59 protein-coding genes (2 of these 59 running past the window's edge) are annotated in these 55,901 nt (G+C 70.9%); 28 read left to right on the top strand and 31 right to left on the bottom strand.

Translation table 11 applies throughout. From position 1 onward, the window contains the following. Positions 1-118, top strand: the 3' end of a protein-coding gene (locus tag OG430_RS36390; protein ID WP_327356907.1) for an SGNH/GDSL hydrolase family protein. Its footprint begins 842 nt before the window's first position; only the last 118 of its 960 coding nucleotides appear in the window; its start codon lies off the left edge, out of view; the stop codon is at positions 116-118. 5 nt (positions 119-123) lie between these two features. Here the strand turns inward: OG430_RS36390 and OG430_RS36385 are convergent, their stop codons facing one another. The 3 genes from OG430_RS36385 to OG430_RS36375 form a co-directional block, all read right to left on the bottom strand. Then, complete coding sequence (locus OG430_RS36385; protein WP_327356906.1) at positions 124-912, bottom strand: SAM-dependent methyltransferase; 789 nt, start codon at positions 910-912, stop codon at positions 124-126. 90 nt (positions 913-1,002) lie between these two features. Beyond that, entirely contained in the window at positions 1,003-1,239 is a 237-nt protein-coding gene (locus tag OG430_RS36380) for a DUF397 domain-containing protein (protein WP_327359381.1), read from the bottom strand. A 63-nt stretch (positions 1,240-1,302) separates the two neighbouring features. Continuing rightward, complete coding sequence (locus tag OG430_RS36375) at positions 1,303-2,163, bottom strand: helix-turn-helix domain-containing protein (RefSeq protein ID WP_327356905.1); 861 nt, start codon at positions 2,161-2,163, stop codon at positions 1,303-1,305. A 108-nt stretch (positions 2,164-2,271) separates the two neighbouring features. Between OG430_RS36375 and OG430_RS36370 the strand changes: the two genes are divergently transcribed. Further along, on the top strand, positions 2,272-2,763 hold the full coding sequence (locus OG430_RS36370) for an ATP-binding protein (protein ID WP_327356904.1): 492 nt from the start codon (positions 2,272-2,274) through the stop codon (positions 2,761-2,763). Positions 2,764-2,912: 149 nt separating this feature from the next. Next, positions 2,913-3,308, top strand: coding sequence for a hypothetical protein (locus OG430_RS36365; protein WP_327356903.1), 396 nt, complete (start codon positions 2,913-2,915; stop codon positions 3,306-3,308). Positions 3,309-3,674: 366 nt separating this feature from the next. On the opposite strand, the gene OG430_RS36360 is transcribed toward OG430_RS36365, so the two are convergent. Both OG430_RS36360 and OG430_RS36355 read right to left on the bottom strand, forming a co-directional pair. Next, on the bottom strand, positions 3,675-3,857 hold the full coding sequence (locus OG430_RS36360; RefSeq protein WP_327356902.1) for a hypothetical protein: 183 nt from the start codon (positions 3,855-3,857) through the stop codon (positions 3,675-3,677). Between the two features lie 263 nt (positions 3,858-4,120). After that, positions 4,121-4,489, bottom strand: coding sequence for a hypothetical protein (locus tag OG430_RS36355; protein WP_327356901.1), 369 nt, complete (start codon positions 4,487-4,489; stop codon positions 4,121-4,123). A 278-nt stretch (positions 4,490-4,767) separates the two neighbouring features. On the opposite strand from OG430_RS36355, the gene OG430_RS36350 reads away from it, so the two are divergent. The 10 genes from OG430_RS36350 (at position 4,768) to OG430_RS36305 (ending at position 15,495) form a co-directional block, all read left to right on the top strand. Beyond that, positions 4,768-5,736, top strand: coding sequence for an endonuclease/exonuclease/phosphatase family protein (locus tag OG430_RS36350; RefSeq protein ID WP_327356900.1), 969 nt, complete (start codon positions 4,768-4,770; stop codon positions 5,734-5,736). Between the two features lie 169 nt (positions 5,737-5,905). Next, a complete protein-coding gene (locus tag OG430_RS36345; protein WP_327356899.1) occupies positions 5,906-6,421 on the top strand; it encodes a DUF3574 domain-containing protein in 516 nt (171 codons plus the stop codon). 180 nt (positions 6,422-6,601) lie between these two features. Next, entirely contained in the window at positions 6,602-8,041 is a 1,440-nt protein-coding gene (locus OG430_RS36340; protein WP_327356898.1) for a WGR domain-containing protein, read from the top strand. A 203-nt stretch (positions 8,042-8,244) separates the two neighbouring features. Then, positions 8,245-8,817 carry an HXXEE domain-containing protein gene (locus OG430_RS36335; RefSeq protein ID WP_442816620.1) on the top strand — a complete coding sequence of 191 codons (573 nt, stop codon included), beginning with the start codon at positions 8,245-8,247 and terminating at the stop codon, positions 8,815-8,817. Between the two features lie 386 nt (positions 8,818-9,203). Continuing rightward, positions 9,204-10,337 carry a haloacid dehalogenase-like hydrolase gene (locus OG430_RS36330; protein WP_327356897.1) on the top strand — a complete coding sequence of 378 codons (1,134 nt, stop codon included), beginning with the start codon at positions 9,204-9,206 and terminating at the stop codon, positions 10,335-10,337. A gap of 149 nt (positions 10,338-10,486) precedes the next feature. Then, positions 10,487-11,167, top strand: coding sequence for a hypothetical protein (locus OG430_RS36325; RefSeq protein ID WP_327356896.1), 681 nt, complete (start codon positions 10,487-10,489; stop codon positions 11,165-11,167). Positions 11,168-11,237: 70 nt separating this feature from the next. After that, entirely contained in the window at positions 11,238-12,203 is a 966-nt protein-coding gene (locus OG430_RS36320; RefSeq protein WP_327356895.1) for a MerR family transcriptional regulator, read from the top strand. A 307-nt stretch (positions 12,204-12,510) separates the two neighbouring features. Continuing rightward, positions 12,511-12,717, top strand: coding sequence for a DUF5999 family protein (locus OG430_RS36315; protein WP_327356894.1), 207 nt, complete (start codon positions 12,511-12,513; stop codon positions 12,715-12,717). A gap of 127 nt (positions 12,718-12,844) precedes the next feature. After that, the gene (locus tag OG430_RS36310) at positions 12,845-14,032 is read left to right on the top strand and encodes an MAB_1171c family putative transporter (protein ID WP_327356893.1); all 1,188 of its coding nucleotides are present in this window, start codon (positions 12,845-12,847) and stop codon (positions 14,030-14,032) included. Continuing rightward, positions 14,029-15,495: an NAD(P)/FAD-dependent oxidoreductase gene (locus tag OG430_RS36305; protein WP_327356892.1), complete on the top strand. Its 1,467-nt coding sequence runs from the start codon at positions 14,029-14,031 to the stop codon at positions 15,493-15,495. Before OG430_RS36310 ends, OG430_RS36305 begins: the two co-directional genes overlap by 4 nt. Before the next feature lie 221 nt (positions 15,496-15,716). On the opposite strand, the gene OG430_RS36300 is transcribed toward OG430_RS36305, so the two are convergent. Beyond that, positions 15,717-16,253, bottom strand: coding sequence for a toxin-antitoxin system, toxin component (locus OG430_RS36300; protein ID WP_327359379.1), 537 nt, complete (start codon positions 16,251-16,253; stop codon positions 15,717-15,719). 76 nt (positions 16,254-16,329) lie between these two features. Continuing rightward, complete coding sequence (locus tag OG430_RS36295; protein ID WP_327356891.1) at positions 16,330-17,016, bottom strand: helix-turn-helix transcriptional regulator; 687 nt, start codon at positions 17,014-17,016, stop codon at positions 16,330-16,332. A 273-nt stretch (positions 17,017-17,289) separates the two neighbouring features. Between OG430_RS36295 and OG430_RS36290 the strand changes: the two genes are divergently transcribed. Next, a complete protein-coding gene (locus OG430_RS36290) occupies positions 17,290-17,916 on the top strand; it encodes an MmyB family transcriptional regulator (protein ID WP_327356890.1) in 627 nt (208 codons plus the stop codon). A gap of 24 nt (positions 17,917-17,940) precedes the next feature. Here OG430_RS36290 and OG430_RS36285 read toward each other — a convergent pair whose 3' ends face one another. After that, a complete protein-coding gene (locus OG430_RS36285; protein WP_327356889.1) occupies positions 17,941-19,413 on the bottom strand; it encodes a membrane-associated oxidoreductase in 1,473 nt (490 codons plus the stop codon). Between the two features lie 171 nt (positions 19,414-19,584). Between OG430_RS36285 and OG430_RS36280 the strand changes: the two genes are divergently transcribed. Together OG430_RS36280 and OG430_RS36275 are read left to right on the top strand one after the other, a co-directional pair. Continuing rightward, positions 19,585-20,508 (top strand): S1 family peptidase, encoded by a 924-nt coding sequence (locus OG430_RS36280; RefSeq protein ID WP_327356888.1) that lies wholly within the window; start codon positions 19,585-19,587, stop codon positions 20,506-20,508. Between the two features lie 169 nt (positions 20,509-20,677). Continuing rightward, entirely contained in the window at positions 20,678-22,096 is a 1,419-nt protein-coding gene (locus OG430_RS36275) for a carotenoid oxygenase family protein (RefSeq protein WP_327356887.1), read from the top strand. A gap of 26 nt (positions 22,097-22,122) precedes the next feature. On the opposite strand, the gene OG430_RS36270 is transcribed toward OG430_RS36275, so the two are convergent. Next, complete coding sequence (locus OG430_RS36270; RefSeq protein WP_327356886.1) at positions 22,123-22,599, bottom strand: MerR family transcriptional regulator; 477 nt, start codon at positions 22,597-22,599, stop codon at positions 22,123-22,125. 28 nt (positions 22,600-22,627) lie between these two features. Between OG430_RS36270 and OG430_RS36265 the strand changes: the two genes are divergently transcribed. Then, entirely contained in the window at positions 22,628-23,491 is an 864-nt protein-coding gene (locus OG430_RS36265; protein WP_327356885.1) for a methyltransferase domain-containing protein, read from the top strand. 65 nt (positions 23,492-23,556) lie between these two features. On the opposite strand, the gene OG430_RS36260 is transcribed toward OG430_RS36265, so the two are convergent. Beyond that, positions 23,557-24,297, bottom strand: coding sequence for a Clp protease N-terminal domain-containing protein (locus OG430_RS36260; protein ID WP_327356884.1), 741 nt, complete (start codon positions 24,295-24,297; stop codon positions 23,557-23,559). Positions 24,298-24,454: 157 nt separating this feature from the next. On the opposite strand from OG430_RS36260, the gene OG430_RS36255 reads away from it, so the two are divergent. Beyond that, positions 24,455-25,075 carry a DUF4291 domain-containing protein gene (locus OG430_RS36255; protein ID WP_327356883.1) on the top strand — a complete coding sequence of 207 codons (621 nt, stop codon included), beginning with the start codon at positions 24,455-24,457 and terminating at the stop codon, positions 25,073-25,075. On the opposite strand, the gene OG430_RS36250 is transcribed toward OG430_RS36255, so the two are convergent. Continuing rightward, the gene (locus OG430_RS36250) at positions 25,060-25,704 is read right to left on the bottom strand and encodes a flavin reductase family protein (protein WP_442816754.1); all 645 of its coding nucleotides are present in this window, start codon (positions 25,702-25,704) and stop codon (positions 25,060-25,062) included. The two genes, OG430_RS36255 and OG430_RS36250, sit on opposite strands and share 16 nt — an antisense overlap. A 132-nt stretch (positions 25,705-25,836) precedes the next feature. Here OG430_RS36250 and OG430_RS36245 point away from each other — a divergent pair, with 132 nt between their 5' ends. After that, positions 25,837-26,574, top strand: a complete 738-nt coding sequence (locus OG430_RS36245; RefSeq protein WP_327356882.1) for an ArsR/SmtB family transcription factor — start codon at positions 25,837-25,839, stop codon at positions 26,572-26,574. A 31-nt stretch (positions 26,575-26,605) separates the two neighbouring features. Here OG430_RS36245 and OG430_RS36240 read toward each other — a convergent pair whose 3' ends face one another. Then, positions 26,606-27,529, bottom strand: coding sequence for an NADP-dependent oxidoreductase (locus tag OG430_RS36240; protein ID WP_327356881.1), 924 nt, complete (start codon positions 27,527-27,529; stop codon positions 26,606-26,608). A gap of 131 nt (positions 27,530-27,660) precedes the next feature. Here OG430_RS36240 and OG430_RS36235 point away from each other — a divergent pair, with 131 nt between their 5' ends. After that, positions 27,661-28,068 carry a RidA family protein gene (locus tag OG430_RS36235; protein ID WP_327356880.1) on the top strand — a complete coding sequence of 136 codons (408 nt, stop codon included), beginning with the start codon at positions 27,661-27,663 and terminating at the stop codon, positions 28,066-28,068. 45 nt (positions 28,069-28,113) lie between these two features. On the opposite strand, the gene OG430_RS36230 is transcribed toward OG430_RS36235, so the two are convergent. Then, positions 28,114-29,148, bottom strand: coding sequence for a phytase (locus tag OG430_RS36230; protein WP_327356879.1), 1,035 nt, complete (start codon positions 29,146-29,148; stop codon positions 28,114-28,116). A gap of 131 nt (positions 29,149-29,279) precedes the next feature. Next, a complete protein-coding gene (locus OG430_RS36225; RefSeq protein WP_327356878.1) occupies positions 29,280-29,768 on the bottom strand; it encodes a hypothetical protein in 489 nt (162 codons plus the stop codon). Positions 29,769-29,935: 167 nt separating this feature from the next. On the opposite strand from OG430_RS36225, the gene OG430_RS36220 reads away from it, so the two are divergent. Both OG430_RS36220 and OG430_RS36215 read left to right on the top strand, forming a co-directional pair. Next, complete coding sequence (locus OG430_RS36220; RefSeq protein WP_327356877.1) at positions 29,936-30,379, top strand: RNA-binding S4 domain-containing protein; 444 nt, start codon at positions 29,936-29,938, stop codon at positions 30,377-30,379. A gap of 259 nt (positions 30,380-30,638) precedes the next feature. Further along, entirely contained in the window at positions 30,639-31,130 is a 492-nt protein-coding gene (locus OG430_RS36215; protein WP_327356876.1) for a hypothetical protein, read from the top strand. Positions 31,131-31,147: 17 nt separating this feature from the next. Here the strand turns inward: OG430_RS36215 and OG430_RS36210 are convergent, their stop codons facing one another. The 6 genes from OG430_RS36210 to OG430_RS36185 all read right to left on the bottom strand — a co-directional run bounded on the left by OG430_RS36210 (position 31,148) and on the right by OG430_RS36185 (position 37,793). Then, the gene (locus OG430_RS36210; RefSeq protein ID WP_327356875.1) at positions 31,148-31,603 is read right to left on the bottom strand and encodes a (2Fe-2S)-binding protein; all 456 of its coding nucleotides are present in this window, start codon (positions 31,601-31,603) and stop codon (positions 31,148-31,150) included. Positions 31,604-31,661: 58 nt separating this feature from the next. Then, the gene (locus OG430_RS36205; protein WP_327356874.1) at positions 31,662-33,968 is read right to left on the bottom strand and encodes a xanthine dehydrogenase family protein molybdopterin-binding subunit; all 2,307 of its coding nucleotides are present in this window, start codon (positions 33,966-33,968) and stop codon (positions 31,662-31,664) included. Positions 33,969-34,068: 100 nt separating this feature from the next. Further along, positions 34,069-34,530, bottom strand: a complete 462-nt coding sequence (locus OG430_RS36200; protein WP_327356873.1) for a DoxX family protein — start codon at positions 34,528-34,530, stop codon at positions 34,069-34,071. A gap of 137 nt (positions 34,531-34,667) precedes the next feature. Continuing rightward, entirely contained in the window at positions 34,668-35,372 is a 705-nt protein-coding gene (locus tag OG430_RS36195; protein ID WP_327356872.1) for a class I SAM-dependent methyltransferase, read from the bottom strand. 76 nt (positions 35,373-35,448) lie between these two features. Further along, entirely contained in the window at positions 35,449-36,429 is a 981-nt protein-coding gene (locus OG430_RS36190) for a trypsin-like serine peptidase (protein ID WP_442816619.1), read from the bottom strand. Between the two features lie 173 nt (positions 36,430-36,602). Beyond that, entirely contained in the window at positions 36,603-37,793 is a 1,191-nt protein-coding gene (locus OG430_RS36185; RefSeq protein WP_327359376.1) for a PucR family transcriptional regulator, read from the bottom strand. A gap of 174 nt (positions 37,794-37,967) precedes the next feature. On the opposite strand from OG430_RS36185, the gene OG430_RS36180 reads away from it, so the two are divergent. From OG430_RS36180 to OG430_RS36170, 3 genes are all read left to right on the top strand, one after another. Beyond that, positions 37,968-38,912 carry an SGNH/GDSL hydrolase family protein gene (locus tag OG430_RS36180; RefSeq protein WP_327359375.1) on the top strand — a complete coding sequence of 315 codons (945 nt, stop codon included), beginning with the start codon at positions 37,968-37,970 and terminating at the stop codon, positions 38,910-38,912. 4 nt (positions 38,913-38,916) lie between these two features. Beyond that, positions 38,917-40,065, top strand: a complete 1,149-nt coding sequence (locus OG430_RS36175) for an alkaline phosphatase PhoX (protein ID WP_327356871.1) — start codon at positions 38,917-38,919, stop codon at positions 40,063-40,065. Positions 40,066-40,151: 86 nt separating this feature from the next. After that, the gene (locus OG430_RS36170) at positions 40,152-40,424 is read left to right on the top strand and encodes a DUF6343 family protein (protein WP_327356870.1); all 273 of its coding nucleotides are present in this window, start codon (positions 40,152-40,154) and stop codon (positions 40,422-40,424) included. Positions 40,425-40,440: 16 nt separating this feature from the next. Here the strand turns inward: OG430_RS36170 and OG430_RS36165 are convergent, their stop codons facing one another. The 5 genes from OG430_RS36165 to rpsA all read right to left on the bottom strand — a co-directional run bounded on the left by OG430_RS36165 (position 40,441) and on the right by rpsA (position 44,726). After that, positions 40,441-40,818: a tetratricopeptide repeat protein gene (locus tag OG430_RS36165; protein ID WP_327356869.1), complete on the bottom strand. Its 378-nt coding sequence runs from the start codon at positions 40,816-40,818 to the stop codon at positions 40,441-40,443. 93 nt (positions 40,819-40,911) lie between these two features. Beyond that, positions 40,912-41,283: a DUF3592 domain-containing protein gene (locus OG430_RS36160; protein ID WP_327356868.1), complete on the bottom strand. Its 372-nt coding sequence runs from the start codon at positions 41,281-41,283 to the stop codon at positions 40,912-40,914. A 13-nt stretch (positions 41,284-41,296) separates the two neighbouring features. Next, complete coding sequence (gene coaE, locus OG430_RS36155; RefSeq protein WP_327356867.1) at positions 41,297-41,902, bottom strand: dephospho-CoA kinase; 606 nt, start codon at positions 41,900-41,902, stop codon at positions 41,297-41,299. A 140-nt stretch (positions 41,903-42,042) separates the two neighbouring features. After that, positions 42,043-42,984 carry a PAC2 family protein gene (locus OG430_RS36150; RefSeq protein ID WP_327356866.1) on the bottom strand — a complete coding sequence of 314 codons (942 nt, stop codon included), beginning with the start codon at positions 42,982-42,984 and terminating at the stop codon, positions 42,043-42,045. Positions 42,985-43,211: 227 nt separating this feature from the next. Beyond that, positions 43,212-44,726 (bottom strand): 30S ribosomal protein S1, encoded by a 1,515-nt coding sequence (rpsA, locus tag OG430_RS36145; protein WP_327356865.1) that lies wholly within the window; start codon positions 44,724-44,726, stop codon positions 43,212-43,214. Positions 44,727-45,106: 380 nt separating this feature from the next. Here rpsA and OG430_RS36140 point away from each other — a divergent pair, with 380 nt between their 5' ends. After that, positions 45,107-45,946 (top strand): class I SAM-dependent methyltransferase, encoded by an 840-nt coding sequence (locus OG430_RS36140; RefSeq protein ID WP_327356864.1) that lies wholly within the window; start codon positions 45,107-45,109, stop codon positions 45,944-45,946. Between the two features lie 77 nt (positions 45,947-46,023). On the opposite strand, the gene OG430_RS36135 is transcribed toward OG430_RS36140, so the two are convergent. Continuing rightward, positions 46,024-47,001, bottom strand: coding sequence for a glycoside hydrolase family 6 protein (locus tag OG430_RS36135; protein ID WP_327356863.1), 978 nt, complete (start codon positions 46,999-47,001; stop codon positions 46,024-46,026). Between the two features lie 193 nt (positions 47,002-47,194). On the opposite strand from OG430_RS36135, the gene OG430_RS36130 reads away from it, so the two are divergent. Next, a complete protein-coding gene (locus OG430_RS36130) occupies positions 47,195-49,819 on the top strand; it encodes an ATP-dependent RNA helicase (RefSeq protein WP_327356862.1) in 2,625 nt (874 codons plus the stop codon). Here the strand turns inward: OG430_RS36130 and OG430_RS36125 are convergent. The 3 genes from OG430_RS36125 to OG430_RS36115 all read right to left on the bottom strand — a co-directional run bounded on the left by OG430_RS36125 (position 49,809) and on the right by OG430_RS36115 (position 52,792). After that, positions 49,809-50,795, bottom strand: coding sequence for a DUF3068 domain-containing protein (locus OG430_RS36125; protein WP_327356861.1), 987 nt, complete (start codon positions 50,793-50,795; stop codon positions 49,809-49,811). The two genes, OG430_RS36130 and OG430_RS36125, sit on opposite strands and share 11 nt — an antisense overlap. A gap of 14 nt (positions 50,796-50,809) precedes the next feature. Further along, positions 50,810-50,944 carry an SPW_0924 family protein gene (locus OG430_RS36120; RefSeq protein ID WP_327356860.1) on the bottom strand — a complete coding sequence of 45 codons (135 nt, stop codon included), beginning with the start codon at positions 50,942-50,944 and terminating at the stop codon, positions 50,810-50,812. 168 nt (positions 50,945-51,112) lie between these two features. Beyond that, entirely contained in the window at positions 51,113-52,792 is a 1,680-nt protein-coding gene (locus tag OG430_RS36115; protein WP_327356859.1) for a lytic transglycosylase domain-containing protein, read from the bottom strand. 270 nt (positions 52,793-53,062) lie between these two features. Here OG430_RS36115 and OG430_RS36110 point away from each other — a divergent pair, with 270 nt between their 5' ends. Further along, positions 53,063-53,929: a DUF4184 family protein gene (locus OG430_RS36110; RefSeq protein WP_327356858.1), complete on the top strand. Its 867-nt coding sequence runs from the start codon at positions 53,063-53,065 to the stop codon at positions 53,927-53,929. Here the strand turns inward: OG430_RS36110 and OG430_RS36105 are convergent. Next, a complete protein-coding gene (locus OG430_RS36105) occupies positions 53,841-54,815 on the bottom strand; it encodes a serine hydrolase (RefSeq protein WP_327356857.1) in 975 nt (324 codons plus the stop codon). The two genes, OG430_RS36110 and OG430_RS36105, sit on opposite strands and share 89 nt — an antisense overlap. Before the next feature lie 247 nt (positions 54,816-55,062). Then, positions 55,063-55,901: the final stretch of a DNA polymerase I gene (gene polA / locus OG430_RS36100; protein WP_327356856.1), read on the bottom strand. The gene runs 1,921 nt beyond the window's last position; the window shows 839 of its 2,760 coding nt (coding positions 1,922-2,760); its start codon lies off the right edge, out of view; the stop codon is at positions 55,063-55,065.

Genomic DNA, 55,901 nt, shown 5'->3' with positions numbered 1-55,901 from the left:
GCACTTCTGTCTGGCCCCGACCACGACCACGCCGAAGCCGTGCCGCACGCGCTCGCCCGGCATCCTGCGCTACAGCCAGGCGATCGCGAGCGCCGTTGAGAAGTACCTGAAGAAGTAGGGGCGTTACGGCTTGCGGCCCACGCCCACGAACCCGGGCGTCGGGCCCTCGGACTCGTCCACCACCACGTCCGGCTCCGGTTGCCAGTCGGTCACGACGGCCACACCCGGATCCACGAGTTCGAGGCCCTCGAAGAAGCGGGCCACCTCCACGCGGTCGCGCAGCGCGAGGGTCATGCCGCGGGCGCGGTACATCTCGGTGGCCGTCTTCGCCGTTTCCGGGGTGAACTCACCGGTGCCGTGCGACAGCATCAGATAACTCCCGGACGGCAGGCCCGCCATGAGCCGCCGGACGAGTTCGTACGCGCCCTGCTCGTCCGAGATGAAATGCAGCAGGGCGATCAGCGACAGCGCGACCGGCTTGTCGAAGTCCAGGACCTTCCCGGCCTGTTCGAGAATGGACTCCGGCTCCTTGGCGTCCGCCTGCACATAGTCGGTGACGCCTTCCGGTGTGGAGCGGAGCAGCGCCTCCGCATGGCGGAGCACGATCGGGTCGTTGTCGCAGTAGACGACGCGCGATTCGGGCGCGATCTGCTGGGCGATCTGGTGCAGATTGGGCTCGGTCGGAATTCCCGTGCCGATGTCCAGGAATTGCCGGACACCGTTCTTGGCGAGCCAGCGGGTGCCGCGCTCCATGAATGACCGATTGGCGCGGGCCATGGTCAGTGTGCGCGGGTCCATCGCAACGAGCTGCTTGCCCATCTCCACGTCGACCGGGTAGTTGTCCTTGCCGCCGAGAAACCAGTCGTACATCCGGGCGGGGTGCGGCGTGGTGGTGTCTATGTACTCGCTCACAAGGCGCTCCAAGGAGTCAGCAATAACTGGGCCATGAGAAGGGAAGGGAACCGCGTCCTGGATGAAGGAAACCGTGTCATGAGAGCCGTGTCATGAGAGCAGGAAGTCGGCCTGACCGGACTTCGCACCCTGGATGAAGGCGCTGATCTCGCCGATGGAATAGATGAGTGCGGGGCCGTCCGGATCCGCCGACTGACGTACGGCTATACGTCCGTCGGCCAGCTTCATGGCCTCGACGCAATTGCCGCCGTTCCCACCGCTCCACGGCTTGCGCCAGCCTTCGGAGCCGAGGTCACGGGCGGGCATGCCGTTGTATATCCGGTCCATGCCGTCGCGCATTCGGTCGATGCCGTCGTGCATCCGGTCGGTTCCGTCGTACATCCGGTCCATTCAGAGCTCCTTGCGGAGATTGCGGAGAATCTCCTTCGTGCGATGCGCAGTTGCCGACAGGGCCGCCATGCGGTCCATGACCTCGAGATAGGTCACGACCTCGGCGCGGCGGTCCAGATAGACCGCACCGGTCAGATACTCCGTGTAGACCATGTCCGGAAGTTCGGGGACGCCGAAGCGGAACAGCACGAAGGGGCCGTACGTCCCCGGATGATGCCCCTTGGTGAACTCGGCGATCTGCAGCGTCACATGGGGCAGCTTGGCCGCCTGGAGCAGCCGGTCGATCTGGGCCCGCATCACGTCGGGACCACCGACCGGCCGGCGCAGCACGGTCTCGTCCATGACGACCCACAGCCGGGGCGCGTCGGGGCCGGTGAGCAGTTCCTGACGCTGCATCCGCAGGGCCACATGGCGCTCGATGTCGGCGGGGCTGGTCTGCCCGATGGCGCCCGCGCGCATCACCGCGCGCGCGTAGTCCTCGGTCTGCAGCAGGCCGGGCACGAAGTGCGGCTCGTACGACCTGAGGAGGCTCGCGGCGCCCTCCAGGCTGACGTACATGCTGAACCAGCCGGGGAGGATGTCGTGGTAGCGCTGCCACCAGCCCGGCTGATTGGCCTCCTCGGCCAGCGTGATGTAGGACTCCGTCTCCTCATCCGCGACGCCGTACGCCTTCAACAGCAGCTGCAGATAAGGGATCTTGAGCGTGACCTCGGCGGTCTCCATGCGGCGGACCGTGGCGGGGGCGACGCGCAGCACGCGCGCGGCCTCCTCACGCTTGAGCCCGGCCTGCTCGCGCAGCTCCTGCAAGCGCTTGCCCAGGACGACCTGGCCCACGGTGGGGGCGGACCGCGGTTCGCTCACGTCAACCTCCTTGCTGTTACCAGCAGTTTGCCATGCGCACCGAGCAAGGAACACTGCACTCTGCACTTTCCAGAGTGATGCTTGCCAAGTGTTCGCGGCGGAGCGATAGTGGCGGATGTGAATGCCTCCACTCCGTTAGGTACTCGCCGCTGCCTCTTCGAGGTCGCGGCCCGTCCCGACTCCGTCGCACAGGCCAGGCGGATGACCCGTGACCAGCTCACCGGCTGGGCCCTCGGCGACGACACCTGCGACGCGGCGGCCCTGGTCGTCTCCGAGCTCGTGACCAACGCGGTGGTGCACACGGTGAGCCGGCGGATCGTGTGCGAGTTGAGCGACGGTGGAGGCAGTGCCGGAGAAGACGGCGAGAACGCCGAGGGCGGCACCGCGGGCCGGCTGCGGATAGTGGTCCGCGACGAGGGCCCCGGCGAAGGCGGTCCCCCAGGTCCGCACCCCGCGCGGGCCGGGGACGAGGACCACGGGCGCGGACTGCTGCTCGTCGCCGCGATGAGCGCCGCGTGGGGCGCCGAGGAGTACGGTCCCGGACCCGGACTCGCCGTCTGGGCCGAACTGCCCCGTCAGCCAGACCCGGTTGAGTCATGACCGCCTCATCGTGCCGCCCGTCGCACGGCATCGGCCGCAACACCCGCCCCACACGCCGAAATGGCCGCCACGCGCGCGTGCCGGACCACGCCCCCTGAGGACGACCGCACCCGCAAGGCCCCCGGACCGACAAGGACCGTATGCGCGTTATGACCATGGAAGCGCTCACCTCGATCGCCCGCCACCGCCGCGGCATTCCGCTGCCCCTGCCGGACGGCATGAAGGAGCCGCTCGGGCGCGATGCCGTGGGCATGCCTCAGGCGTACGGCGACCGGGTCCTGGCGCGCCTGCCACGCGTGGGGTGCGTTTTCGCGGACGGGGCCCGGTGGTGGTGGATCGTGCCGGCGGGATCAGGCCTCTGGCTCGACTGGCCGGAGCCCGTGCGCTACGTCGCCGACGCAGTGGTCACGGGCGCTCCGGCGCCACCCCGGCTGATCGTCAGGCCCGCGGACGACACGCCCTACACCCCGCCGATCCCGCTCTATCTCACGCTCTGCGGCCTCACGGACACCGTGCCCAGCTGGATGCGCGACACGGTGGCCTGATACCGCCGGGTGCCCTCGCCGTGCGCCTTGTGCCCCATGGTGACTTCGTGCGCGCCCTGGGTCCGCGGGCCCAACCCGGCGACAGCGGACCTCTGTTCGCCGATGGAGGTCGAGTTGAGATTCACACGGGGCCCGGAAAGATGCTCGCCTCCGGCGGCGTGTACGCGGAGCAGTACGCGCTGCAGGCGAGCCAGTTCACTGCCGTGGTGCCGGGACCGGGGCGGGCCGGGGTGGGTCCCCGCTCCCCCGCCGGCGCGGCAGAACGGTCACCCCGCCTGAGCCGGCCCCGGCGCCTCACTCGGTGAGCTCCGGTTCAGCTCGGTCGGCTGACCCGGGTCCGCCTCACTCGGTGGTCTCCGGTTCACCTCACTCGGTGGACTCCGGCCCGCGCACGACCACCAGGAAGGCATCGGAGGCCAGGTCCATCACGACTTCGGCCTGCTGGCCCTCCTGCCGACGGGCGTGCGCGAACTCCTCCGCGGGCCACGATCCACGTGGCCCGCCGGCCGGAAACTGTCCCAGCACGACCCGTCCCACTCGCCTGTTCATGTCCATCCCCCCGTGCCTGTCACTCCGGTACGTCGGCCGGATCCGCTGCGACACTCGCTGCGACGCCTTCATGTGGTGCGCAACGACGGTTCACCCGGTAGGACACCGCGGGGAGCCTGCGGGGTGCCCAATGTGACGGGACCGACACCGAGTTGGTCGCTGGAGGTGACAATTCCGCGGTGGCGAGAACTCGGCGGTGACCACGCAATTGTGAGTACGCGGGGGTGAGTACGCAGAGGTGACCACGCGGCGGAATCGGGGGTTCAGCGCACCTTCACCACGACGACCCGCGAGACGACGTTCGGGCCGACCAGGCGCAATGCGTTGTTCCCCTTGGCGCCGAGCTTGACGCGCATCGCGTACGTGCCGGAGGGGCTGACGGCGACCCGCGCGGGCAGCGCCGTCCAGCGGGAGCCCTGCCACTGTTCGAGCGTGACCGGGCTTCCCGCCTTGATCCGGTGGGTGGCCCCGCTGATGCGGAACTGCTGCCATGGTTCGACGCTCTCCTCGCTGGAGATCGCGGTGAGCAGGGGCCTCGGCGAGTCGGCCACGGCGGGTGTCGCGGGTACCGCGCAGAGGCCCGCTCCTAGGAGTCCGGCAAGGCTGATGCTCGTAAGATACGTACGCTTCATGGTGGTTCCTCATCAATGTGCTGGATATACCTCTCTGCGAAGTTAGTTGAGGTCACCCGCACAGGAATGACGGACACGCGCGCGTGCACGTCGACTTGCACGCGGGCACGCACGCGCGCGTGGTTGGTTGGGCGCCCGCAGGGTGACGAGTTCGGCTGGGCCGAGCTCATCAGTCGACAGGCGGCTCGGCGCGTACACGGAGTGCGCATCCCGGGTACCTGTGCGGACGCTCCCGGCGCTGGCACTCTGGCGCTCCCGGCCGCAGGACGGAGCCCGCCATGATCATCGGCACTTGGAACCTGGAGAACCTCTACCGGCCCGGCAGTCCCTTCGGGCCCAGCGACAAGGCGGCGTACGAGGCGAAACTGGCCTCCCTCGCGGCCACCATCACCGCGATCGATCCCGCCATTCTGGGCGTCCAGGAGGTCGGTGACCCCGAGGCCCTGGAAGAACTCGTGGGGATGCTGGACGGCGAGTGGCACATCAAGCTCTCGGAGTTTCCGGACGACCGCGGCATCCGCGTCGGCTTCCTCAGCAGGCTCGCCCTCAGCATGGGGTCCGACACGGCCGACTTCCCCGAGCCGCTGCGTCCGGTGCAGGGCGACGACTCCGGCCGACAGGTGACCCGGATGGGCCGCGGGGTTCTCACGGCGGCCTGGCTGACCCGCGCGCGCTGGGTCACCGTGGCCGTCTGCCATCTGAAGTCGAAGCTGCTCACGTACCCGGGCGGGCGGTTCAACCCGCGCGACGAGGGCGAGCGGGCACGCTTCGGCGCGTACGCGCTGTCGCGCCGGGCAGCGGAGGCCGCGACGGTACGTTCGGTGGTCGACGGCCTCCTCCTGGGGAGGCGTGAACGACTCGTCGTGCTCGGCGACTTCAACGACGAGGTGACCGCCGCCACCACTCAGATCCTGCAGGGCCCACCGGGCTCGGAGATCGGCACCCCGGGCGAGAAGCGGCCCGACAAGGGCGACGAGATGCGGTTGTGGAACATCGCGCCGATGATCCCCGAGGCCCAGCGGTTCTCGCGGATCCACCGGGGCCGGCGCGAGCTGATCGACCACATCTTCGTCAACCATGAGGCACTCGCCCTGACGACGCGGGCCGGGACCGGCGTGCCGAACGCCGGCAGCGTGCCGGGCGCCACCGCCGTGCCGGACCTGCCGTCGATCGAGGACGACCCGCAGGCGCGGCGGGACGCGGCCGGCTCCGACCATGCGCCGGTCTGGGCCGACGTGGAATTCTGAGCCGCCCGCCGCCCCACCGCCCCGCTGCACCCCGGCACCCCGGCACCCCGGCACCCCGCATTGGGCACAAAAGGGCAGTATCAGGCCAGAGTTGATGTTTCGGGCGGCCTCGCGGAGCCCCGCTTGCCAAAGTGGGCGGGCCCGCGACCCCGCCCGAAGGGACCCCCCCATGCCCAGCACCACCGCCCACTCCCACGCTCGCGTACGCACCACCGCCCGCACCCGTACCCGCGCCCGTGTCGCCATCGCCGCTGTGGCCCTCACGGCGGCGACGGTCGGCGCCCCGGCCGCATACGCCTCGCTCGACAGCGAACAGCCCGTCGCGCGCCAGTCCACGACGGCGCCCGCACGCGGCCAGGCCTACGTCGAGACGCGCCTCTTCTTCGGCACCGAACGGCCCGACGGCGGGCCCGATGTGACCGACAAACAGTTCATGAAGTTCATCGACCGCGAGGTCACCCCGGACTTCCCGGACGGGCTCACCGTGCAGGACGGCCGCGGGCAGTGGCGGGACGCGGGCGGACGGATCGAGCGGGAGCGTTCGTACGAGCTGATCCTGCTGTATCCGGCCAAGCAGGCGCCCTCGCGCGACGCGAAGATCGAGGAGATCCGCGAAGACTACAAGCGCGCATACGGCCAGGAGTCGGTGGCCCGGCTCGACGAACGGACCCGTGCGGACTTCTGAACCGGCGCTCCTCGTGGGCCAGTTGCCCCCTCCCGGCAACGACGCCCCTCGCAGGCCGGTTGCCCGCGTGCTGCGTCGCAGGTCAGAGCCGATTGTCAGTGGTGGCCCGTAGCGTTCTCGGCAGTGGGGCACGGAGCGTGAAACCGGACGCGGTGCCCATTCCTGGGGGAGGAGTCTGCCTTGTCTCGTACGCGTACGTATTTGGAGCTGTCGCAGGACGGCGGCGGTGCGCACAAGTTCTACGAGGTGATCGTGGACGGCACGATCGTGTCGGTGCGGTACGGCCGGATCGGTGCGACGGGCCAGCTCCAGACGTCCACGTTCCCGACGGCGCAGAAGGCGCAGGCAGCAGCGGCGAAGAAGATAGGCGAGAAGGTCCGCAAGGGATACGCGCCGGCGGTCCAGGGACAGCGCGCGCCGCGCGCCGTCTCGCGCCGACAGGTGGCGTCCGCGCCTTCGACCGCGCGCGCGGTGGCCCCTGTCCTGTGGCGCTTCCAGACCGGGTCGTCCGCGTTCGGCATCCACATAGACGAGGACCGCTGCTGGGTGGGCAACCAGGCGGGAGACGTGTACACGCTCAGCCACGGCGGCGAGGTACTCGCGCGCTACTCCCTGCCGGACGGCGTCAAGTGCCTGGTGGCGGACGACTTCTGGATCTACGCGGGCTGTGACGACGGCCAGGTGTACGACCTGTCGTCGAAGCTTCCCTTCGCCGCCTACGACATCGCGGCGAACGTGGACATCTTCTGGCTGGACATCCGCGAGGGCGTACTGAACGTGGCGGACCGCGCGGGCGGCCTGACGGTCATCGACCACGAGGACGAGTTCCAGTGGTCACGGAAGTCGACCGGCGAGCACGCGTGGATGGTCCGGGCCGACGATCACGGCATCTATCACGGTCACCGCGAGGGCGTGACGGCCTACGCCCCGGACGGTGGCGGCGAGTTGTGGCACACCCCGACGAAGGGCGCGGTGCTCTTCGGCTGGCAGGAGGACACCTCGGTGTACGCGGGCACGGCCCGCCATGTGGTGCAGCGCCTGTCGAAGGCGTCGGGCCGGGTGGAGGCGACGTACCGCTGCGACACCGTCGTCTACTCCTGCGCCACGGCCCAGGGCGGCCGCTATGTCTTCGCGGGTGACAACTCCTCGTCGGTGTACTGCTTCGACGCGGACGGCACCCGTCTGTGGAAGCTGGGCACGGGCGGCGGCTCGGCCCTGTCCATGCAGTATCTGGACGAGAAGCTGTACATGGTCACCACGGACGGCTCGCTGGTCTGCGTGGACGCGAGCGACGCGGCGATAGCGGCCGCCCAGCAGGGCACGGTGCCGGTGGCCAGGGACATCAAGTTGGCGGCGGCGCTGCCCACTTACACCCCGGCGACGACGGTCACCGCTGTGCAGACGGTCTCGGTGGCACCGACGGGAGGCGTGGTCGTGGAGTGCATCCAGGAGGGCGGGCGACTGCGGGTACACGTGGTGTCGGGCGGCTACGAGCCGGCGTGGAACGTCCAATTCCCGCGCGGCATAAGGGAGGTGGGGGCGCGGTACGTGGTCGACTCGCTGCATCCCGCGGCTGGCGGCTTCTACCGGGTGCGCGGGGAGATACGCCGCCTGATCTGAGAGCCGGCTGCCGCGAGGGGCGGTGCGCCCGGGCGAGAGCGGGCCGCGCGAGCGGAAGCCCGGCGCGGCGACGGCAGGCTCGGGGCCGGGGCCGGAAGCCCCAACCGGCCTACCACCCGGCCGGTTTGATGAGGACTGCCCCAGCTCTGTCAAGGACTGCCCCGGCGCCGGCGCCCCGACCGCGCGCTGCGAGACTGCCTGCCATGAACGAGGACATGACGGGCAGCACAGATGCAGGCAGTGGCACCGGCGTCGAGGGCATCGGCGCCGGAGTCACCTTCGGCCTCCTCGCCGCATGGGCGGTGCACGACCTCGAGGAGGTGGCCACGGTCCCGCACTGGGTGCGCACGGGCGTCCCCGAGCTGCGCAAGCGCTACCCGCAGGTCCCGGAACGGATATGGCAGCGGCTGGAGTCGATCGACGGGAAGGAGTTCGCGACCGCCGTCGCAGGCGTGGCGGTACTCCTCACGGCCATCGCGGCCGAAGGCCACCGCACCGGCGGCCGCTCGGCGCTCTACCAGACCGCCCTCAACGGTTTCGGCCTGCACGGCCTGGTCCACCTCGCCCAGGCGGCGGCCTTCCGCGGGTACACACCGGGTTCCGTGACGTCGCCGCTCCTCGTCGTGCCCTTCACGCTCTGGGCCAGAGGGCGGCTCCGGCGGGCCGGAGTGCTGCGACCGACGCGGGCTCGAGAGGTCGCCCAGGGGCTGGCCTTCGCGGGCGTCGCGGCAGTGGGGGCGCATGCGGTGGCCCGCCGGGTCGTGGGGAGGCGCTGACCGGCGGCCCTGCCACCTCGACCAAGTCAGCTCAGGCACCCCAGGCACCCCAGGCACCCCAGGCACCCCAGGAACCTCAGGCACCCCAGGAACCTCAGGCACTCCGGCACCTCAGGCACCCGCCTGGGCTCAACTGCGCCTGCCTGGGCTTACCTCTGCGTCTGCCTGCGCTCGCCTGGGCTCACATCTGAGCCTGCCTGCGTATACCTGCACCCGCCCGCGCCACAGAGAACCCGCCCACCGCAACTACCCTCCCCCGACCACTCCATGCGCCCCTCCGACGGTGATTTCGATCATGGGGTTCTCCCGCCCCACCCCCTACGATGACGCGTCGCTCCGGGACCACCTCCCGGAGCATTCGGCTTTCTCTGCAGGGGATGGAAAACATGGCGGTACGGGTCAAGGGCCGGCGCCCCGCGCTCTTCGGTGCGACGGGCATACTCGCGGCGGCACTGGTGGCGGGGATCGCGGTGTGGCCGGACTCCGAGGCACAGGCGGCGGGTTCCGACCGCTCGGCCCGGATCGCCACCGATGAGCTCGCGCACTGGCCCAAGCCGGTGGCCAAGCAGTTGGCCCGTGTCATCGCGAAGAACGCCGACGACGGCGCGTACGCCGTCTTCGACGCCGACAACACCAGCTACCGCAACGACCTCGAGGAATCCCTCCTCCCCTTCCTCGAGATGAAGGGCGTCCTGACCCGCGAGTCGATGGACAAGTCCCTGGAGGTCATCCCCTTCAAGGACACCGCGGACCACAAGGAATCCCTCTACAGCTACTACAACCGCCTCTGCGAGGTCGACGACCAGGTCTGCTACCCGTGGGTGGCGCAGATCTTCTCCGGCTTCACGCTCAAGGAACTCAAGGGGTACGTCGACGAGCTCCTGGCCCACAAGAAGCCGATCCCCGCCGAGTACTACGAGGACGGCAAGCTCACCAAGACGGAGGTCAAGCCGCCCGAGCTCTCCACCGGCATGCAGGAGCTGTACAAGTCCCTGCGCGCGCACGGCATCGAGGTCTACGTCGTCAGCGCGGCCAGCGAGGAGCTGGTCAGGATGGTCCTCGCCGACCCCAAGTACGGCTACAACGCCAAGCCGCAGAACGTCATCGGCGTCTCCATGCTCCTCAAGGACCGCAAGACGGGCGACGTCACCACGGCCCGCAAGGAGATCACCGCGGGCACCTACGACCAGAGCAAGCTCATGGACAAGGAGCTGACCCCGAAGCTCTGGGCACCGGCGACCTGGTTCGAGGGCAAGCCCGCCGCGATCAACACGTACATCGACGAGTGGAAGAAGCCGATCCTGGTCGCGGGCGACACCCCGGTCAGCGACGGCCCGATGCTGTTCCACTCCACGGACGTGAAGGACGGCGGGGTCCGGGTCTGGGTGAACCGCAAGGACAAGTACCTCACCCAGATCAACGAGATGAAGACGAAGAACGCCGCACGCCAGCGGGAGCTGCGCCAGCCAGTGACGGCGGACAAGCGGTGGCTGACGGTGAAGGCGGAAGACATCCGCTGACCTTCTGTCCGGATCCGTCGATCCCGATCCAGACCGACGGATCCAGGTCGACGGATCCAGGTCGACGGATCCAGACCGACGGATCCAGACCGACGGGTCCACGCTCACCTGCGGAGTAGCGAGTTTCCCGTGCCCTAATATCCCGCTTCATGCACATGAAGACGCGGGAGAGGCGCACGGGACTCGGCCTCGACCGCCGGGCCTTCTCCTCGCTCCTGGCCGCAGGCGCCCTCACCACCCTCCCCGCCTGCACCCGCGACAACAGCGCCCACGTGCCACCCCGGCCCGCCAAGGACCTGACCGTCATGGTCATCCGCCACGCCGAAAAGCCCGACCCCACCCACCCCGGCATCGACGAACGCCTCCGCCCCGACCCCAAGTCGCTCACCGCACGCGGCTGGGACCGGGCCAGAAAGCTGCCGGGCCTCTTCAACACCACCGGCAAGCAGGGCCCCGGCCTCCCCGCCCCCGCCGCGATCTTCGCCGCGGCGGCCACGGGGCCGCAAGGTGGGGCGAGGCGGCACCGGCAGACGGTGGAGCCGCTGGCCGAGCAGCTCGGGGTCGAGGTGGACACCCGTTACGCGCGGTCGCAGGAGCGGGAGTTGGCCCGGGCCGTGGTGGATGGCGGGGCGTCACCTGTACTTGTCTGTTGGCAGCACAAGTCGATTCCGGCGGTGGTGCGGGCGTTGGGGGCGGCGGAGGCGGCAGGGGTGCCCCGGAAGTGGCCCAAGGGGCGGTTTGATCTTGTGTGGGTGTTCGAGTACGGCGTGGCCGAGAAGGCGTGGGCGTTCCGTGCCGTGGATCAAGGCTTGCTGGAAGGCGACGAGTGAGCTGAGCTTGCCCGAGCTGAGCTCGCCGGCGACTTGAGTCTCCGGTAGGGGGAGACATGAGAGTTGAGGCATGGACAGTGGTGACGCGCTCTACTCGATCGGGGAACTGGCCCGGCGGACCGGCCTGACGGTCAAGGTCATCCGGTTCTACTCCGACGAGGGAATCGTGCCGCCCACCGGACGCACCGCGTCCGGCTACCGCCGCTACGGCCCCGACGCCGTCGCCCGCCTCGCCCTCGTACGGACCCTGCGTGAGCTGGGGCTCGGCCTGCCCGTGATCCGGCGGGTCGTGGCCCGGGAGGTCACGCTCGCCGAGGTCGCCGCGGCGCACACCGAGGCGTTGGACGTGCAGATACGCACACTGCGCCTGCAGCGTGCCGTGCTCGCGGCGGTGGCCCGACGCGGGGCCGACCCCGAGGAGATGGACACCGTGCACAAGTTGGCCAAGTTGTCACAGGACGAGCGCCGGCGCCTCGTCGACGATTTCCTCGACGAGGCGTTGGGCTCCGCGCCCGAGCTCGCGGGGATCCGACGGTCCTTCACTCCCGAGCTGCCGGACGACCCTGAGCCCGAACAGATCGACGCCTGGATCGAGTTGGCCGAGCTCTCGCAGGATCCGGAGTTCCGCGCGAACCTGCGGTGGCTGGCCGGGCACATTCAGCAGTCGCACTTTCAGCAGTCGCACCTTCAGCAGTCGGCTGTACGCGGCCGGGGAGGCTCCGCCCACGGCGTACGCCGCGATCTTGCAGCGGTGGTGCGCGAGGAGGTGGGGCCCGCCCTGGCGGCCGGGGTCGAGCCGTCCTCGACTGCGGCCCGAGCGGTCGTCACCGCGGTCACGGCTAGGCTCGCCGATGGCGGGGACAACCCGACGCTCCGGCTGACCGAGTGGCTGGCGCGTGCGAACGACCCTCGCCGGGAGCGGTACTCGAGGCTGCTCGCCCAGGTCAACGGCTGGGCCGCCCCGGACTCCCTCTCCCCCGCGCTCGACTGGCTCGGCCAGGCCGTGCAGGCCCCTGGCCGCGCGCCTCGCCAGTGATCGACTGTCAGACCCCTCTGCCAGACTGGAAGCAGAGTCGGAGAACTGAACAGGGACTGACCGGAGTCGGCAGACGACAACCGCGAACGAATCCCGAACAGGGCGCCGCGAGCGATGAGTTGTCGTTGCCCGGACGGTCATATCTCGTGACACGAGCAGTACGTACGACGGGCAGGATGCTCCTAGAAGGACCAGAAGAAGCAGAGCCCGGCAAGCGCACCACAACAGCAAGCCGCCACCGCAGCCGCAAGGCAAGCCGCAGCAAACCCACCGGAGTACTGGATATTTCTGGAATCGGAGTCTCGACATGTGCAAGCACTGGCCCCCGTGCCCCACCGCCGACCGCCCCGACCGTGACGCCGCACGCATCGTGTCCGCCCACCCCGAGCAGGGATGGAGCCTGTTGTGCAACGGCACGATCGTCTTCGACGACACCGGGGAGCTGTTGCCCGGCGGGGAAGTCGTGCCACCACACCGGCCCAGTGTCGGTCTTCGGCTGGTAGTCGCCGCCTGAGACGCTTGGCAGAACCGCACAGGGTACGAGATTATCCCCGGGAACCATGAGGCCGCGTGCCCAGCGGCTTGCAGTGAACCCAGGGGGAACCGACGTTGATGATGCTCTCTCCGTCAGGTGACCCCCGGTGAGGGATACGGACTACTACATACCGGCCGTCATCCTCGGCCTGGGCCTTCTCGCGAAGGTACCCGGACTGATCCGGCGCTGGCGTGACCCCTTGGTATGGGTGCTGTGCCTCCTGATGTTCCTCGGAAGCATGGTGTTCACGTTCGCCGCGCCGCCGACCATTCGCCGGGTGAACGCCCTGACGGGCGTGGTGAATCTGTCCGCCCCCATGGACTACGTCATCACCACGACGCTGGCCACGTCCTGCTTCATCCTCCTCATCTCCTGGCACGGCGGCGCACCCAGGATGAGGCGCCGGGCGGTCATGAGCGCCACGGTCGCCTGCGTGATCGTCTCCGTCCTCATCCTCATCCTGTTCTCCCTTGGTTCCACGCCCGTGGAACGGCTCAAGGACTTCGACACGTACTACGCCAATGCGCCGTTCATCCGGGAAATGATCGTGCTGTACGTGTCGTTCATGGGCAGTTCCTGTGTGCTCATGGCGGTGCTGTGCTGGCGCTGGTCGCTGCAGGTGAGCAGTTGGCTGAAGGGCGGCCTTGTCTGGCTGACGGTGGCCTACGGCATCACGTCGGGCTACGCCATCTGCAAGCTCGCCGCGGTCGGCGCACGCTGGGCGGGGGCGGACTGGGATGCGTTGAGCACCAATGTGTCGCCGCCACTCGCCGCCGTGGGCGGCGTTCTGGCCACCATGGGCTTCGTACTGCCGCTCGCCGGCCCTCGCGCCGCCGGGGCCTGGCACGACTGGCGCACCTACCGCAGCCTCGGTCCGCTCATGCGCGAACTGCACGCGGTGCACGGGCAGGTGCACGAAGTCCGCCTGCCACCGTGGTCCTCCCTGACGCTGCGCAAGACGGCGCGCGAAACCCTGGTCCGCGACGGCCTGTTGCGTCTGGGCCCCTACCTCGACGCCGAGGTGCACGCCGCAGCCGTGGCCCGGGCGAGGAAGGACGGGCACCGGGTCCAGGATGCCGACATCATCGGTGGTGCGGCCATGCTTGCCGCGGCGGTTCAGGCGGAGTTGCGCGCTCCCGACGGACCGGCCGGGTCCGACCCCGGACGGACTCCGTCGAGCCTCCTCACCCCGAACCCGCACGAACTGGTGGCGATCTCCCGGGCCATGCAGCGCTCCCGCATAGTCGAGCACTTCCGCCATCAGGAAAATGCCACAGAAGGGGCCCACCGATGACCACGCCCAGCCGCTCCGCGTCCGCTCGTCGACCCCGTCGCGTCGTCGTCATCGGCGGAGGGCTGACGGGCATGCTGACGGCGGCCGTACTCGCCGAACGCTGCGACGAGGTGGTGATCGCCGAACGCGACGTGCTGCCCACGACGCCCGCGCCACGGCGCGGCCTTCCCCAGGCCCCCCATGCGCACGTGCTGTGGTCGGGCGGCGCGCGCGCCATCGACAACATCCTTCCCGGCATCATCGATGAGTGGATCGCGGCCGGCGCACGAAGAATCCCCCTGCCCGGCGGGCTCGTCTCCATGACGCCACAGGGCTGGTTCAGACGCTGGCCGACCGAACTCCAGTTCCTCATCTCGTGCAGCCGCGACCTGCTCGACTGGTGCATCCGCAAGCGCGTCCTCGCCCACCCCGCGGTGCGGGTGCGCGAGCAGGTCACCGTGACGGCGCTGCTCGGCAGCGCAGCGCGGGTCACCGGCGTACGGCTGCACGACCGGAGCCCGCACGCGGGGAGCACCGAGGGAGCGGAGAGCACCGGCCGGGTCGAGGACTTGGCGGCCGACCTTGTCGTGGACGCCGGCGGCCGGGGCACCCGGGCCGTCTCCTGGCTGGCCGACCTGGGCGTCACGGGCATCCAGGAGGCCGAAGTGGACTCCGGGGTGGCCTATGCGACACGCATCTACGCGGCGCCGGCCGGCACCGAGAACTATCCGCTGGTGAATGTGCAGCCCCGGGCCAATACCGGGCGCCCGGGCCGGGGCACCATCATCGCCCCCATCGAGGGCGGCCGCTGGCTGGTGACGCTGTCGGGCACCCGCGGTGGGGAGCCCACCAAGGACCCCGCGGCCTTCGAGGCGTTCGCCCGCAGCGTCCGCCACCCCATCGTGGGTGAGCTGATCACGCACACCACTCCGCTCAGCGACGAGATCCTGGTGACGCGCAGCACCCTCAACCGGCGCCGCTTCTACGAGCGAAACGCCCTGCCGGACGGGTTCATCGCGCTCGGTGATGCCGTCGCCACGTACAACCCCGTCTACGGACACGGGATGTCGGTGGCCGCGCTCAGCGCCCTGGCCCTGCGCACCGAGCTGCGCCGGCACGGACTGCACAGCCCGGGCCTTGCCCGCCGGGTCCAGCGCGAGGTGGCGACACCCACCGACATGGCCTGGCAGATGGCCACCGGCCAGGACATCCTCTACCCCGGCGCCACCGGGACCCAGCCGAAGGCCCTGGACCGCGTCGCCCAGAAGTACATCGACCGCCTGACCCTGACCGCGACCGCCCGCCCGTACGCCACCCGGGCCCTGCTCGACGTGATGACGCTGTCGGCGCCCGCGACCACGCTCTTCCGCCCGACGGTCGTGCTCACCGCCCTGCGCGGCCCGCGCCGCAGCGCGCTGGCCCAGCCGCCGCTGACCGTGGCGGAGCGAAGCCTGGTGGCGTCACCGCCGGTCGAGGTGCCCTGACGACCTGACGGTCGCCGCGCCGGAACTCCCTAGGGCCTGTCCGGCGGGTCTTCGCGGGCCCACGACGCCTGGCACGCGCCCCCAGCCTCCGGCCGGGGGTGCCCCCGCTCGCCGCACTCCCGAATCACCCAAGTACGTCCAGTACGAGGGCGATCCGGGCGCACGCCGAGAGCACGCACCAGACGCCGCGGGCTCTTCCGCGAAGATCCGCCGGACACGCCCTAGCGTCGCGGACGGCGTGAGCCGAGTGAAGCCTCGATACGCCCGGCGAGCACATCGCGTCCCGCGCCCGCCACATCGGAGGTCCCCGTGCCCACGAGCCACGCCCGGCACTTGCTGGCGAGCAACAGCCCGAAACTCTCCGCGGCGTTCTCCTCGGCCAGCGCGAAGCGCGTGCGCGCGGCGACCTTGCCGACGGCGGCCTGCAGGTCGGCGTCCTCCGAGAGCAGCCGCCCGGCCACTCCTGCGCCCTCCGCGAGGTGGCTGCAGCTTCCGGCCTCCATGTGCCACAACTCGTGGCCGAGGATGACCAGTTGATGATCAGGGGCGGTACGCTCCTCGATCACGACGAGGTCCTGTTCGGCCATGTCCAGCCAGAGACCGCTGGCCGTGCCCGGCGGGAAGACCGCGGTGCGGAATCTGACCGGGCGGCCACGGCGGACGCTCATACCGTCGCAGAGCGCGCGGTACAGATCGGTCGGCTCCGCAGGCGCGGGCAGGTCGATCCCGCCGACCAACTCGCTGCACAGCCGGCGCATCCCCTTGTCTATGGCCACCGTTCGCCCCGCATCCGCGCCTTCCCGACGCCGTTCGTACACCCGCATGAGCACCGCATCAGGACTCCGGCCGCCTGACGCTCTCAAGCAACATGTCGAGCCATTCCGCCACCTTGTCCCGGTGCTCGTCCGTGGGCAGCTGGGCGGCGCGCCAGGCGATCCCGCGTACGCCGTGGTCCTGGAGTAGGCGCTGCAGCGGGTCGTCCGCCGTGTCCTCGGCTCCGCTTCGGCCCTGCAGGGCGACGGCGGGCTCGCGCTCCTGGGCGGCGAGACGCAGGAGCAGTTCCTGCTCGGTGCGCTGCAGGGCGCCGGCGAGCGCGTCGGAGTCCTCGGCCGTGAGGAAGCCGGCGTGCACCTGGAAGAAGCGCTGGATGGCGGCGCAGTGCTCCATGGTGGGGCGCCGGTCGCCGTGGATGAGGGCGCCCGCCTGCTGGCGGGACATGCCGGCGCCGTCCGCGATCTCCTGCTGGGTGTAGCGGCGGCCGTTCGGCTTCAGCCGGGTGCGGCGCAGCAGGTCGAAGCGCTGCAGGAAGCGGGCCTGCAGATCGGGCTCGCCGGCCGGCCGGCCTTCGAGCAGCGCCTTGACCACGTGGGGCAGGACGCCCGACTGCGCGGACAGCTGCTGCAGGCCGAACACCTCTTCACGGCTCAGGCCGAGCTGGCCGGCGAGTTCGGCGACACGGGCGACGGTTGCCGCAAGCGGTCCGGCACCCGCCAGGCCCGCGACCGAGAAGCCTTCTGGCACCGGGCTCTCCTCGTTGAGAAGCTGACTGACGTGGCTGACTCTGAGGTTCCGGACACTAGCCCCTTCAGCCATTCCCCAGCCAGGAGTTGCCACAGTTGTGGCGTGAACTGATCGGCCACGTTCAGCAAATGCCACGATTGTTGACATGATCTCTGCGCGGGCAGCAGGATCGCCTTGCAGCAGCCGGCCGGCCACGCTCCATGGGAGGGGCAGCATCCCGATGGTCTCGAAGGTCACAACGCCCTCCAGGACGAACCTCAGGGACGAGTGTCCATGGTGAGCGACGCGGCAACAGGCGGCCCCTGCGGCCCCGCGGCCGACCCGGCGGCCCAGGCGTATCTGCGCGACTACGCCACCATGCTGTACGCCCTGCCCTTCCCCTCCCTGGTCATCGACCACCGCTGGGACGTCCTGATCGCCAACTCGGCGTACGACAGCCTGTTCCAGGGGGTCAGGCCGCACCCGACGGCCATGCCGCGCCACAACTTCCTGCGCTTCGTGCTCTTCCACCCGGACGCTGCCTCGGTGCTCGCGGAGCACGAGACGAGCTGGTGTCTGCCGCTGCTCGCCCAGTTCTCCTCGGCGGTCGACACCCACGGCCAGGACCGCTGCCTTCAGGCCATTCGCCGGGACATCGCGGCGGATCCCCTCATGAACGCCGCGTACCAGCAAGGACTTCCGCACTGGATCGAGGCCGTGGGCGCACACGCCCTGGACCACGACGGCGCGGTGCGTCCCCTGCACCACCCCGATCACGAGCACGGCCGCACCACCTGCCGGATCATCACCGAGACCCCGTCCGCCCTGGCGGAACTCGGGCTCACGCGGCTGACGTTGGTGGTACGCGACACCGGGGCGCCCGCGCCCAGGCGGGGCACGCCGCACCTGCGGATCGTCTGAGCCCCGCACCGGGAGACGGCGGCGCTACTGCCGGCTGACGCTGCGCGTGACGCCCGCCACGATGGTCGTGGCGAGGATCCAGCCCATGATGACGAGTGCGTACGCCAACCACTGCAGCCCACTGTTGTCCGGGCTGAAGTGCCGCTCCTGACCGAAGTCCACGATCGGGAGCAGCAGGTCGAGCGTGTAGAAGACCGGGTTGAAGTGGGGCGCCTCGTCGGCCTTCAGCGGGAGCGGTTCGCGTATCGCATACGTGACCGCGCCGATCAGCAGCAGCGAGAGCAGCCAGGCCGCCGCCCTGGTCGGGCGGAATCCGTAGCCGACGGTGATGTCCTGCAGATGGCCCCAGGCCTTCCCGTACCAGGCCAGGGTGGCCCGGTGGCGGCGCTGCTTGGCGAGTTGGACGGTGCGTACGGCCGCGTCGTCGCCGATGCGGCGGTACGCGGCGGCGAGTTGTTCGTAGGCGTGCGGGACGTAGCCGTCCGTCTCGCGCTCCAGGAGCGGGAGGCGGCGTTCGGCGGGCTCGTGCGGGCCGAGCGCGGTGTAGGTGAGACCGTCGAGCTGGACCTGCGCGGGCCAGCTCTCCGGGGCGATGTGCAGCAGGTCGAGGCGGGACCGGCGCAGGTTCAGGGAACCCTCGACGCGCAGCGGCGCGCGCAGCCAGAGCTCGCCGATCGTGCAGCTGCTGGCTCGCAGGGCCGTGCCGCCCGGGTTGGAGAGACGGCCGTACGACAGGACCATGCGCCCGGGTATCTCGCCTCCCCTGAGGTTGATCCGGCCACGGACGGCCATCCCGTCGGCCAGCAGATCGGAGCCGACCGTGATCCCCTCCGCCTGCAAGGAGTCCTCGCCGGGGTTGCTGAGCCGGGCACCGGTGAGCACGACCGAACCGCCGACCGTCGCGCCGTCGATCCGGAATCTGCCGTACGTCACCAGCTCGGTGGCGTGCAGGGCATCGCCGATCACCGTCCGGTTCAACTGCAGCACGGGCTCGTCCGGTTCGGCGCCCTCCTGCCCCAGCTGCGCCCGGTTGAGGTAGAGCGAGCCGGAGATCTTCGCCTCGTGCATCCGCACCACACCGGATATCCGGCAGTCCATCAGGGACAGATCACCGTCGACCCGGAGCGTGCCCGCGTGCAGCCCCGGCATGACGCACTTGCTGAGATACAGCCTGCGCAGCTGCGCCCCGAACAGCAGGGGCGCGCTGTCGAGGTGGCAGCCGAGCAGACTCAGCGCACAAGTGACGGTCCCGTGCAGGAGGTTGAGCTGTCCGACCACGCGGGCGCCGCGCACCCGCAGCGAGGCGACCTGGCCGTCGGCGCTCGTGCCGTCGAGGAGCAGTGCCCGCAGCACCTCGGCGCGCACCGTCCGCTCGGGACCCCAGTCCGCGCCCTCGGTCGCGGACTCGTTCCCGGACGTGCGGAAGTCGATGGCGTCGCCCCGCGGGAACGCCTCCCACACCCGGCGCTCGGCCTCGGTCAGTTCGCTGATCTCCACCGGCGCGACTGTGGCGCCTGTACCGCCGAGGTGTCAACAAGACGTACCGGTGCGGGAGTTGCCAAAGGTGTCCGCTGAGCGCGCACTGTTGTCCGCGGAGCCCGTACACATCAGAATGCGCATGACAAAGCCGGGGCGCCAAGGTCCCCGGTTGCAGAGAGGACCCCCCACATGAAGAAACCTCTCGTCGGCGCGCTCACCGCACTGCTCCTGACCGGGGTGGGCGCAACGCCCGCGCTGGCAGGCGGCCTTGACGCGGAGCCGACCACCACCGCCGGAAAGGCCCAGGCGGCCCAGACGGCCCAGGCTGCAAAGACCGCCACGGCCAAGCAGGCGCAGAAGAAGAGGCCCAAGGCCGTCAACTTCGCCGGCACCGTCGCGCTCAGCAACTGTTCCGGTTCGGTCGTCCGCATGCCGGACTCCGAGCCGAACGACCCCGCCCTGGTGCTGTCCAACGGGCACTGCCTGGAGAGCGGCATGCCGGGCGCCGGCGACGTCATCGTCGACCAGCCCTCGAGCCGCTCCTTCGATCTGCTCGACGCATCGGCCAACGAGGTCGCCACGCTCAAGGCAAGCAAGATCGCGTACGCCACGATGACCGACACGGACGTCTCGCTGTACGAACTCACCTCCACCTACGCCCAGATCGAGAGCTCGTACGGCATCAAGGCGCTCGAACTGAACGCCGCACACCCCACCCAGGGCACCGCGATCACGGTGGTCTCCGGGTACTGGAAGAAGACGTACAGCTGCAGCGTCGACGGCTTCGTCTACCGCCTGAAGGAGGGCGACTGGACCTTCAAGGACTCGGTCCGCTACACCGACGCCTGCAAGACGATAGGCGGGACCTCGGGCTCCCCGGTCGTGGACGACGCGACCGGCAAGGTCGTCGCCGTCAACAACACGGGCAACGAGGACGGCCAGGAGTGCACCCTCAACAACCCCTGTGAGGTCGACGAGAACGGCAAGGTCACCGTTCGCCAGGGCATCAACTACGCGCAGCAGACGTACGGGATCGTGCCGTGCGTGGGCGTGGGCAACAAGATCGACCTGTCGGCGCCGGGGTGCGAACTCCCCAAGCCCGCGGGCCAGTAGTCGCCGAGCCCGCAGGGCAGCGGCCACTGAGTACGCCTTGCGGTAACCGCTGAGAACGGTGCGAAGCGGAGCGTCGAGGGCCATTAGCGTCCGGCCCCTCGACGCTCCGCGGCCGTGCGGGAGAGGGTGGGAGGCGAGAGCACGGCCACCCCTGCCGAGGAGCTACGTCATGACGGGCAACGGCAATCCCTATCTCACCGGCCTCTTCGCCCCCGTACGCGACGAGATCACCGCCCACAGCCTGCCGGTGATCGGCCGCATTCCGGCGAGCCTGAACGGCCGCTTCCTGCGCAACGGCCCCAATCCCCTGAGCGTCGAGGACCCGGCCGCCCACCACTGGTTCATGGGCGCCGGCATGGTGCACGGAGTGCGGCTGCGCGACGGGGCCGCCGAGTGGTACCGCAACCGCTGGGTGCGCAGCGACGCCGTCGCCGCCGAGCTGGGCGAGAAGCAGCTGCTCGGGCCCCGCCACCAGGACATGGACGCCGCGGCCAACACCCACATCCTGCGCTTCGGCGGCCGCTACCTCGCCACGGTGGAGAGCGGTCCGCTGCCGTACGAGCTGGACGAAGAGCTCAACACCCTTGGCCCGTACGACTTCCAGGGCACCCTGCCCGGCGGCTTCGCCGCGCACACGATCGTCGATCCGGCGAGCGGCGAGCTGCACGCGGTCGCGTACTGCCCGGCGTACCCCTACGTCGAATATCTCGTCGCGGGCACCGACGGCCGGATCAAGCGGCGCGTCGACATCCCGGTCGAGGGCTCGCCGATGATGCACGACTTCTCGCTCACCGAGAACTACGTCCTGCTGTACGACCTGCCGGTGGGCTTCAGCATGGACGCGGCGGAGGCCGGCGCGAGCTTCCCGTTCGGCTGGAACCCGGCCAAGCAGGCCCGGCTCGGGCTGCTGCCGCGGGAAGGGCGGGCCGAGGACGTGCGCTGGCTCGACATCGATCCGTGCTTCGTCTTCCATCCGATGAACGCGTACGAGGAGGACGGCGGCCCCGACGGGCGCCGCATCGTGATCCATCTCGTCGCCTACGACCGGCTGTTCGACACCGGCCGGCACGGTCCCGACGACTCCCGGCCGCGCCTGGAGCGCTGGACCGTCGACCTGCGGGCGGGCTCGGTGCGCCAAGAGGTCGTCGACGACCGGCCGATGGAGTTCCCGCGCGTCGACCCACGGCTGATGACAGGCAAGTTCCGTTACGGGTACGGCGTCCTGGAGCCCGGCGACGGCTACGGCGACTCCCGCGCCAAGCAGCACATCGCCGCCGGCACGTCCGGGCCCACCATCGACCGGGTGGGCATCGGCCTGGTCAAGTACGACCTGGAGCGCGGCAGCAGCGAGGTGCACCGCGTCCACCCCGACGGGGACGTCAGTGAGGGCGTCTTCGTACCGGGCCGCCCCGACCTCGACGAGGACGACGGCTACGTCCTCGCGTACGCCTTCGACCCGGAGCGCGCCGCGTCGGACCTGCTGATCCTGTCCGCGCAGGACCTGTCGGGCGAGCCCGTGGCACGGGTGCAGCTGCCGGTGCGGGTGCCGATCGGGTTCCACGGGAACTGGATGGCGGACGAGGAGTGAGCGGTCAGCCGGTTGCGGCTTGATCCTCAGGGAGTCTTGCACTTCGGGACGGGGAGCATGGGGAAGGGGAGCACGGGGCGTACGTCGCCCAACCCGGCCCTTTCCGCGAGGAATTGGTGGAAGTGCGGGCAGGTCGCGAGGTCGTCGTGGCCGCAGCCGAGCGCGCACTCCACGAGGTCCAACTGGGCCTCGGCCGCCGCGATGGTCCGGCGCAGCGCATCCCTGCGCGCGGCAAGGGCCTCGTGGCGGCGGCCCGGCCCTTCGGCGGTCAGCAGGGCGCGGATGTCGTCGAGGCCGAACCCGGCCTCCTTGGCGCGCAGGATCGCGGCGACGCGCAGCAGGTCGTCCCGCTGGTAGGTGCGGCGCCCGGCCGCGTCCCGGAACGGCGCCAGGAGGCCCATGGTCTCCCAGTGCCGCAGTACGTGGGTGGCCAGGCCGAAGTGGTCGGCGAGGGTTCCGATCGTCATCGGGGACGCGGGCGGCGCCGGCGAGCTTGACTTCATGTCGGCATTAAGGCTCAGTCTTGAGGTCATGTCCAAGGAATCGCAGGACCGGGAATCGTCCAACTCCGCAGACTCCACTGAACCCGCGGGCCCCTCAGGCCCCTCAGGCCCCTCAGGCTCCTCAGGTGCCGACGCCTCGGGCCTCATCGCCCTCCTCGACACGTTCGACCAGCTCCCGGCCGCCCGCCGACTGAGGCTGCTCTCCTACGAGTTGCTGACCCCCGACCCCGCCTCGGTCGCCCCCGACGCCCCCGACGCCCACGTCGTCGACGTCGGCTGCGGAGCCGGTCGCGCCGTCGCCGAGCTGACCGAGCGCGGCACCCGCGTGACCGGGGTCGACCTCGATCTCCAGATGATCGAGGTGGCCCGGCAACGGTGGCCGAAGGCCCGCTTCGAGACCGCGGGGGCGTACGAACTCCCCTTTGCCGACGCCTCGTTGACCGGATACCGCGCCGACAAGCTCTACCACGATCTCGACCACCCCGACCGCGCACTCGCCGAGGCCCGCCGAGTGCTCGCGCCGGGCGGGCGGGTGGTGCTGATCGGGCAGGACTGGGACACCTTCGTCGTGGACGCCGACGATCCGGCGCTCACCCGCACCATGGTGCACGCCCGCGCCGACCGGGTGACGCACCCCAGGGCCGCCCGCCGCTACCGGGGGTGGCTGCTCGACGCGGGCTTCACGGACGTCCAGGTCGACGTGCACACAGGGGTGTTCACGGACGAGCTGGTGCTGCCCATGATGCAGGGCTTCGCCCGGATGGCCCGCGACACCGGGGCGATCAGCGACGACGAGGCCGACGGCTGGCTGGCCGACCAGCGGCAACGGGCCGCGGACGACCGCCTGTTCATGGCCATCCCCCTCTTCGTCGCCTCGGCCACCCGGGCCTGACGAGGGACGCGCTCGGCCCCTGAGCAGAAGCCCGCTCAGCCCTGGGCCGCTCGGCTCTGGCCCGCTCAGCCCTGGGCCGAGGCCGCCACGGCCGCCGCGATGGCGCGGGCGATGTGCCCCTCGGACACCGCCTTGTCGACGCCGACGCCCGTCAGCACGCCCGAGCCGTTCTCCTCCTCAAGGAGCGCGAGCAGGATGTGCTCGGTGCCGATGTAGTTGTGGCCGAGGCGCAGCGCCTGCCGGAAGGTGAGCTCCAGGACCTTGCGCGCCTCCGCGTCGTACGGCGTGAGCTCGGGCACCTCGTCCACCGCCGCCGGCAGCTGCTCGGTCGCGGCCTGACGAACCGTGTCGAGCAGCACTCCTTGCTCGACGATCACGCGCGCGGCGATCGCCTGCGGCTCGGCGAGCAGGCCGAGCACCAGGTGGACGGGGGTGACCTCGGCGTTGCGCGCGGCGACGGCCTCGTTGGTGGCGGCCACGATGACGTTCTTCGCGCGCGGCGTGAACTGGTTGAAGCCCTGACTGGGGTCGAGCGGGGCGACGTCCCCCGAACTCTTCGGCACGAACCGCTTCTGGGCGGCCTGCCGGGTGACCCCCATGCTCTTGCCGATGTCCGTCCAGGAGGCACCGGAACGCCGCGCCTGGTCCACGAAGTGACCGATCAGGTGGTCGGCCACGTCGCCCAGGTGATCGGCGGCGACGACGGCATCGGTGAGCTGGTCGAGGGCGTCGGTGTGCACCTTCTTGATGGCCTCGATCAGGTCGTCGAGGCGTACGGGATGCGTCAGGCGCGCAGGTTCGGTCATGTGTCAACCTTAGGTTGACAGTGCCAGGGGTGTCAACCTTGGGTTGACAGTCCCCGCGCCGGGATCCTCCGGGACCACTCCCGCCACACACCGACAGATCCGCCGGCCCAGGAAAATCCGTGGTCGCCGCCCACCCGCGGCGCGCATCCTGTCCCCCATGACCGCAACGACCGTCCCGACCTCAACAACCGTCCCCACCCACCAGATCCGCGCCCTGCACACCGCCGACACGATCACCGTCTACCAGGCCTACGCCCCCGAACTCGGCCTCCCCGCAGCCCGCGAGGGGCGCTTCCCCGAGGCCTGGAAGCGCGATCGCATGACCTGGATCAAGCCCAGTTACCTCTGGATGATGTACCGCTGCGGCTGGGCCACCAAGGAGGGCCAACAGACCGTCCTTGCCGTGGAGATCGCGCGCGAAGGCTTCGACTGGGCGCTGCGGAACTCCTGCCTGTCGCACTACGTACGCGGACTCCACCCCGACCAGGCTTCCTGGAAGCGGGAGTTGAGGCGTTCGCCCGCCCGGGTGCAGTGGGACCCCGAGCGGGATCTCCACCTCAACCCGCTCGGCCACCGCTCGCTGCAGCTCGGGCTGTCCGGTGAGGCCGCGCGGCGGTACGCCGACGAGTGGGTCGTCTCCCTCACCGATGTCACGGAGCGGGCGCGTGCCGTGCACGAGCTGGTGCGCCAGGGCCAACTCGACCAAGCCGCAGCCTTGTTGCCCGACGAGCGCCCTTATCCGGTGGCCGACGAACTGCTGGCTCACCTGCGCGCCTGAGTCGCCGTCCCTGCCGTCTGTGAGCGGAAGCCGTGACCGAGCTCCGGGCCGCCCAGACCGAAGTAGTGGCGGAAGTTGTAGATCAGCGGGCTCCAGGCCGACGGGTCGACGTGCTGGGTGCCGGGTACCACCACGGAGGCCGCGGCGTGGACGCGTACGACCGCGCACTCCACGATCCAGAAGTCGTCCGCGGGACCGGCGGGCGACATGTGACGCACGGTGGCCTCCAGTTGGAGTGGGCACTCGGCGACGCGCGGGGGCGTGACCAGCTCCGAGGGTGCGGGGGTCAGGCCCGCGGCCCCGAACTTGTCCTGCTCGGTGCGGTATACGTCCGCCTTGGCGTCCGGCACCGGATCCGCGCCGGTGAGCGGGGCGAGGCGTTCCACGGCGGCCCAGAGGGCGGGCGAGGGCAGATTGACGACCAGCTCGGGGCGGTCGGCGAGATTGGCGGCGGTGTGGCCCGAGCGACCGAGGCCGAGGACCAGGGTCTGACCGAGGGCCCAGGCCGAGGAGTTAGGGGCCAGGTTGGCGGTGCCGTCGGGGTTCGTCGTGGTCAGGAGGGCGACCGGAGTGCCGAAGTAGAGGATGCTCGGGGATATCGGGATGTGGGTGTGCGCGGCAGAGGACATCTGCATCTGCGTACGGGCCGATCCGGCGGCCGTGGATGTCGTGGTGGAAGCAGTCGTGCGCGTCATGCGCCGAAACGCTAGGACCGCGACAGTTCGGCGGTCCCCGAAGTGTCCGGCCGACACAATGGGCCCATGACCCAGCCCCCTGCCCCGATACCCGGCCCCGACCTGGCCGCCCTCGCCGGTCTCCTCGCCGACCGCACCCGGGCCGCGATGTGCCTGGCCCTGCTCGACGGGCGGGCCTGGACCGCGACGGAGCTGGCGCGGCTTGCCGGGGTCGCGCCCTCGACGGCGACGGGGCATCTGCATCAGCTGGTCGCCGGCGGGCTGCTCGAGGAGGAGCGGCAGGGGCGGCACCGCTATGTGCGGCTCTCCGGGCCCGCCACCGCCGAGATGATCGAGTCGCTGGCCTCGCACGCGCCGATGAAGCCGACGCCGGTACGTTCCCTCAGCGATGCCAACCGGCGTCGCGCGCTGGCCCACGCCCGGTCCTGCTACGACCACCTGGCCGGCACGGTGGCCGTCGCGATCACCGACGCGATGACCGAACGGGCCCTGCTGACCTGGGACTACGGGCCCTCGCTGAGTGAGGACGGCAAGGCCTGGCTGCGGGCCATGGGCATCGACGACCACCGTCCGCGCGGGTCCTGCCGGGCGCACATCAGGACCTGCCTCGACTGGACCGAGCGCCGCCCGCATCTGGCGGGCGCGGTGGGTGCGGCCTTCTTCCAGCGCGCCCTGGACGCGGGCTGGGCCACACGCAAAGGCACGACCCGCGTCGTCGTACTGACCGATGCGGGCCGTGCCGTGCTGAGCGAGGAGCTGGGCCTGGCGGACGCGGTGCTCGCCGCGCCCGCCGATCCGGCCTGAACCCGCCGATCCGGCCTTGACGCCGCCGGACTCAGACCGTGAGGACGATCTTGCCGCGGGTGCGGCCCTCCGCGCTGAGGCGCCACGCGTCGGCCGCCTCGGCCAGCGGGAAGGTGCGGTCCACGTTCACCGTGAGCTTGCCGGCCTCGGCGAGCTCGGCCAGGAACCTCAGGTCGTTGGCGTCCGGGCGGACCCACACCGAGTGGCCGCCCTTCTCCGCCACGGAGCCGTCGGCGATCGAGGCGACCCGGTCGCGCTGCTTGAGCACGGCCAGCGAGACGTCGACCGCGGCGCCGTCCCCGACGAAGTCGAGCGCCGCGTCCACGCCCTCGGGGGCGAGCGCGCGCACCCGGTCCTCCAGGCCGTCGCCGTACGTCACCGGCTCGGCGCCGAGGCCGCGCAGGAACTCGTGGTTGCGCTCGCTCGCGGTGCCGATGACGCGGACGCCCTGGGCGACGAGGATCTGCACGGCGAAGGAGCCCACGCCGCCCGCCGCGGCGTGCACGAGGACGGTCTCGCCCTCCTTGACGCCGACCCGCTTGATCGACTGGTACGCGGTGAGACCGGCCAGCGGCACACCCGCGGCCTGCTCCCAGGTCAGCGCGGCGGGCTTGCGGGCGAGGGTGCGCACGGGGCCCGAGACGAGCTCCGCGTACGCGCCGTTCTGCGCCCAGTCCTTGCGTACGTAACCGAACACCTCGTCCCCGACCTGGTACTCCGTGGCGTCCGGACCGACGGCCTCGACGACACCGGCGACGTCCCAGCCGGAGATCAGCGGGAACTTGACCTCCATGATGCCGTCCAGATATCCGGCGGCCAGCTTCCAGTCGACCGGGTTGACCCCGGCCGCCTTGACGCGGATCAGGAACTCGCCCGGCGCGACCTTGGGGTCGGGCAGATCGACGAGGCGGAGGTCGTCGGCGGAACCGTACTTTTCAAGTGCAATGGCCTTCATGGTCAGCCCAACTCCGTCCCGGCCCGGATCATTCCCGGGTGATGTGAAATTCGAATGCGGTCGGCCTTGTCCACGTCCCATGATCCGTCGGTTGGCGCCAACCAGCACGCTCAGACTTCCGGAGGTCACCCATGATCAAGCGCAATGTCGTCCCCGGCCTGTTCGCACCGCCCCGATACGCGCACGCGTCGGTCGTCGAGGCGGGGACGCGCCTGGCGTTCCTTGCGGGGTCGGTACCGCTGGACGCCGAGGGCAATCTGGTGGGCGCGGGTGACTACGCGCGCCAGGCCGAGCAGGTCGTCGCCAACCTGGAGGAGCAGCTGCGGGCGATCGGCAGCGACCTGTCCCAGGTGGCGTACACCGATGTGTACGTCGTCTCGGACGAGCCCGGCCCGCTCTCCGAGGTGTGGAGGGTGGTGGAGGCGTCGGGCCTCAGCATCGGGCCGCACTCCTCGACGCTGCTCGGGGTGTCCTGCCTCGGATACACCGGCCAGCTGGTGGAGATCACGGCCACGGCGGTGGTGCCGGACCAGGAGTGATCGCCGATCGTCACCCCTGGCCCGGATCCGTCAACTCAACGGCGATCAGCCGAGGTTGGCCGTGATGCGCTGCAGCGGGACCAGCTTGAAGTTCTGGTTGCCGGACGTGCCCGGCGTCGAGTTGGAGCCGTCCTGGCAGACGAAGACGCCGCTGGGGAAGGCGGAGCCGAGCGGGGACGCGGTCGCGTCGATGCCGTCCGTGTCCTCGCAGTCGTCGGCCGCGCCGCCGTTCGCGACGGAGAACCGGCCCAGGTAGCTGCCGCTCGCGCGGTCGTACGCGGTGAAGTCGTTGCTGCCCTGCGAGGAGACGTACAGCCGGTTGCCCGCGGCCGTGATGCCCTCCGTGTCGGCGGTGATGTGGCCGCCGGAGCCTGCCGAGTCGAGCTTGGTGCGGGCGGTCCCCGCGCCGGGCTCGGCTCCGTACACCCAGACACCGACGTCTTCCTCACCGAGGTACAGCTTGCCGTTGGTCTCGTCGGCGTAGCAGCCCTCGACCGCGCTGCCGGCGTCGAAGAGGCGGACCGAAGTGGCGCTCACGGTGGAGCCGTTGACCCCGATCTCCCACTGCTCGACGCGGCCGGAGGTGGAGTTGGGGTAGGCGTACAGCTTGCCGCTGGTCGGCGACTTGTACATGCACAGTCCGTGCGCGGTGACCTCGGTGGGGACGTCCTTGAGGTGGGTGAGCTTCCGGGTGGCGGCGTCGATGCGGTAGATGTGCATGGCGCCGTTGCCGCCCGCGGCCTCGTCGTCGGCGGAGACGACTATGTCGCCGCGCAGGTCGACGTTGTTCCCGTAGTCCCCACTGATGCGCTGGATGCGGGCCCCGGTGAGGTCGTACACCTCCAGCGCGCCCTTCTTGTCCGTGCCCACCACGACAGAGCGCGACGGGTCCGTGGGGTGCACCCAGATCGCCGGGTCGTCGGCGGCGTCACCGCTGTGCGAGACCGGGGCGGTCTCCACGGTCGCCGTGACGGAGAAGGCCGCCGCGGCCTGCGCGGGCGCGGCCGCCTGGGCCAGCAGGCAGTAGGCCGCGAGCGCACAAGCGGCGGTCAGGCGCGGGGAGTTGCCGGGGATTCTCAAGGAAGTGCCTTTCGCCGTCGGAGGGTTCCGGACGGAAGGTACGGAGCCTCGCGGGCGGCCGGGTGAACGGTGGCTGAATCCCCGGCGGAGCCCTGGAACCCGGCTCACTCCCCATGCGCCTGGGGAGTTGGTCAGCGCCCGCCGGCCGCCTGGTACGCGGAGTAGGCGTACAGCGAGATGGCCACGGCGGCCGCCGCGGCGATCACCCAGGTGGCGCGGTACCTGCCGCGGCCCTGGCGGCGCGGGCGTTCACGGCGCGGCGTACGGCGGCGCTTCGCGGAGCGGGTGCCGGAATCCGTCCTGGGCTGGTGGCGGGACGGCACCTCGCTGACCTCGGCGGTGTCGGCGAGCAGTCGGCGGCAGGTCGCCGCGAGCCCGTCGATGCCGGTGGACAGCGGCATGACCGCCTCGACCCGGGCAGGCGCCGTGGTGCCGCCGTCGAGGAGCCGGCCGGCCCGGATCAGGACATTGCCACGGGTGCCGGTGGCGGCAAGGCTGATCCAGCGCTCGATGTGATCGGCTCTGATCACCACGCCACCGGTACGGTCGCGATAGACGGTGTGCTGTGTCCACAGCACCTTCGCAAGCCGACGTGCGGTATCGGTCAGGTGCGCGCTCATGATCCCCCCCAGGGTGTGCGCGTACGGGCAAAGCACGAACCTTATCGACAGGTACACGCCACACTTCCCGCAGGGGCCGGGAAGGGACTTGCCGAGGCGGGCGAAGAAGACGTAGGCGTCCGATTTCCGCTTCGGCGGGAGGGGCCGGGCCCATTAAGGTCGAGGACATGACTTCGCAGCCCGCCAAGGCCACGGACCCCGCAGAGAGCGGCAGCGTACGCGTGGACGCCTGGATCTGGTCCGTGCGCCTGACCAAGACCCGCTCGGCGGCGGCCACCGCCTGCCGGGGCGGCCACGTCCGGGTCAACGGGGACCGGGTCAAGCCGGCGTACGCCGTGAAGGCGGGCGACGAGGTGCGGCTGCGGCAGGACGGCCGGGACCGCGTGGTCGTCGTGAAGAAGATCATCCGCAAGCGCGTGGGCGCCCCGGTCGCCGTCGAGTGCTACGTCGACAACAGCCCTCCGCCGCCGCCCCGCGAGGCCGTCGCCCCCGCGGGCATCCGCGATCGCGGCGCGGGCCGTCCGACCAAGCGGGACCGGCGCACCATGGAGCAACTGCGCGGTTTGGCCCTTCCTCCGGAGGCGGGGCGCGCACCGGACGGGCGGCGCTGAGCGGCATCCGTCTAGGGGGTGTCTCCCCGATCTCCGTGGATCAGCCTGCGGCGTCTGGTGCGTGCTCTCGGCGTGCCGGGCGGAAGGCTCCGTCGATGGACCGGACGTACTTGGGCTTTCGCCCGGTGCGGCGAGAGGGGGTCCCCCCTGCTCGAAGAGCTTGGGGGAGCGTGCCAAGCGTCGCGGGCTCACGGAGATCGGGGAGACACCCCCTAGGCTCTCCCCGGTAACTGATCACCGGGGAGGGCGACTTGGATCGATGGGCGAGAACGTGATCACGCTGCTTTCGACGGTCCTCGGCGCGGTGGTGGGCCTGGGCTCGGTGCTGCTCGCGGACGCGATCCGCCGCCGCCACGAGCGGGCCGCGCAGGGCCAGGCCGAACGCCGGGCGGTGTACGTCGCCTATCTGACCTCGCTGCACCAGGCCAACCAGGACCTACGCGCGGTCTCCCTGGGCGAGTTGACGGGCCCCGCCCTGGAGCTCGCGGCCCGCACGGCGCTGCGCGAGGCCGCGGTGGTCCAGGCCCGTGAGCATCTGGCCCTGACCGCACCGGAGCCGGTGGTCCGCACCGCCGATGCGGCCTTCCGGGCACTGCGCTGCCTGCGGGACCGGGTCGGCGAGGGCAAGACCCTCGGCGACCCGGCATACGCAGCGGACCTGGCGACGTACGACGGTGCGCTGCACGCCCTGCGCAATGCGGTACGGGTCGATCTCGGGGCGCAGCCCTTGGCGGCGCCCCTGCCGAGGTAGCCCCGGCACCCTTGGGCTCACATCCGAGCCGCAGCCGCCTTGATCGCCTCCCGGATGCGGAAGTACGTCCCGCACCGGCACACATTGGCAATGGCGTCGATGTCCGCATCGGTGGGCTCCGACGTGCGCCGCAGCAACGCCACCGCCGCCATGATCTGCCCCGGCTGACAGAACCCGCACTGCGCCACGTCCTGCTCCAGCCACGCCTCCTGCACCGGATGCAGGGTGTCACCGTCAGCGAGTCCCTCGATGGTGGTGACCTCGCGCCCGGCCACCTCTCCCACGGGAACCACACAGGGATTGACGGCCTCCCCGTCGAGGTGGCTGGTGCAGGCCTTGCAGACGTCGATGCCGCAGCCGTACTTGGGACCGCGGATCCCGAGCAGATCACGCAGCACCCACAACAGGGGCAGATCGGCGGGCGCATCGACCGTCACGGACTCGCCGTTCACGGTGAAGGTGTGTTCAGGCACAACTCACTCCAGGATCAGACCGATTGAGGGGATGCCACGGGGACGCAGCCGGGACGGCTCAACGCGGGAACGGCTCGAAGTCGACCTCGAAATGCACCGGGAAACTGCGCGGCCGTGCCCCCGTGGCCCGCGCATAGGCATTGCCGATCGCAGCGGTGGCCGCGGGCACGCCCAGCTCCCCCACCCCGCCGGGTTCGGCGTCCGCGTCGGCGGATTCGATGACGTGGATACGTACGTCCGTGGGCGAGTTCTTCTGCCGCGCATAGTGGAACTGCGAGTAACTCCCCTCCAGCGGCAGCCCCTTGTCGAAGTGCAGCCCGGCGCGCAGCGCGGTCGACACCGCGTCGGTCAGGCCGCCCAGCATCTGCGCCTCGACCCCGCGCGGATTGACCGCCTTGCCGACGTCGACCGCGATCACGGCCCGCAGCACCCGTGGCGCCTCGGGATCGCGGGCGTCCAGCTCGACGAGGCAGGCGGTCCGCGACCGGTACTCCTCGTGGAACCCGATCCCCTGTGCGCACCCGGCGGGCAGCTCCCGTCCCCACTCCCCGGCCGCCTTGTCGAGGACGGCGCGCTGGGCCGCGTTCTTCAGGTGCGTACGCCGGAACTCCACCGGGTCGACCCCGAGCCGTGCCGCGATCTCGTCGACGAACATCTCCTCGGCGGCCCGCGCGGTCCCCGAGTACACGCTGCGCCAGGACCCGGTGTGCAGCTTCAGCGGCAGCTCGGTCAGGGACTGCGTGGTGAGGCCGAAGCGGTACGGGGAGCTGATCGAGAGCCGGAACATGGTCTGCGCGAACGTCTCGTTTCCGCCGGGCAGTTCGGTCAGGCCCGCGGTGATGGCGTCGCCGATGCCGTGCCGTACGTCCGTCTCCACCGAGGCCATCCGGTGCTCGAAGGAGAGGAGCGCACCGGCCGCGTACGTCGCGCGCAGCTTGTGGTGGGTGGGCGGGCGCATGCGTCCGTGCCGCATGTCGTCGATACGTGACCACATCAGCCGGATCGGCCGCCCCGCGCCCTTCGAGACGCGCGCGGCCTCGATCGCCGCGTCGAAGAAGAGCCGCCGCCCGAAGGAGCCCCCGGCCTGCACCACATGGAAGTCGACGTGCGAGGCGGGCACCCCTATCGCGCTCGCCACCGCCTTCCGGGCCGCGATCGGCGACTGGGCCGGTGCCCACACGGTGGCCCGGCCGCCCTGCACATCGGCGACCGCGCAGTTGGTCTCGAGCGGGGCGTGGCTGACCGGCGCGAAGTCGAACTCGGCCTCGATGTGCTTGGTGAGCAGGGGCGGCAGGAAGCCGGGGGCGGCCTTGCGGAGCCGGGCGCGAATGCCGTCGTGCGACAGGTCGTCGACGGGGCCCGCGCCCCACTCCACCCGCAGGGCCTCCTTGCCGGCGAGGGCCTGCCCGAAGGTCTCGGCGACGACCGCGACGCCGGTGGGTATGACCACGAGGTCGAGGACGCCCGGCATGGCGCGTACCGCTTCGGCGTTGAGGACCTCGCGGACGGTGCCGCCGACGGTGGGCGGGCGGCGGACCATGGCGGGCTTGGCGCCGGGGACGTCCAGGTCGAGGGTGTACTGCTGGCGGCCGGTGACCATGGCCCTGGCGTCGATGCGTCCGGTGGGGCGGCCGATGACGCGATGGTCTGCCGCCGCCTTCAGGGCGGGGGCCGCGTCGGCCTCGGCGGGTTCCGTACGGGAGGTGGCCGCGGCCCGGGTCAGCTCGCCGTATGTCGCGGTACGGCCACCGGGGCCGACGATCGCACCTTCGCGGGCGGACACCTGAGAGGGGGCAACACCCCACTCCTTGGCCGCAGTTGAAGCCAGTCGGGTGCGGGCAGCGGCGGCCGCGGTCCGCACCGGGCGGTAGAGCGATCGGACGGAGTTGGAGCTGCCCGTGAGCTGGTTGAACAGGAGCTCGGGCCGCGCGTCCTCGATGCGGATACGCACCCGGCCAAGAGGCACCTCCAGCTCCTCGGCGATCAGCATCGCCACGGCGGTCGTCAGACCCTGGCCGACCTCCTCGCGCGGCAGCCCGAAGTGCACGGTGCCGTCCTCGGCGATCGCGAGGGTCAGCAGGTGGGAGGTGGGCAGGGCGGCGAGGTTGAGGACGTCCCCGAGGTCGGGGAGCAGTTCGGAGAGCGCTGCAGGCGGGGCGGCGGGGGTGGCGGCGGCCGCTTCGGCCGGGGCGGCCGCGTCGATCCCCAGCCGGACGGCGACCGTCAGCGTGGGCGCGGCAACGAGATAGGCGAGCAGCGCACGGCGGCCGACTCCGGCGCTCTCGCCGGACTCCGCGCGCATGCCGGGCGGCTGGGCGTCCGTGACAGGCTCCGCGTTCTCGACAGGCTCGGCACGCTCGGCCATGGGGGGCTCCAGAGGTCGACAACTCAGGGCATGCGAAAGCTAGTTGACGCACTGTCAACAACAGTGCGTCAACTAGCTATCACAGCCCGGAGCGCCCCGGCTACACCTGACGCCGCACCTGGCGCAGAAGCTTCACCAGCCTGACCGTCTGGTGCCGCTGCGCCCGCGCGATCACCACGAACGGGATGATCAGGATCACCGGCGAGTACCAGAACTCGCCGCCCATGGCGGTGATCGTGGTGATCGTCGCCCCGACCATCAGGCCGACGAAGGCCATCGCCGAGACGCCGGACAGGATCGGGATGAGCAGCGCGATCGCGCCGGCCACCTCGAGGCCCCCGACGAAGTACATGTACCAGTCGCCGAACCCGATCTTGTCGAAGCCCTCCACGGCCGCCGAGGCCGCGAACAGCTTCGGCAGACCGCTGCCGACGCCCATGAACAGGGCGAGCGCGATGGTCAGGGTCCGCAGCCCGATCGTGGCCTTGCGGCTGCGGACCGGAGCGGCGGCGGTGGCGGCGGTGCGGGTGGCGCCGGCGGGGAGGGTGGTGGTCGCGGACATCGTGGTCTCCTCTGGGAAGCGGTTGGTCTCGCTTGTCGTAGAGGTAGACCGGGGGCGTGCCGCGAACTCATCGCTCCCGTCGAAAGATTCTCAACTCGCTTCCACCACCGGCGACTCGCCCCCTCCCCACCGGCGGCTCACTTCGCCGGCAGCGCCCGCACCCACACCCCGTCATCCGTCAGATACCGGTCGACCACGAGCCCGGCCTCCCCGAGATACCGCTCGAACTCCTCGGGCCCCATCGGCCGCGAGCGGAAGGTCTGCGTCCAGGTGGCATCCGGCCAGATGTACTCCGCGTGCACCTCGTTCACCCCGTCGCCGACCGGCGTCGCGGACACGATCCGCACCGTGAAACCGTCCGGGTCGACCCGCTCGCGCGGCAGATTGGTGTGGTAGTCGGCGCCCTCGCGCTGGATCAGCACACAGCCGTCGTCCTTCACATGCGCCCGGCAGGCCCTCAGCAGGCCCTGGCGCACGGCGGGCGTCGAGGTGTGCACCAGGAAGGAGGCGAGCATCACCACGTCGTACGTCTCGCCGGGGAGGTCGAGCGTCTCGATCGGGCTCTGGACGGTACGTACCCCCTTGGCGCCTTCGAGGTGGGCGAGCATGTCCGCCGACTCGTCGACCGCGGTGACCGTGAAGCCCCGGTCGAGCAGCGGCCGGGTCACCCGCCCTGCCCCGCAGCCCAGTTCGAGGATGTGCGCCCCGGCGGGCACGGCCCCGGCGATGACATCCGGCTCGTCGCCCGCCTTCATCCGTGCATAGAGATCGACGGAGCAGCCGTCCGGAGTGGTGGCGCCCGGTCCTGTTCCCGAATACCCCTCGCGTTTCACTTCGCTCATACCGTCACAACGAAGCGGGCCGGGCCCCCGTTCCCGGGACGCCCGACCCGCCGACTGCCTTGCTGTCACAGGTGGTTCAGGACGCCTGCGCCGTCTCGTACAGGTTCTTCGCGTCGTTCCCGAAGTACGGCCCGAACATATAGCCCGGCAGGAAGTTGTAGCCGAAGCTGTTCACCGAGGTCTGCAGCCCGGTGCCGGTGGACTCGTTGAAGTCCTGGAACCAGGGGCCGCCGCTGGAGCCGCCGGTCATGTTGCAGGACAGACCGTGGTCCGTGGACAGCAGGAAGTCCTTGATGCTGTTCCCGCTGCAGTAGATGAGCTTCGTACCGTCGTACGGTGCCGCCGCAGGGAAGCCGAAGGCGTACATGCGCTTGTTGTAGCCGGAGTTGAAGGCCACGCCCTGCGCGCCGACGACATCGGTGAGCTTCTGCCCGTTCAGCGGGTTCACGACCGCCGCGCCGACGTCGTAGTTGATGTCCTCGCTGGCGGTCCACTGCGGCGTGGACAGCGTCTTGGCCGCGGTCCACTTGCCGTACGGGGCGTTGCCGTTGTTGTACGCGGGCACGAAGACCCAGTCCTTGTGCCAGGCGCCTTCCAGCTTCACGCAGTGCCCGGCGGTCAGGACGGTGGACTTGTTGGCGGAGGTGACCGCGTTGCCCGAGCAGGAGGCGGTGCGGCCCTGATAGCTGAAGAAGACCCGGCCGGAGGTGGTGACGACCTTGCCGCCACCGGTCCAGGCCCCGCCCTTCTGCGGGAACGCCTGGGTGCCGACGCCGCCGCTGGGCGGGACGAGCAGTTCGGCGCCCTTGCTGACCTTGGTGAGCAGGTCACCGGCCGATGCGGGCAGCAGGTCCAGCGGCTTGGCGGCGCGCATGCGGTCCGCCGTCCAGAAGGCGTTCAGGTTCTTGGCCTGCGGCTGGTCGAACGTGGGGGACCCCGCGGCGGCGGTCTGGCCGGCGGCGGCCGAGCCGGCCCCGAGGAACATTCCGGCGACCAGAGCGCCCGTGGCGGCCAGCGCACCCAGGGCGCGGCGAGGTATTCGAAGGCTGCGTCTCACGCGTACGTACTCCTTCTGCGATGGCCGCACGAGTGCCTGCCCGCGCGGACCTACGGAGGTGCGGAGATGACGTGCACGGGGCAGCGTGCCAGAAATTGGACTCCCTGTCAGGAGCGCAACAACAGCCGGTCGTTCACAGCGAGTTCAACAATTCCTGCGCCCCATTGGCCGGATCACGACACGGTCCGCGCCACCAACGCCGCCGCGATCAGCTGCAGATCCCCCGCCCGCCCCGGCGAGAGTCCCGTCAAGCGATCGATCCGCCGGATCCGGTAATCCACCGTATTGGGATGCACATGCAGCGCGACCGCGGTCGCCCGCCGATCCAGGCCATGGTCGAGGAACACCCGCAGCGTGTGCAGCAGTTCGGGCTTCGACTCCAGCGGCCCGAGCAGCGCGGCCAGCGGCCCGAGCGCGGCGCTGGGCCGGCTGAGCTGATAGTCGAGGAGTACGTCACCGAGCCGGTAGAGCCCGGGACCGCGCCCGGTCCGCCGCACCAGCTCCACGATCTCCGCGTTCCGCGCCACCGCGTCCGGCACCGCCCCGGGCGCCACCACATCGGCCGCGGCCGTCACGGCGATCCCGGCCAACTCGCCTGCCTGGACGACCAGTCGGCACAGGTCGGGCCAGGGCGGCACCTCCCCCACCGGCAGCAGCGCGGTCCCGCCCGAACTGTCCAGGGCGGTCAGCGCGGGCGCCCCCGTGAACCGGTCGAGCACGGACCGCACCCGCCGGATCTTGCGCTGCGACGCGATCCCCGCGCCGGGCCCGGACAGGGACTCGTCCGGGTGCGCCCCGAGCGCCAGCGTCAGGGCGACATACAGCGCGGCGGGCCGCGGCCCCGCGGGCCGGGCGTCGACGGGTTCCCCGGCGAGCAGCGCCGCGAGCAGGGCGTGCCGGCCACCGTGTTCCTGGCTGTCGAGGATCTGCCGGGCCTCCAGATACGCCCCGCTGACGGCCGCCGTCAGCTGACGCTGCAGCACCATGATCCGGCGTACCGCCTCCTGCACCCCGGCCAGCTCCTCGGCCCGCGCGCCCGCGGAGATCTCCTGCCAGCACATCGCGGTGCCGATCTGGTAGGCGGTGAGGATCGCGTCCAACGGCACGCCCTCCTCCGCCCGTTGGGCCGCCGAGTCCCGCTGCTGCTCCAGCTCGGCGTCGGTGGCGGGCCGGCGGTGCTCGATGACATCGGCGAAGAGCCGCAGGTTGTGCTGCACGATGTCGGCGATGTCCCCGGTGAGCTCCTCGACCGGCAACTCGGCGTACACCGGCAGCTCGTCGCGCAGCCGGGCGAGCACGCGCCGGGCCAGGGCGGGCACGCGGGCGCGCAGATACGCGGCGGCGGGGCGGCCCGCGATCCGGATCTCCCCCTGCTCCTCGCGAGGCTCCTCGCGACGCAGCGGCCCGTCGTCCTTGTCACGCGTCACAAAGGCCCCCCGGGAAGTCTGCGTTACCCACCAGTTAAAGAGCGGCACACAAATCTGCATAGTGACCGGCGGACATTCCACGACGCACACCGGGAGACCCCCATGAGCACCATGAACTCTCCGTACCGCACCGGGTTATGTCGAACCGTCAGATCCCTCGCGTACGCCGCCGGGGCGACGGCACTCGCCGGTCTCGCCCTCGCCACCGGAACCGCACCCGCCGCGGCCACCTCGGCCACCTCGGCCACCTCGGCCACCTCGGCCACCGACGGGCAGGTCTACGTCGCCCTGGGCGACTCGATGGCCTCGGGCCCCCTCATCCCCCTCCCCACCGGCCCGCTCGCCTGCGCCCGCTCCACGAACAACTACCCACACGAGCTGGCCGCCCGCCTGAACGTCGCCACCTTCCGCGACGTGACCTGCAGCGGCGCGGACACCAAGGACATGACCGAGCCCCAGAAGCTGTCCATCGGCGGCATCCCGGCCGGTGAGGCTCCCCCGCAGTTCAACGCGCTCAGCGCCGACACGACCCTGGTCACCCTCACCATTGGCGGCAATGACGCCGGGCTCGTCGGCATCGCGCAGAGCTGCATGACCCTCGACCCGACGGCCAAGCCCTGCAAGGAGAAGTACACCGAGGGCGGCGTCGACCAGGTGGCCCAGCGGGTGGACTCGGTCGCACCCAAGCTCGCCGCCGTACTGGACGGAATCCGCGCGAAAGCGCCGCACGCGCGCGTGGTCGTCGCCGGGTACGGCCTGTACATCAAGCCGGGCGGCTGCTGGCCGTACCAGCCCGTCCTCGGCGTCGACGCCGACTATCTGACGGCAGCGGTCGACCGCCTCAACGGCGTGATGCGCACCCAATCCGCCGCGCACGGCGCCGAGTTCGTCGATCTGGCCACCCCCAGCAAGGGCCATGACGCCTGCCAACTGCCGGGTGCGAAGTGGATCGAGGGGTACGTTCCCACCGCACCGGCGGCGCCCCTGCACCCCAATCAGCAGGGCGAGTGGAACTACGCCCGCCTGATCGGCGCCCACCTGGGCACGGGGAGCTGACGGCATGAGCTCTCGTACCGACCGCCGTACGTTCCTGCGCGCGGCCACCGCGGGCACGGCGGCCCTCGCCTTCTCGGGCTCGCTGTGGCAGAGCGCGGCCGCCGCGGCACCCGGGGCTGCGGCCGACGGACCGTACGGCCCGCTGCTCGCCCCCGACGCGAACGGCGTGGCCCTGCCCGCGGGCTTCGCCGCCCGGGTGGTGGCCCGCTCGACCCATATGGTCGGCGGCACGCTGTGGCACTCCGCGCCGGACGGCGGGGCGTGCTTCGCGGACGGCGCCGGCTGGATCTACGTGTCGAACTCCGAACTCCCCCTGATCGGCGGCGCGTCCGCGCTGCGCTTCCGGGCGGACGGCACCCTGGACCGCGCGTACCGCATCCTGTCCGGCACCAACCTCAACTGCGCGGGCGGCGCGACCCCTTGGGGCACCTGGCTGTCCTGCGAGGAGATCTTCCGCGGCCGGGTCTTCGAGACCGACCCGTACGGCAACAGGCCGGCGGTCTCCCGCACCGCGATGGGCCGCTTCAAGCACGAGGCGGCGGCCTGCGACCCCGACCACCGGGTCGTCTACCTCACGGAGGACGAGGACGACGGCTGCCTCTACCGCTTCACGCCCGACGTATGGGGCGACCTGTCGCGCGGCCGCCTCGACGTGCTGTGCACGACGTCCGGCGACGCGGTGGAGTGGCGACCGGTGCCGAACCCCTCGGCGCCCTTCACCCAGACCCGCCACCAGGTCGACGCCGCCCGCCACTTCGACGGCGGCGAAGGCTGCCACTACTCGAACGGCGTCTGCTACTTCACCGCGAAGGGCGACCGCAAGGTGTGGGCGTACGACACCAACTCATCCACGGTCAGGGCGCTTTACGGCGGCGACGGCACGCTGAACGGTGTCGACAACGTCACCGGAACGGCCGCCGGTGACCTGTACGTCGCCGAGGACGGCGGCAACATGGAGATCAACATCATCACGCCGGACTCCGTGGTCGCCCCGGTCCTGCGCCTCGACGGGCAGGGCGAATCGGAGATCACCGGCCCGGCCTTCTCCCCCGACGGCTCGCGGCTGTACTTCTCGTCGCAGCGGGGCACGAGCGGGGAGCGTACGGGCTCGGGCGGCATCACGTACGAGGTACGAGGGCCGTTCCGGCACTGAGGTTCCGTGCCGGCGTCGCGCGCTCACTCCCGTTTCTTTCCGGATGGGTGGATCCTGGAAGTGGTGGAAGCGGGAGATGAGCGCAGATGCGTACAGGCAGTGAACCGGTGACCGCACGCAGTGCCCTGCGGATGCGGTTCTGGCTGAGCCTGTGGGGCCTGATCTGGGCCGCCGCCGGCACCGTCGCCTTCGCCCTGGCCGGCCGCCCCGGGTGGGCGGCGGCCTGCGGTGCGCTGTGGCTGATCGTCACGGCAGACATGGCGATGATCCTCCGCCACATCCGGCAGGGCCCGCACTACCAGCCGGGACGCGACATCCCGCCGTACGAGCCGGACCAGGGCGGCAAGGGAACCTCTTAGCCTCTTGGCCCTTGCTTCAGCTGTCGCTGTCGAACTTGGCCGCCGCCAGATACTCCGGCTGCGGATCGAGCGCCGCGGCGAGGCGGAAGTGCCGCCTGGCCTGGTCGGGCCGGTTCGCCCGCTCATAGGTGCGGGCCAGCGCGAAGTGCGCGAAGGCGTTGTCCGGCTCCCGCTCCAGGACGATGGAGAACTCCAGCTCGGCAGGGCGCAGTTGGGCCGCGGCGAAGAAGGCCCGGGCCCGCAGCAGCCGTGCCGCGGTGTTCTCCGGATGTGCGGCGATCACCTCGTCGAGGAGCTTCACCGCACCCTTCGGGTCCCGCGCGGCCAACAGCTGCTCGGCCGCCCGGAAGTCGATGACATCGGTCTCGGGCGTACGCCCACGGCTCTCACCCACACCTGCTCCTTCCTTCGCTGCCCAGATACAACGATGCCCACGAAACGCCTATTCCCATGCGTCCCGCTCCCGCCCGCACACCCGACACACGCCCTAGCCCACGGTCAACGCCAGCACGACCCCCAGCACCACAAGCATCGCCCCGGCCCCCACGAAGCCCCGATCGAGCCAAGCCCGCTCGTTGCCGAGCAGCACCACCTCGCGCGGATCGTCCGGATCGTACGCAACCCGCACATGCCCACCCGCGGCCAGCGGCCCCGGCACGGGTGAGGCGATCTCTATGACCCGCCCGTCCGCCGTCTCGAACTGCAGCAGCGCCCGGGTGGCCCCCGTCGGCGGCGTCTTCACCAGCGCCAGGACCACCAGCCCGGACGCGGCGATCCGCCGTGCCTGCCGCAGCCCGTACGCCCCGGCGAGCATCGCCACCAGGCCGCCGAACGCGGTGAACCCGGCCAGCACCACCATCCCCCGCGCCCCCTCAGTCCCGGGCCGCAGCCCGCCGCACCAGGTCGTCCCAGACGGCCCGCACCCGCGGCTCGAGCGCGTCGAGCGGACCGTCGTTGTCGATCACCACGTCGGCGATCGCCAGGCGCTTCTCCCGGGTGGCCTGCGCCGCCATCCGGGCCCGCGCGTCCTCCTCGGTCATGCCGCGCAGCCGCACCAGACGGTCGAGCTGTGTCTCGGGTGAGGCGTCCACGACGATCACGAGGTCGTACAGGGGCGCGAGCGCGTTCTCGGCGAGCAGCGGCACGTCGTGCACGACCACCGCGGAGTCGCCCGCGGCCGCCTCGAGTTCGGCGGAGCGGGCGCCCACGAGGGGGTGCACGATGCCGTTGAGCACGGCCAGCTTGTCTGCGTCGGCGAAGACGATGGAGCCCAGCTTCGGCCGGTCCAACGTCCCGTCCACGGCCAGGACTTCGGCGCCGAACGCGTCAACGACTGCCGCGAGCCCGGGAGTTCCGGGCTCGACGACCTCGCGCGCGATACGGTCCGCGTCGATCAGGACGGCCCCATAGGAATCCAGGAGCCGCGACACCTCGCTCTTGCCGGCGCCGATACCACCGGTCAATCCCACAGTCAGCAAGGCCGCGCCTCCACTCGTTCGGCAACTCCCCCGCGTGGGCGGGGCAGACTTTCCGGCGCCGATTCCTCCGGTCAGTCCCACCGGATCACCCCCGCGTCGGCGGGGCAGAGCAAGGCGCGGCTGTCTCGCAGACTACTGGATCAGCCCGCGTCGCCTTCCCGCTCGGCGAGGAACCGCTCAAATTCCTGCCCGATCTCGTCGGCGGACGGGATCTCGACGGCTTCGGCAAGCATGTTCCCGCGCGTCTGCGCGCCCGCCGCCGCGTCGTACTGGTGCTCAAGGCCCTGGATGAGCGAGACGAGCTCCTCGTCGCCCTCGCGGATCTGCCGGTCGATCTCGTTCTGCGTGCGGTGCGCCTCGGTGCGCAGGCTGTGCGCCACGGCGGGCAGCACCAGACCGGTCGCGGCGGTGATCGCCTCCAGGACGGTGAGCGCCGCGTCCGGGTAGGCGGAGCGGGCGATGTAGTGCGGGACGTGCGCGGCGACGCCGAGGACGTCGTGCCCGGCCTGTTCGAGCCGGTACTCGACGAGCGACTCCGCACTGCCGGGCACCTGCGCCTCGTCGAACGGGCTGCGATGGCCGGGCACCAGGTCGACCCGGTTGCCGTGCGGGGTCAGGCCCACCGGGCGGGTGTGCGGGACGCCCATGGGGATGCCGTGGAAGTTCACCGCGAGCCGCACCCCGAGCCGCTCCACGATCTGCCCGACGGCGGCCGCGAAGCGCTCCCACTCCACATCGGGCTCGGGCCCGGAGAGCAGCAGGAACGGCGCACCGGTGGCGTCCTGCACGAGCCGCACGTCCAGCGTGGGCTCCTCGTACGCCGTCCAGCGGTCCTTCTCGAAGGTCAGCAGGGGCCGACGGGCCCGGTAGTCGACGAGCCGGTCGTGGTCGAAACGGGCCACGACCTGACCGGGGAGCGAGTCGAGCAGCTTGTCGACGATCTGGTCGCCGGCCTCGCCCGCGTCGATGTATCCGTCGAAGTGGTAGAGCATGACGAGCCCCGCCGAGTCCTGCGCCAGCGCCATGTCGGCGACGGCGAGGCCCTTGGGCTCCCATGTGTACAGACTCTGGGGATCAAGCACGGTGACCGCTCCTCCTCGTGTTCATACGCAAGAACGCATGGCACGACGTGGGCATTCCCCGCCAACGCCCCTTCACAGCCTGCGCATAGCGAGCACTGAGCGATCCTTTAGCCGACGATCCTTCGGCCGGCGACCCTTCGGTTCGGCAGGCGCGTACAGCACTGAGGCCCGCACCCCCCGAAGGGGATGCGGGCCTCAGCGAACTACTTACCGACTAGGTCAGAGCTTCAGCTCTGGCCACCGGCCAGCTTCTCACGCAGCGCGGCAAGCGCCTCGTCCGAAGCAAGCGCGCCGCCGTCGTCCGTGGTCTCCGAGGAGTACGAACCGCCGGAGACGTTGCCGCCACCAGCGGACGGGGCCGCACCGGCGGGCGCAGCCGCACCCTCGGCCTCGGCCTGGGCGTCGGCCTCGCGGGACTTGATGACCTGCGCCTGGTGCTGCTCGAAGCGGGTCTGCGCCTCGGCGTACTGGGTCTCCCACACCTCGCGCTGGCTCTCGAAGCCCTCGAGCCAGTCGTTGGTCTCGGGGTCGAAGCCCTCGGGGTAGATGTAGTTGCCCTGGTCGTCGTAGGACGCGGCCATGCCGTACAGGGTCGGGTCGAACTCGACGACCGCCGGGTCGGCACCGAACGCCTCGTTGGCCTGCTTGAGGCTCAGCGAGATCCGGCGACGCTCGAGGTCGATGTCGATGACCTTGACGAAGATCTCGTCGTTGACCTGGACGACCTGCTCCGGGATCTCCACGTGGCGCTCGGCCAGCTCGGAGATGTGGACCAGACCCTCGATGCCCTCGTCGACGCGCACGAACGCACCGAAGGGAACGAGCTTGGTGACCTTACCGGGCACAACCTGCCCGATCTGGTGCGTGCGGGCGAACTGCTGCCACGGGTCTTCCTGCGTCGCCTTGAGCGACAGGGACACGCGCTCGCGGTCCATGTCCACGTCGAGGACCTCGACGGTGACTTCCTGGCCGACCTCGACAACCTCGGAGGGGTGGTCGATGTGCTTCCAGGAGAGCTCGGAGACGTGCACGAGACCGTCGACGCCACCCAGGTCCACGAAGGCACCGAAGTTGACGATCGAGGAAACGACGCCGGAGCGGACCTGACCCTTCTGCAGGGTGGTGAGGAACGTCTGACGGACCTCGGACTGGGTCTGCTCGAGCCAGGCGCGGCGGGACAGGACCACGTTGTTGCGGTTCTTGTCCAGCTCGATGATCTTGGCCTCGAGCTCCTTGCCCACGTAAGGCTGGAGGTCGCGGACACGACGCATCTCGACGAGGGAGGCCGGCAGGAAGCCACGGAGGCCGATGTCGAGGATGAGACCACCCTTGACGACCTCGATGACGGTACCGGTGACGATGCCGTCTTCTTCCTTGATCTTCTCGATCGTGCCCCAGGCGCGCTCGTACTGAGCACGCTTCTTGGACAGGATCAGACGGCCTTCCTTGTCCTCCTTCTGGAGAACCAGGGCCTCGATCTCGTCACCAACCGCGACGACCTCGTTCGGGTCGACGTCGTGCTTGATGGAGAGCTCGCGGCTCGGGATGACGCCTTCGGTCTTGTAACCGATGTCGAGGAGAACCTCGTCCCGGTCAACCTTGACGATGACGCCGTCGACGATGTCGCCGTCGTTGAAGTACTTGATCGTCTCGTCGATAGCGGCGAGGAATGCTTCCTCGTCACCGATGTCGTTGACCGCTACCTGCGGCGTGGTGGCGGTGGTCTCGGTGCTGCTCGTCATGTGGGAAAGGGCTCCGGTACGGACAGTGAGTCGTAGGTACTGCTACGCCGGGACCGATTTCGCCCTGAAGAAGCCGGACAGCCAGGAGGCGCGCTTTTCCCAGGGAGATTTCTGAAGAACTCAGATCTCCCGGACGGGTAAAACGGAATCGCCTCGGTAACCGAGGGGACATACAACAGATGCGAGCGCACCCTGCTCTGTCTGAGGAGCGCAGGCCGCCAGCGCAACTTGTAGCATACGGGGGTCGCTGGGCAGGGTCAATGCGCGAAGTCGCACACCCGGGGCGGAACGCCGCATACCCGGCACAAGACCTGTCGCAGCAGGCCATCCGGGCCGCAGTACACCCCTGCCGCTACAGGGTTCGACGGAAGAGTACGACCATGGAGCAGATCATCCAAGAGTCCGAGCAGTCCGAGCCCGAGGCCACCCGCCGTAGCGCCGATGTCACGGAGAGCAGTCGCGCCAACCGTGGCTGGTGGGACCGGAACGCCGACGAGTACCAGAACGACCACGGCACCTTCCTCGGCGATGACCGTTTCGTCTGGGGTCCCGAGGGCCTCGACGAGATCGAGGCCGGTCTCCTCGGCCCCGTGGAGTCACTGAAGGGCCTCCGGGTCCTGGAGATCGGCGCCGGCGCCGCGCAGTGCTCGCGCTGGCTCGCCGCGCAGGGCGCCCACCCGGTGGCGCTTGACATCTCGCACCGCCAGCTCCAGCACGCGCTGCGCATCGCGGGCTTCTCCTCCTCTTCCCCCACGTTCCCGCTGGTGTGCGCGGACGCCGGGGTGCTGCCCTTCGCAGACGGCTCCTTCGACCTGGCCTGCTCCGCCTACGGCGCCCTGCCGTTCGTCGCCGACCCGGTCCTCGTCCTGCGCGACGTGCACCGGGTGCTGCGTCCCGGCGGCCGCTTCGTCTTCTCCGTCACGCACCCGATCCGCTGGGCCTTCCCCGACGAGCCGGGCCCCGAGGGCCTGTCCGTCGCGGCCTCCTACTTCGACCGCACGCCTTATGTGGAGCAGGACGATTCCGGCAACGCGGTCTATGTGGAGCACCACCGCACGATCGGCGACCGGGTCCGCGACGTGGTCGCGGGCGGCTTCCGCCTCGTGGACCTGGTGGAGCCGGAGTGGCCCGAGTGGAACAGCCAGGAGTGGGGTGGCTGGTCTCCCCTGCGAGGGTCGTTGATCCCGGGGACGGCGATCTTCGTGTGCGAGCGGTCCTGATCAGCCCGTCCGGCGTTTGAGGACAATCTTTTGAAGCCGGCGGCAGCCTTACGGGAAGGGGCGGGGCGGGGCGGAAATCAAGACCGCCGAGCCAGATCCAGCGCATACTCCGGCCACCAATGCCCCGCCGGCGGCCCACCCCGGCAAGGCCCGTCCGAGTCACCGGGATGCTTGACCCACAGATGCGCGTCGACCAGGCGATGCCCGGTAAGCCGGGTCGGGGCGGAGCCCAGCGTCAACCCGGGCGGGTTGCACCAGGCGAGCGGCACACGGAAATCGGGCGAACCACTCCCGTTGCGACTGGTGTCGATCACGAAGTGCTTGTCGCCGAGCAGCTCCCCGAGCCGCACCCCGTACGCCCGCACATCCGACGTCTTATGGAAGTTGGACACGTTCAGCGAAAAGCCGTCCGCCCCCGCAACCCCCGCCCGCATCAGCGGCGGCACGAGCCGCCAGGGCTCGGTCACCCAGGCCGGATGCCCCGCATCCAGATAGACCTTGGTGTGCGGCTGCCGCTTGAGGCGGGCGATCGCGTCGGACAGCAGCGCATACCGCTCCGCGTGGTGCTCGACGGGCGTACAGCCGTCGAGGATGTGCGGGACCGCATCGGGTTCGAGGACGACCAGCGCGGGGGCGTCGCCGATCGCGTCGGCGAAGCGGTCGATCCAGTCCCGGTAGTCCGCGCCGTCGAGGGCACCGCCCGCGGAGTAGAGGCCGCAGTCGCGGTGCGGGATGCGGTACGCGACGAGGACGACGGCCCGCCCGTCCGGCGCCGCACCCCGCACCGCACGCCGGATCCCGGCCACCGGGTCGGGGTCGGCCAGCCAGGTCGCCGTGGGGTGTTGGGCGATGCGCTCGATGACCTCGGCGTCCTCGTCCCGGCCGGCCTGCTGCCAGGCGGCGACCTGTCGGGCCGCGTCGGTGTCCGGGTCCACCCAGAACGGCGGGTCCCGGTCCGGGCCCGGGCCTGCGCCGACGGCGAGGAGGCAGAGTCCGGCGGTCAGCAGCCCGAGCAGGGCGCGCGGCGGACGCGGGTGGCGGCGTCGGCGGAACATCCAACCCCCAGGGGGAGCCTGCGGTGATGCGCTGGTGCGCTGGGGCGTGCGGGACTTGGGACGCACGCCCTGGTGGGGACGCCCTCACCTTCGCCCATCCCCCGGTCCCCGGCCGCACGGGCGCGGCCGACCGGGCGACGGGGCCCGCCGGGGGCCGCGCGGGGCGGCGCCCGGCGTCCGGGAGACTGGGGGCGTGATCCGTACCGACGCCCTGGACCAGCTGCCCGTGCGTTCCGCCGTGCCCGCCCTGCGCAGCGCGCTGGACGAGCGGGGCGTGGCGGTGCTGTGCGCGCCGCCCGGGACCGGCAAGACGACTCTGGTGCCGCTGGTCCTGGCCGGACTGGTCGGCGGCGGGCCCGCGCGCCGGGTGGTCGTGGCCGAGCCGCGGCGGATCGCGGCCCGCGCGGCGGCCCGGCGGATGGCGTGGCTGCTCGGCGAGCAGGTCGGCGAGAGCGTCGGGTTCACCGTGCGCGGCGAGCGCAAGGTCGGCCGCCACGCGCGCGTGGAGGTCGTCACCACCGGCGTACTGCTGCAACGGCTGCAGCGGGACCAGGAGTTGACCGGCATTGATGTCGTGGTCCTCGACGAGTGCCACGAGCGGCATTTGGATGCCGACACGGTCGCGGCCTTCCTGTTGGACGTACGGGCCGCGCTGCGCCCGGAGTTGCAGCTGGTGGCCGCGTCCGCGACGACCGACGCGGAGGGCTGGGCGCGGCTGCTCGGGGACGCCCCGGTCGTCGAGGCGCAGGGCGTCGCGCATCCGGTGGACGTGGTGTGGGCGCCGCCCGCCCGGCCGGTGCGGCCGCCGCACGGGATGCGGGTGGACCCGGTACTCCTCTCGCATGTGGCGTCGGTGGTGCGGCGGGCGCTCGCGGAGCGGGACGGGGATGTGCTGTGTTTCCTGCCCGGGGTCGGTGAAATCTCCCGCGTGGCAGGTCAGTTGGGGGACCTCGGTGGCGCGGAGGTGCTGCAGGTGCACGGGCGGGCGCCGGCGGCGGTGCAGGACGCGGTCCTGGCCGGCGGGGACGGGCGGCGGGTGGTGCTTGCCACGTCGGTCGCCGAGTCGTCGCTCACCGTGCCCGGGGTGCGGGTCGTCGTGGACTCGGGGCTCGCGCGTGAGCCGCGTACCGACCATGCGCGCGGGCTCAGTGCCCTGACGACGGTACGGGCTTCGCAGGCGGCGGGGCGGCAGCGCGCGGGGCGGGCCGGGCGTGAGGCGCCGGGGGCGGTGTACCGGTGCTGGGACCAGGCCGAGGACGGGCGGCTGGCGCGGTTCCCGGCGCCGGAGATCAAGCTGGCGGACCTGACGGCGTTCGCGTTGCAGGCGGCGTGCTGGGGCGATCCGGATGCGTCCGGGCTCGCGCTGCTCGATGCGCCGCCGGCGGGGGCGATGGCCGCGGCCCGGTCCTCGCTGGCCGCGATCGGGGCGGTGTCCGCCGAGGGCCGGGTCTCCGAACGGGGCGTACGGATGGCCCGGTTGGGGCTGCATCCCCGGCTTGCGCGTGCTCTGCTCGACGGGGCTTCGGTGGTGGGTGCGCGGCGGGCGGCGGAGCTCGTGGCGCTGCTCAGTGAGGAGCCGCCGCGTGAGTACGGGGACGACTTGGCTGCGGCGTTGCGGGCCGCTCGGCGGGGGTCTGATGCGTATGGGGCGCGATGGCGGGTGGAGGTTCGGCGGTTGGTTTCGGGGCTGCCGGGGGATGCGGACGGGGCTGGGACCGGTGGCTCCGGGGAGAGTCCCCTACCCGCCCCTTCCCGTAAGGCTGCGCCGCCTTCCGCCCTGCGGGCGGTGTCCTCAAACGCCGGACGGGCTGAAAAAGCAGCCCCCGAACGGGAAGCGTTGGGCGACGACGCCGCCGCAGGCCTCGTCGCCGCCCTCGCCTTCCCCGAGCGCGTGGCCCGCTCCCGGGGCGCCGGCGCCTTCCTCATGGCGTCCGGGACCGGTGCCGAGGTCGGAGCCGGGTCTCCCCTGCATGCGGCGGCCTGGATCGCCGTGGCCGTGGCGGACCGGCCCGTGGGGGCCGTGCACGCGCGCGTGCGGCTCGGGGCGGTGCTCGACGAGGAGACCGCGCGGCGGGCCGCCGCTTCCCTGTACGCCGAGGGCGAGGAGGTCGGCTGGGCCGACGGGGAGGTGGTCGCCCGGCGCGTGGAGCGGCTCGGGGCCGTCGAGTTGGCCGTGCGCCCGCTCAAGAACCCCGACCCCGGTCGCGTACGAGAAGCGCTTGTCGACGGCCTCCTCAAGGAGGGCGTCGATTTGCTCAAGTGGTCCGGCGGGGCACGGGAGTTGCGGCTCCGGCTCGCCTTCCTCCACCGGCAGCTCGGCGCCCCTTGGCCCGACGTATCGGAAAACGCGCTCCACGCGCGCGTGGACGACTGGCTCGAGCCCGAACTGTCCCGTGCCACCCGCCGCGCCGACCTGCGGCGCATCGACGCGGGGCAGGCCCTGAACCGGCTGTTGCCGTGGGCCACCGGGGACGCCGCCCGCCTCGACGCACTGGCGCCGGAGCGGATCGAGGTGCCCAGCGGGTCCCGGATCCGCGTCGACTACGCGGACCCCGAACAGCCCGTCCTGGCCGTGAAGTTGCAGGAGATGTTCGGCCTCGCCGAGACCCCGCGCATCGCCGGCGTGCCCGTACTCGTGCATCTGCTCTCGCCCGCCGGACGCCCGGCCGCCGTCACGGCCGACCTGGCGTCCTTCTGGCAGGGCGGCTACCGCGCGGTCCGCGCCGAGCTGCGCGGCCGCTATCCCAAGCACCCCTGGCCCGAGGACCCGGCGAGTGCCGAGCCGACCCGGTTCACCAACGCACGGCTCAGGCGGTGACCGGTTCCGGCTCCGGCGCCGACTCCTCCTCCGGCTCGCCCGGCCTGCGGCTGCGCGCCTCCAGGACGAGGGCCAGCGTCAGCAGTGCGGCGCCGAGTCCGAGGAAGCCCCAGGGCAGGTACGACGTCATCAGCAGGATCAGGATCCGGTTGGACTTGACCAGGTCGACCGTCGACTTGATGAAGTCCTCGCGCATCTTGACGTGCCCGTCGAACACCGTCTTGGTCTTGCCCGGGCCGCCGGCCAACGAGCCGCCGCGCATCTCTTCCTTGTGGATCTCCTCGCCGTACACGGGTGCGCCAGTCGTGGGCTCGACCCAGAACTTGCGGACGGTCGTGTACCACATCTCCGTGCCGGTTCCCTCGAATTGCTCGGGCTTCAGTCCGCCCGGCATGACACTGGGGAAGCCGACCTCCACCCACGGGATGGTCTGCTCGAAGTAGTAGACGTTCAGGCCGCGGAAGTTCTGCTCGCCCTTGAAGAATATGGTGTTGGTCGTGCGGCTGCGCGCGTCGAAGTACTTGTAGTCCCGCTTCTCGGTGAGGAAGGGCCACTTGAACTCGAGGCCCTCGCGCTTGACCGCCTTGCCGTCGGCCATCTCACCGGCGGCGTGCACGGGTTCCGCGCTATGGGCGTCGAAGATGTAGCGCTCCGGAATCCTGGTGACCTGCTTGCCGTCACTGTCCTGGGCGTAGGAGAGGCCGTCCCAGACCACGAGGTCGCGGCCGCCCGAGCCCTCGATCTTCTCGGACTCCGCCACGTTTCCCCTGAGGGTCTGCACGATCGAGAGGTCTGTCTTGACCACCTTCATCTGCGTGTTCATGATGGTCGCGCCCTTCGCCTCCAGGACCATCTTCTGGTACTGGTTCGCGGGCACCTTCGCCAGGCGCGGGAAGGCGTAGAAGCGAATCAGCGGCGAGAGGGCCGTGAAGAAGACGGCGAACGCGAGGAGGATGAGACTGGCTTTGCGGCGCATCGCGGCGGCCCTCCCTACGGGTGCTTGGGGATGGTGGTGAGCAAGGGCTCCGGCGAGGTTTCGCCGGGCGGTACCTCCATCGACGAGATGACGAGGACCAGGGCGAGCGCGGCGGCCAGCCCGATGGCGGCGGCTATGAGGGCACGCAAACTCGGCCTCCCGGGAAGAGAACTGATACGGCGTCAGGGCTGGGGCACCGTAGCAATGCGGGGGCGAGATGAGAACACGTTGCACCGCCCCTGAATTGACGAGAATTCAGGGGCGGTGGCGGGGTGTTCATGGATGGTCGCCGCGTGTTCGCGGACGATTCCCGGGTGTTACGACGCGGGGGCCGCGGCCACCTTGAGCTCGATGGTCACGGTGCCGCCGCCGGTCGCGTTCAGGCGCAGCAGATACGTCCCCGCCGCGTCGTCCGCGTACATCTTCGGGAGCTTGAGGACGCCGTCGGCATCGGTCTTGAGGCCCTTGAGGGTGCGGATCGTCTTGCCGTCCGCGTCCTTGAAGTAGGGGCCCTTGTCGTTCTCGTCGGCGTTGTCCGCCGCCTTGATCATGGTGGCGGTGACCTCGACGCCGGCCGCGGCCGCGCCGTCGAGGGTGGCCTTGACCTCGACCTGGTCGGCGAACTCGCCGCCGGGCACGCAGGTCAGCTCCTTGTCGCCGGTGCGGGCGAGGGCGTCGGCCTGGCGGGCGGTGACGGTCGCGGTGTAGTCGAGACCGGCGAGGTCGCGGCCGACGACCTTGGCGCGGATCGTGAAGTCGCCGGTCTTCTCACCCGCGAGGACCAGGGGCGCGGTGGCCTTGCCGTCGGCGCCGGTGGGCACGGTCGCGCCGGCGTAACCGCCGGCGAAGCGGGCGTCGGTGTCGCCGATGATCTCGAACCTGATCTGCACCTTGGCGATGCCCGCGCCGCCCTTGGACTCCGCCTCGACGGTGGGGCTCGCGGCGAACTTGGCGCCCTGGGTGGCGCTCAGCTTGCCGGTCCCGCCGTCCACGAGGCGGGCCACGCGATCGGTGGGCGAGATGACGGGGGGCTTGGTGGGCGGCGTCGTGGGCGGCGGGGTGGTCGTGGGCGGCTTGGTGGGCGGAGTGGTCTCGCCGCCCGGATCGGAGGAGCCGCCCGAGTCCGGCCCGTCGTCCGAACCGCCGGGCGAGGGGGTCGGGTCGGGGTCGCTGCCGCCGCTGTTGTGCTCGGGCAGGACGCCGGTGCCGTCCGGGACCTCGTGGGTGCCCTTGCGGTAGTACTCCAGCCACTCCAGGACCTTCTTCAGGTAGTCCGTCGAGTGGTTGTAGCTGAGGATCGCGCCGCGCAGTCCGCCCGCGGTGGACAGGTCGCGGTCGCCGGCGCACAGGTAGTGGCCGGCGGCGAGGGCGGCGTCGTAGACGTTGTTGGGGTCGGACTGGCCGTCGCCGTTGCCGTCCTTCTGCCACGTCGCCCAGGTCTGTGGAATGAACTGCATCGGGCCGACCGCGCGGTCGTGCGTGGTGTCGCCGTCGTACGCGCCGCCGTCGGTGTCGGGGATGTTGGCGAAGTCGACGCCGTTGAGCTGCGGGCCCCGGATGGTCTTCAAGGTCGTGCCCTCGGCGTCCACCTGGCCACCCCAGGCCTGGCCGGACTCGACCTTGCCTATCGCCGCGAGAAGTTCCCAGGGCAGGTTGCAGCCGGGCTTGGCCTCGCCGAGCGCGCTCTCGGCCTTCTTGTATGCGTCCAGGACGGTGGCGGGTATGCCCGCTTCCGCCTCGCCGCCGATCGGATCGTCGTCGTCGCCGTCGCCGTCGCCGGGCTTCACGGAGTTGAGCCCCGGCAGGTCCGTGTAGTACGAGTCGTCGCTCGCGGAGTCGCCGCCGTCGGGGCTCGGGGCCGACCCGGTGGCCTGCCGGCCGCCCGGGGTGTCCGTGACACCGGGGGCCTGGGACGCGGACATCGCCGCAACCGCCGCCGCGGCCACTGCCGCTGATACGACTCCCCTGCGCAGCCGACGGCCGTAGAGCGCTGCCATAGGTGATCCCCTCCGGTTCCGACCGCGCACAACCCCCCGCGCGCTGACCCAGGCGACCCTACGACAACTTCCTGCGCGCAGACACCCGTTCCTGCCCGGTTTTCACCGGTTGGCCATATACCCGTTCCCACAGGGCTCCCCGGAACCGCACACGCATACTGGTCGTCTACCGGGCGTCACCGATCAAGAAGTTTCCCAGACCTGGCCAGACCCGCCCAAGATTGCTCAAGCCCGCCCAGGCCTGCTCAAGTCGCGTCCCAAGGGGGCCTTTTGCCGTTCACGCTCAGCCATGCCGCCGCCGTGCTTCCCCTCATACGCCGCGACGGCACGGCCCGCGGGCCGCTGGTCCCCTCGGCCCTCGTGGCGGGCTCCTTCGCGCCCGACCTCGCCTACTTTGCCGACAGTCTCGCCCCGGGCGCCGCCGAGTTGGGCGATTTCACCCATTCCCTGCCGGGTGTGCTGAGCGCCGACATCGCCGTCACCGCGGTGCTCGTCGCCGCCTGGCTGCTGCTGCGCGAGCCGCTCGTGGCACTGCTTCCCGGCTCCTGGCAGGGGCGTACGTATCTGCTCCTGCGCGGCAGTTCCTGGCGCGGGCGGCGGCCGTTCGCACTGGCCTGGCGGTTCTGCGTCTCGGCCGCGCTCGGCGCCGCGACGCATGTGGTGTGGGACGCCTTCACCCACCTCGACCGGTGGGGGATGCGGATCTTCCCCGTGCTCGGCAAGGAGATCGCGGGCTCCCCGATGTACTGGTACGCGCAGTACGGGGGTTCGGCGGTGGCCCTCGCGGTCGTGACGGTCTTCGTCTGGTCGGCGCTGCGGCGGCTGCGGGTGCCCGCCGAAGGGCTCCCGCTGCTGGTGCTGTCCGCGCGCGAGCGGTGGCTCGCCCTGTCGTTCCTCGTGCTGTGCGCGGCCGTGGGGACCGGGCACCGCGCCACGCGCTGGCTGGCGTACGTCGGGGACGACTTCAAGCCCTGGGAGATCATCCCGACCGTCTGCTTCGGAGCGGGGGCCGGGCTCTCGGTGGGTCTTGTCCTGTATGCGGCGGCCGTCAGACTCCGTCGTCGTGCGACGGATCCTCCGGCAGCAGCAGATCGGCCGGAACGTCGTCCGGAACGGACCCGTCCGACTCCTCGCTGATCTCGCTCTCCGGTGTGTAGTCGAGGCCGGTGGCGCGGCCCTTGTTCAGTCCCCGGTGCACGGCGTGCGCGATGCGCTCGATGGTGCGTACGCCGTGCGCCATCGTCGGGTTGTCGTGCGACAGGACCACGAGACGGTACGTACGTCCCGGCCTGGTGAACGCGCCGACGCTGTGGACGCGCCAGCCGTGCGTGGCCCTGGGCAGCCAGCCGTTCTTGAGGTGGGCGACCACACCGCGCGGCATCCCGGAGGGCACGCCCCAGCGCTGGTCGCGGCGGACCTGGCTCATCAGCTTCAGTCCGTAGGCGCGCGAGCGCAGGAACGAGCGGGCCTGGGTGAGCACGCCGAGCAGCCGCATCTGGTCGACGGCGGTGGTGCGGGTCAGTCCCCACAGGCCGTACGGGCCGAGCGTGGTGCCCGTGGTGCCGACGCGCTCCAGGAAGCGCTGCAGCCGGGAGTGGCCGAGGTCCTGCCAGAGCTGCCAGGCGGCGCCGTTGTGCGAACTCGTGATCATGGGGCGTACGTTGCGTGACTCGTAGCGGGTCAGCTTGCGGCCCAGCTGCTCGGCGCGCTGCAGCACTGCCTCCATGATGAGGACTTTGGTGACGCTGGCGGTGTCGTAGCGCCTGCTGCCGTCGAGGGCGCACCACAGGTCGCTGGCGTCGTCGTGCACGGCGAGCGAGACGGTGCCCTGCCGGGACGACAGCGCCGCCCGGATGTCGCGGGACATCCGGGCGGCGAGGTCGGGGTCACGGGCGGAGCGGCAGGTCGCCGCGCGCAGCTCGTGGCGGTCGCCCCCTGCGGCGGCGGCCGCGGATATCGGGGCGACGAGGGTGGAGGCTATGGCCGCGGCGAGGATTGCCGTGCGGCGCGTGTAGGGAGCCATGGTGGTCACGCTGCCGCGTGGGGCGGGGGGCGGCACGAGTTCGGGGTCCATCCGGGTGGCCCGCCGTCGCGCCTGCGGCGGGCTGGATCCCCTCCCGCCCCTTCCCGTAAGGCTGCCGCCGGCTTCAAAGACTGTCCTCAAACGCCGGACGGGCTGATTCATCGAGGCCGAGCTCGATGAATCAGCCCGTCCGGCGTTTGAGGACACAGCTCCGCAGGATTTCGGGAAGGGGCGGGGAGGGGAAAAATCAGTGAGCCGCAGACTCCCAGTCCGCCCCGACCCCCACGGACACGTCGAGCGGAGCTCGCAGATCCGCGGCGCCGGCCATCTCGCGCCGCACGATCTCCTCCACAGCGGAGCGCTCCCCCGGCGCGATCTCCAGCACGATTTCATCGTGGACTTGGAGCAGCATCCGGGAGGACAGCTCGGCCTGCTCCAAGGCCTGCCCGACGCGCAGCATCGCGATCTTCACGATGTCCGCAGCCGTGCCCTGGATGGGCGCGTTGAGCGCCATCCGCTCGGCGGCCTCGCGCCGCTGGCGGTTGTCGCTGTTCAGGTCCGGCAGGTATCGGCGGCGTCCCAGCATCGTCGCCGTGTACCCCGTGGCACGTGCCTCGTCCACGACCCGGCGCAGATAGTCCCGCACCCCGCCGAACCGCTCGAAGTACGTGTCCATGAGGCCGCGCGCCTCGCCCGCCTCGATGTTCAGCTGCTGGGACAGGCCGAAGGCCGAGAGACCGTACGCGAGGCCGTACGACATCGCCTTGATCTTGCGGCGCATCTCCGCGTCGACCTGGTCCCGCTCGACCTCGAAGACCTGGGAGGCGACCGTGGTGTGCAGGTCCTCGCCGGAGTTGAAGGCTTCGAGCAGGCCTTCGTCCTCCGACAGGTGGGCCATGACGCGCAGTTCGATCTGGCTGTAGTCCGCGGTCATGAGGGATTCGAAGCCCTCGCCGACGACAAAGCCGCGACGGATGGCGCGGCCCTCGTCGGTGCGTACCGGAACGTTCTGCAGGTTGGGGTCGGTCGACGACAGGCGGCCGGTCGCGGCGACGGTCTGGCTGAACGACGTGTGGATGCGGCCGT

Source organism: Streptomyces sp. NBC_01304, from assembly GCF_035975855.1.
Classification (GTDB): Bacteria; Actinomycetota; Actinomycetes; order Streptomycetales; family Streptomycetaceae; genus Streptomyces.
This window is presented reverse-complemented; position numbering and strand designations above follow the sequence as displayed.

Coding starts and splice junctions, on each gene's coding strand:
- OG430_RS36380 (WP_327359381.1), bottom strand. CDS start 1,239: ATGGACCGGATATACAACGGCATGCCCGCCCGTGACCTCGGCTCCGAA.
- OG430_RS36365 (WP_327356903.1), top strand. CDS start 2,913: ATGACCATGGAAGCGCTCACCTCGATCGCCCGCCACCGCCGCGGCATT.
- OG430_RS36360 (WP_327356902.1), bottom strand. CDS start 3,857: ATGAACAGGCGAGTGGGACGGGTCGTGCTGGGACAGTTTCCGGCCGGC.
- OG430_RS36355 (WP_327356901.1), bottom strand. CDS start 4,489: ATGAAGCGTACGTATCTTACGAGCATCAGCCTTGCCGGACTCCTAGGA.
- OG430_RS36350 (WP_327356900.1), top strand. CDS start 4,768: ATGATCATCGGCACTTGGAACCTGGAGAACCTCTACCGGCCCGGCAGT.
- OG430_RS36345 (WP_327356899.1), top strand. CDS start 5,906: ATGCCCAGCACCACCGCCCACTCCCACGCTCGCGTACGCACCACCGCC.
- OG430_RS36335 (WP_442816620.1), top strand. CDS start 8,245: ATGAACGAGGACATGACGGGCAGCACAGATGCAGGCAGTGGCACCGGC.
- OG430_RS36330 (WP_327356897.1), top strand. CDS start 9,204: ATGGCGGTACGGGTCAAGGGCCGGCGCCCCGCGCTCTTCGGTGCGACG.
- OG430_RS36325 (WP_327356896.1), top strand. CDS start 10,487: ATGCACATGAAGACGCGGGAGAGGCGCACGGGACTCGGCCTCGACCGC.
- OG430_RS36320 (WP_327356895.1), top strand. CDS start 11,238: ATGGACAGTGGTGACGCGCTCTACTCGATCGGGGAACTGGCCCGGCGG.
- OG430_RS36315 (WP_327356894.1), top strand. CDS start 12,511: ATGTGCAAGCACTGGCCCCCGTGCCCCACCGCCGACCGCCCCGACCGT.
- OG430_RS36305 (WP_327356892.1), top strand. CDS start 14,029: ATGACCACGCCCAGCCGCTCCGCGTCCGCTCGTCGACCCCGTCGCGTC.
- OG430_RS36300 (WP_327359379.1), bottom strand. CDS start 16,253: ATGCGCCGGCTGTGCAGCGAGTTGGTCGGCGGGATCGACCTGCCCGCG.
- OG430_RS36290 (WP_327356890.1), top strand. CDS start 17,290: ATGGTGAGCGACGCGGCAACAGGCGGCCCCTGCGGCCCCGCGGCCGAC.
- OG430_RS36280 (WP_327356888.1), top strand. CDS start 19,585: ATGAAGAAACCTCTCGTCGGCGCGCTCACCGCACTGCTCCTGACCGGG.
- OG430_RS36275 (WP_327356887.1), top strand. CDS start 20,678: ATGACGGGCAACGGCAATCCCTATCTCACCGGCCTCTTCGCCCCCGTA.
- OG430_RS36270 (WP_327356886.1), bottom strand. CDS start 22,599: ATGAAGTCAAGCTCGCCGGCGCCGCCCGCGTCCCCGATGACGATCGGA.
- OG430_RS36265 (WP_327356885.1), top strand. CDS start 22,628: ATGTCCAAGGAATCGCAGGACCGGGAATCGTCCAACTCCGCAGACTCC.
- OG430_RS36260 (WP_327356884.1), bottom strand. CDS start 24,297: ATGACCGAACCTGCGCGCCTGACGCATCCCGTACGCCTCGACGACCTG.
- OG430_RS36255 (WP_327356883.1), top strand. CDS start 24,455: ATGACCGCAACGACCGTCCCGACCTCAACAACCGTCCCCACCCACCAG.
- OG430_RS36250 (WP_442816754.1), bottom strand. CDS start 25,704: ATGTCCTCTGCCGCGCACACCCACATCCCGATATCCCCGAGCATCCTC.
- OG430_RS36245 (WP_327356882.1), top strand. CDS start 25,837: ATGACCCAGCCCCCTGCCCCGATACCCGGCCCCGACCTGGCCGCCCTC.
- OG430_RS36240 (WP_327356881.1), bottom strand. CDS start 27,529: ATGAAGGCCATTGCACTTGAAAAGTACGGTTCCGCCGACGACCTCCGC.
- OG430_RS36235 (WP_327356880.1), top strand. CDS start 27,661: ATGATCAAGCGCAATGTCGTCCCCGGCCTGTTCGCACCGCCCCGATAC.
- OG430_RS36225 (WP_327356878.1), bottom strand. CDS start 29,768: ATGAGCGCGCACCTGACCGATACCGCACGTCGGCTTGCGAAGGTGCTG.
- OG430_RS36220 (WP_327356877.1), top strand. CDS start 29,936: ATGACTTCGCAGCCCGCCAAGGCCACGGACCCCGCAGAGAGCGGCAGC.
- OG430_RS36215 (WP_327356876.1), top strand. CDS start 30,639: ATGGGCGAGAACGTGATCACGCTGCTTTCGACGGTCCTCGGCGCGGTG.
- OG430_RS36205 (WP_327356874.1), bottom strand. CDS start 33,968: ATGGCCGAGCGTGCCGAGCCTGTCGAGAACGCGGAGCCTGTCACGGAC.
- OG430_RS36200 (WP_327356873.1), bottom strand. CDS start 34,530: ATGTCCGCGACCACCACCCTCCCCGCCGGCGCCACCCGCACCGCCGCC.
- OG430_RS36195 (WP_327356872.1), bottom strand. CDS start 35,372: ATGAGCGAAGTGAAACGCGAGGGGTATTCGGGAACAGGACCGGGCGCC.
- OG430_RS36180 (WP_327359375.1), top strand. CDS start 37,968: ATGAACTCTCCGTACCGCACCGGGTTATGTCGAACCGTCAGATCCCTC.
- OG430_RS36175 (WP_327356871.1), top strand. CDS start 38,917: ATGAGCTCTCGTACCGACCGCCGTACGTTCCTGCGCGCGGCCACCGCG.
- OG430_RS36170 (WP_327356870.1), top strand. CDS start 40,152: ATGCGTACAGGCAGTGAACCGGTGACCGCACGCAGTGCCCTGCGGATG.
- OG430_RS36160 (WP_327356868.1), bottom strand. CDS start 41,283: ATGGTGGTGCTGGCCGGGTTCACCGCGTTCGGCGGCCTGGTGGCGATG.
- rpsA (WP_327356865.1), bottom strand. CDS start 44,726: ATGACGAGCAGCACCGAGACCACCGCCACCACGCCGCAGGTAGCGGTC.
- OG430_RS36140 (WP_327356864.1), top strand. CDS start 45,107: ATGGAGCAGATCATCCAAGAGTCCGAGCAGTCCGAGCCCGAGGCCACC.
- OG430_RS36135 (WP_327356863.1), bottom strand. CDS start 47,001: ATGTTCCGCCGACGCCGCCACCCGCGTCCGCCGCGCGCCCTGCTCGGG.
- OG430_RS36125 (WP_327356861.1), bottom strand. CDS start 50,795: ATGCGCCGCAAAGCCAGTCTCATCCTCCTCGCGTTCGCCGTCTTCTTC.
- OG430_RS36115 (WP_327356859.1), bottom strand. CDS start 52,792: ATGGCAGCGCTCTACGGCCGTCGGCTGCGCAGGGGAGTCGTATCAGCG.
- OG430_RS36105 (WP_327356857.1), bottom strand. CDS start 54,815: ATGGCTCCCTACACGCGCCGCACGGCAATCCTCGCCGCGGCCATAGCC.